The sequence below is a fragment of the Bradyrhizobium archetypum genome (assembly GCF_013114835.1).
Classification (GTDB): Bacteria; Pseudomonadota; Alphaproteobacteria; order Rhizobiales; family Xanthobacteraceae; genus Bradyrhizobium; species Bradyrhizobium archetypum.
The window spans coordinates 680,293-736,732 of sequence record NZ_JAAVLW010000004.1 but is presented as its reverse complement, the minus strand read 5'-3'; the positions used below and the strand labels follow the sequence as shown (position 1 = coordinate 736,732).

The following is a 56,440-nucleotide window of genomic DNA, read 5'->3' as shown; positions in this document are numbered from 1 at the left end:
CTAGCAACCGCGAAGTCCATGGTCTCCGTTGGCTCGGCCCCGACCCGCCATTGGCAATCCGCGCTCTCGCCATGCAGCCGCGTCGCCTCACTGATCATGTTCGGCGCAATGTCGTAGCCGATGAATGGTCCTCGATGCCCCGCCGTACGCAAGAAACGCATGAAATCGCCGTAGCCGCAGCCGAGATCTAGAATTGATGCGTCCGGCGCGCCATCGAGCAGACGAAGAAACTGCTGGTGCCGAAGCTCGTGCGACGGCTTCCCGTTCCAGTCGACGCCTTGCGGGGTCGGACCATGCAAGGCGAGCTTCGAGCTGTAGTAAGCAGCTACGTCACGGACGATCGATGGATCCGGGCCAGTGCTCACCGCAACTTGCTCCGGAGCAACGGGACTCGAATCACTGTGGCGGGCGATTTAACTGCGATCATCGTTTGCGATCGAGCGCTGGCGTCGAGATGCTGGCTGCGGGCGGAACGCGAATCACATTCGATCCTGCCACCGCAGTGACCTCCCTGCGATGCACGCGCTGCACAACTGTATAAGGACGCCGCTTGGTTTCGGAAACGATATTGGCGACATAGATGCCAATCACGCCGAGAATGCATGTCGTCAGCCCGCCAAAGAACCAGATCGAGACGATCAGCGATGTAAAGCCATCGACACCGATGCCGGAAGCAAGATAACGGGAGATGTAGAACAGGATCGTCGCCACTGACAACGCGAAGATCGCGATGCCGGCGTATAGAATGAAATAGAGAAGCTTCGTCGACGTTGTGGTCAGGTATTTGACCGCCATCTCGGTACGCATGCGAAGCGAGTATGTCGTCGGCGAGCCTGATGATTTCCGGAACGGGACCGCCACCTGGCGGAAGCCCGTTAGCTGCCATAACTGCGAAATCACAAACTCGCGGTCGCGATGCCGGACCAGCGCGCGCACGTAATCCCGCGTCATCAGGCGGACAGTGGCCAAGTTCCGCGGGATCCGATGATCGCTCAATGCGTCGACGAGCGAAAAGAACACTGCACCACTGATGCGTTCGACCGGGCCGCCTCGCCGCGTCTGCTGGATGCCAAAAACGACGTCGCTGTCGCCCTTCATGAACCGCTCATGGAAGCTGGTTAGAAGTTCGGGATGTTCATCAAGATCGCTGTCGATCAGGAACACAAGGTCGCCCGTCGCATGGGCAAGACCCGTCATCATCGCTTTGTGGTGGCCAAAATTGCGCGCCAGGTCGACCACGACGACCCGCGGGTCGGCCCGGTGCAGGGCAAGGGCAAGATCGAGGCTGTCGTCCGGAGAGCCGTCGTTAACCATCAGCAGTTCGATGTCGTGCGTGATGGGTTCCGCTGCTGCGATAACGCGCCGATAGAATTCATGGATCGTCGGAGCTGACCGATAGAGGGTCGTCACAACTGACAATTTCACGCGAAAGCCCCCGTCAAATCTCGCCTCGCCTGTGGATCGGATCGAATTGCGCGGATTGTGTACAACTGGATTCCATCGGCGGCAAGGATTCGGCCAGAAGGCTGCGATTTGGCCAAGTCTTTAGCGTATCTGAGAGTTTAGGCGAACAAGGCGTGGCGAATCAAGTATCGAATCCAGACCCCCGGCGCATACCGCCAGACACGAGCTATCCACTTAATTTGCCTGCTTGGTAGCCGCTTCCACGCAGGTCACTTTGAGGATGGTCGTCAACATTGTCGTCTTCTCCTCCAATTTAAGCTGTCCCCCAAAGTGCTCCGCACAATAGGGGCTTAGCAGTTCCTTCTGCTCCGCATCGGCAACGAGAAGAATACCTTCACCGGATCGCAATCGCGAGACCAGTCCCCTGCCGGCATTTTCTTCGGCTACGGCCACCGAAAAGGGCGCCCATGTAAAAACGCCCAGACCAAACATTTTCAAGTTTCGGGAATTGGATTGTCCTGGAAAGAGCGGGAATGAAATTTCAAAAGGAAATGCGCCGCCCCAAACAACAACCGGTTCGGCCGGGACCGGGCCGAGGACCGTTGCCGCGGCAATATCCCTGCTGTTAGCCCGCGATTCTGCGATCAGGACTTTAGCGTTGACCAGGCACGCGATCACGAGCACCACCAGCATTGCCGCCTTCCGGCCCCCTGACGTCAGACGACCGGACAGAAAAGGAATGAAAAGCAAGAGCATGAACATCGGTATATAGACGCGCAAAATGCCATGCCGGCCCGCCATCCCCAACGCGAATATCACCGCCACAGAGATTATCCACGACACGATCGTTCGTCGCTCGAATGCCAGCAGCAGGAGCACCATCGCCGCCACCAAAGGGGCAAGAATTCGTGAGTCGAAAATTGAACGAAGCGAGTCAAGCCCGGATTCAAAACTGTAGGATTTGACCGCTACCGGCGCGAGGTCAGCGAGAACGGCTCTCAGCCGCGCGGGGTCTGCGAGTTGCCGGTCAGCAAAGAAATAATGCTTCAGTAATTCGACGTCATTTCTCGACATGCCATGGCGGGCCATGATTTCCGGCGCCTCAAGCAGCCGGCCGGCCACGCCGAAGTCGGTAAAGGGAGCTCGCGCGAGGTTCAGCTCCCAAAAATAATTCCATTCGGAACCAGAGTATGCGAATTGATCGATCCATGTGACCCCGACCATGCCTGACACCAGCGCCGCGGCAGCTACTTGAAGTTTTCGGTCTTTCCACAGCATGCCCCAGGGCAGGATCGGAAGCGCAACCAAAGCAACCACTGCGAACTCCAGATTTCGCACGAGAAATCCCAGAAGCGCAAGGACGGCGCTGGCCACAAGACTGAATGTAGAGCCGGTCCGGTGATAGACGCAAACGCCGAGCACTGCAGCCGCAGTAAGAAGTCCCGCCGTAACTGTGAATTGCGCCTGCAGGACGGGCCGAAGCAGAATAAGGGCAACGACCAATAGACCCACGGCATAGCCTGCACCCAATCGCACCAGAAAATACAGTATCGCGGACGCGGCCAGGGTAATGGCTCCGAGCATCGCAAGCGAATAGCCGAATACTCCCCCGATGCTAGGAACAGTTCTGACAATGACGCCCCATATGACGTTGGAGAAAACTATTTGAGGGGAACCATAGGCCGCGAGCCCATACCCATGGGCCACCATCGACATAGCAACGTCATCGTTGGTTTCCCATCTCGGATCGAAAAAAATGCAAAGCAGGACAACATACGCGCTGCATGCTGCAAGGCTGATGATAAGCGGCCGGGCTTTTGGATGACGAACGTCAGAAGCCCCGGAATTCATGCAATGACCTGTGATGCAATAGTTTAAATGCGCTACCATCGAACCGCCGAGATCGAGGCTCTCACGCGCCCCTCTGTTGGATCTTGCTTCCATCCGCAGATTGACCACAGATGCGCGAATTGGCCAACCCCTTGGAGCATTATAATAGCTCAGGCGGACCGCTTGCGCTGAATCAAGTGTCCGATATGTTGATCGGACGCATCACAAGACGCCGACACTCGGCGACAGTGGTCCCCACAACGCGATCAATCGGGCAGGAGTTTTCTGAACGGGCTATCCTGCGTATCGCGCAGGCACTGTCTTCCTTTACCTTGGTCAATCTCAGCTGAGAGAACTCTGGGCGATTGTGGTAGCCGCACCCTGGACCTAACACGATCAGAATCGCGTGCATTTCCTGGACGTGAACAATCGGCGCCTAGGTGGATGCGATCACGACCTGAGGACTAGAGTAAGCGCTCGCCCTTCGGCTGAATGACGTGTGGTAGGCAGCTGTGTGCGTTTCAGCTTTAGTAGAACACGCCAACCGATCTGCCAAGCGCGCGCTCGGCTGGGCCTCGCACGACCGACAGCCAGCTTCGCAAGCTGCTCGGCTAAAACATGCCAACGCCCTCTACCGATTCGGGCTAGGTGCATCGGAAAATCCAAATCCGACGTTTGTACGTGTCGCCCCTAACTCAGGCGATATGCCAGTCACTGGAGACGCTGCTGGGACCGGAAACCCAGTGAGCACCGCCGATCTGCCCATTATCCCAGATCGATACTGTGCCATTTTCATTTTGCCAGAGAATATCGTCACGCTGATTGTTGTCGAAATCTCCGATGCCAACGATGTGCCAGGCATTCGGCACCACGCCGGCAGCAACGATGATATGTGCGCCCGCGATTTGACCGTTATCCCAGATGGACAACGCGCCATTGTCATTTTGCCATAGAATATCATCGCGACCGTTGCCGTCGAAATCTCCCCCACCGAGAATGTGCCAGGTGCTCGGAACGACATTCGGACCGGAAATCCAGTGAGCGCCGGCAATCTGTCCGTTATCCCAGACCGATACGGTGCCGTTATCATTCTGCCAAAGGATATCTGAGCGGCCATTAGCATCGAAGTCGCCAACAGCGGCAATATGCCAGGCAGCGGGGACTACGCCCGCGGCTGAAACAGTGTGGGTATTGCTAGCTTGACCGTCATCCCAGATGAACACCGCGCCGTTGTCATTGCGCCACAAAATATCATCGCGGCCGTTTCCGTCGAAATCCCCGATGCCTGCAATGTGGGAATTCGCTGAAACACTGCCCACATCATGCGCGGCACCAGTGCTGCCGTCGTCCCAAATGGAAACGACGCCGTTGTCGTTGCGCCACAAGATGTCACCCCTGCCATTACCATCGAAGTCGGCTGCACCAACTATGTATGAACTGCTTGGGACGGCGCCCGCACCGGAAATCAAGTTGGCGCCCGCAGGTTGAGCGCTGTCCCAGATCAATAAGCGACCATCATCATTTTGCCAAAGGACATCACCGCTGTTATCACCGTTGAAATCGGCGATAGAACCGATTTTCCAGACTGTAGGCATGAGGAAATCGGCCCTCACAAGATTAACACTGCCGGTGAAATCGATCGCAAAATCGGCAACCCCGTCGCCGTTGGTATCACCTTGCAGCGTGGTAAGGCCGGTGGTGTTGTTATAGAAATAGTTGAGCTCGCCCGCGGTGCCACTGAAGGCCGCGGTCCCGATGAACTTGAACTGCTGGTGGCCGGCGGTGCTGCTGATCGCATCGACCCCGCTGAGGTCGATGCGGTCCGCTCCCGAAACGAAATCGGTGATGCGGTCATGCTGCCCGCTGGCAGCCGCGCTGTCAGCAAAATCGAACGCGAACGTATCGCCGCTGCTGCCGCCGGTCAGATTGTCGGTGCCGGAGCCGCCGATCAGCTTGTCGTTTCCGCCGCCACCAATCAGCGCATCGTTCCCTCCCCCACCCGACAGCGTACAGCCCGAGTCGCTTGCGATCAGCTTGTCGTTGCCACTGCCGCCGATGGCCTTCTCGATAACCGCGTTGAGCGCGATCCCGATATTGTTGACGAGGCCGCCGATCGAGGAGAAGGCGCCCGAATGCAGGTCGATGGTCTGGGCCGCCGAATAGCCGGAGCAATCGAGCGTGTCGGCGCCGCCACCGTCGTAGATCGTCAGCGCCGGTGCCGAGCTATAGTTGCCGAAATTGAAGACCGCCCCGGCATTGCTGTTGAAGCCGTAGACGGTATCGCCGATCCTGGTCGAGGTCGCTGCGCCGTACATCGAGACCATCGCGTAGATATCCGCCACCTGCGGCGTGACGACGTAGCGATACGAACTCCCGGAATAATTCGGCTCCGAGAAATACGACATGAGCGAATATTGCCAGGTGTCGTTAGCGTAGATCGCGTTGGCCGAATATGACGCGCTGCCATTGTACGGCCCCTGATGGCCGAGGCCGAGCGCGTGTCCGATCTCGTGAAGGTAGGTCTGATAGGCATAGCTATCGATGCCGGTCTTGCCGTCGTAAGCGCCGCCGTCAGTGGTAACCCAGTCGGTGCTGATATTGACGGTCGCCCAGGCGATCGAGCCGTTGCCGTACCAGGAGGCGTTGGTAACCGCCTGCATGCTGCCGTTGTGGCTAAACGTGATGTTCGCCGAGCCGGAGGTCTGCGCGAAAGTGATATTGGCGACCTCGGACCATGCCTGCATCGCCGATAGCGCCAGGAACTGCTCCGCCGAATTCAACCCGCTGATGTTGTAGGTGATCGTGTTGGAAGCCCAGTGATGGGCGATCGTGTTGTTGTATTGCCAGAAGCCGTTGACGAGGTAGTCGGCGAGCGTGGCGATCGACGACGCCGGCTTCGCAGCGCTCGTAACCACCGAGGTCACGGGTTCGGCCGCAAGGGGCAAGGGCTCGCCTAGATCGACCACGAGATTGCCGGCCCGATCGGGAGCGCCGTCGCCGACGTCCGCCGCCGCAAAAATCCAGACGTCATCGAACGGGAAAGGTTTCTTCATTGGTTAAGCCCGTCGGCGGCTCGTTCCGTTGCGAGAGAAGCGCAAAAGCACACGGGAAACTAGAATCACGTCATTAACGGTTGTTTACCAGCCGGGCTTCTCGCGCGGCCTGCTTTACGATGCATTACGGCGAAAAGCAGAATCTGCGGCACACCCCGTAGTCTTGCGGGTCCCCGGACTTCTCCGCATGGTCGAGTTCCGGTCTGGGCCGATCCCTGGCGCACACCCGCCATGGGACGCACGCCGAACAAGCTGTTGGAAATCGGCGCCAGATTTGTTTAAGTCAGCCCGGGCTGCCTCTCCCACCCGCGAAAATCCAAAAAAACAAGGTTTCTCAATGCCTTTCCCCCGCGCTTCGCAGGCCCTTTCCCGTTTCACCGTGCTCGACCTCACCCGCGTGCGCTCCGGGCCCACTTGCGTGCGGCAACTGGCGGATTGGGGTGCCAACGTCATCAAGATCGATGCACTCCTGGAAGACGGCGGTGGCGAGCAGCCGGGCGGCCCCCGCCATGGCTCGGATTTTCAGAACTTGCACCGCAACAAGCGGGCCATGACGTTAAACCTGAAGGACCCGAAGGGCCTCGAGGTGTTCAAGCGCCTCGCCGCCAAGGCTGACGTCGTGGTCGAGAACTTTCGGCCCGACGTCAAAGGCAAGCTCGGCATTGACTACGAGAGCCTGCGCCAAATTAATCCGCGCATCGTCTATGGCAGCATCTCCGGCTTCGGCCAGGATGGCCCCTACCACAAGCGGCCCGGCTTCGATCAGATCGCCCAAGGCATGGGCGGGCTGATGTCGGTCACCGGCGCGCCGGGCCAGGGCCCGATGCGCGTCGGCATCCCCGTCGCCGACCTCACCGCCGGCCTGTTCTGCGCACTCGGCATCCTCACCGCGCTGCTGGAGCGGGAGGTTTCCGGCGAAGGCCAGTGGGTGCAGACCTCGCTGTTGCAGGCGCAGATCTTCATGCTGGATTTCCAGGCCTCCCGCTGGCTGATGGAGAAGGAAGTCGCCAAGCAGGCCGGGAACAACCATCCGACCTCGATCCCGACCGGCGTCTTTAAGACCTCCGACGGCTACATCAATATCGCCACGACGGGAGGCCGGATCTGGGAACGCTGCGCGCAAGCGATCGGCGCCCCCGAATTGATCACCAACCCCGACTATGCCACCGCGCCCGCGCGCTCGAGGAACCGCGATGCGCTCAACGCCGCGATAAACAAGCTCACCGAGAAGAAATCGACAGAAACCTGGGTCAGGGAATTGAACGAGGCCGGCGTGCCCTGCGGCCCGATCTATTCGATCGACCAGATGTTCGAGGATGCCCAGGTCAAGCATCTCGGCATCGCACAACACGTGCCGAACGACGAGAATCGCCACATCCAGCTCGTCGGCCAGCCGATGACGTTGTCGCGCACGCCAAGCAAGATGGCCGCGCGTCCGCCGGAATTCGGCGAGCAGACGGAGGAGGTGCTCGCCGAGTTCGGCTTCGGCAAGGACGAGATAGCGGATCTCAGACAGCGCAAGGTGGTGTAGGCCCTCCGCCGTCATTGCGAGCGAATCGAAGCAATCCATTTATCCGCTTGCGCGCGAGATCGATCGCTTCGCGGGGCCTGTCATCGGGCGCGCATTCGCGCGACCGTTGACTACTCGCAATGACGCGGCGGCACTGTGCCTACTTCAGAAATCCGTCCTAGCCCCATTGCCGCGCCGGCGAAACAGTTCGCCGGCTGACATGCGCCCGTCATCAGTTACACTGCCCTTTCATTATCCCCGTGAAAGGCATTCCATGCGCATCATGATCCTCAATGGCCCCAACCTGAACATGCTCGGCATCCGCGAGCCGCATATCTACGGTTCGACCACGCTCGATGCCATCAAAGCCTCCTGCGAGGAGTTCGCCGCCTTCACCAGCACGGAACTGGCGTTTCACCAGTCAAACCACGAGGGCGAGCTGGTCGACCTAATCCAGTCGGCGCGGATGTCGGCGGACGCCCTCATCATCAATCCCGCCGCCTACTCGTTCACCTCGATTGCAATGTTCGACGCCATGAAGATTTTTGAGGGTCCGATCTACGAGGTCCACATCTCGAACATCAACGCCCGCGACGAACTGCACCGGCACTCCAAGCTATCGGCTGCCGTGAAAGGCGTAATCGCCGGCCTCGGCCCCTACGGCTACATCGTCGCCATGCAAGCAGCGCTGCAGTGGGCCGGCCAACTGCCCGCATCGCTGCCGGCGGCCGTGCGGGTGGGCCCGACGTAAGCGAATGGAGCCTGACATGGAGGGAGCCGGCTATCTTGCCATCTGGAGCGATCTTGCGCCGCAGGACGAAACAGACTGGGCGCACTGGATCACGCGCGAACATGCCGCCGAACGGGTCGGCACTTTCAGCCTGCCGAAGCGGCTCTTGCCGGCTTGAAGAAAGTCATAAACCCAACTGACGAACTGCGGGCTGATTTGCCGGACGCGTAAAGCGCAATTTCATGCGGCGGCCTGGGACAAGGCAACGTGGACAGGCAAACCAGTTCTGATTTTCCGAAATCGTGTCAAGCCCCGGAATCGAAAATATTCCGCTTTCGTTCGCACCCAAATCAGTCGCATAACTCCGCCTGTCTCACCGCAGATGAGGGGCGCTCGCGAACGTCACGAACGCGCGGTGGGATGCGATGGACGCGGATGGCGCGAGAGACGTTGCGCGCGGTAAGCGTACGGCGAAGTCGTGTGGTTCGGGCGCCGCGGTGCTGGCGTTAAGTCCTTTGAGAAGCGAAAGCTGCTCAGGGGCGACGGAGGCAATAAAGCCGTTCTCCGGGGAGAGCACGAAGTAAGCCGTAAAGCCATTGCGCAGGGAAGGCCGGAGTGTTTCCGCCGAACCTGTATGCTCGTGTGCATTTTCTTTTTGCGCAAGCAGCACACGAGACCGCGGGTGCGGCGCGCACCCGGTCTTCCCTGCGCCCTCTGAATAGTGAGGGCGGGATTATCTGCAAACCTCGGGCGCAACGCGTCGCGAGATTGCTGCCTCACATTCAATCGTCATCGTCCGCCAACGGGTCGCGCGAATGCGCGCCCGATGACAGGCTCCGGCGGATGATCCAGTATCCCAGAGACAGTAGCGGTAGAACCGAGAAGCCGCAGCGTACTGGGTCCCCCGCTTTCGCGGGGGATGACGAGCCGTTTCGCGTAGACCGTCCCGCTACGCCTTCGCCGGCCGCAGCATGCGCGCGACACTGCTGAACGCCTTGTCGATCACCGGCCAGAACAACAGCACTATTGCGAGTGTCGTGATCGAGCCGGCTAGGCCGTTCGACCAGAACACCTTCAGATCGCCGCCCGCGCCGATCATTGACAGGCGGAAGGCGTCCTCGGCGCGGTTGCCGAGCACCAGCGCCAGCGTGAATGGCGCCAGCGGAACGCCGATCTTCTTGAAGACGTAGCCGACAATGCCAAACCCGAGCATCAGCCAGATGTCGAACATCGCGTTCTGGATCGCGTAGGCGCCGATCGCGCAGGACACCACGATCATCGGCGCTACTGCGGCAAACGGCACCCGCAGGATCGAAGCAAAGATCGGCACCGTCGTCAGCACCAGCGCAAGCCCGACGACATTGCCGAGATACATCGAGGCAATCAGACCCCAGACGAAATCCTTGTGCTCGACGAACAGCAGCGGCCCGGGATTGAGTCCCCACACCATCAACCCGCCAAGCAGGATCGCCGCGGTGCCGGAGCCGGGAATGCCGAGCGCCAGCATCGGCAGCAGCGCCGAGGTGCCGGAGGCGTGCGCCGCGGTCTCCGGCGCGAAAACGCCTTCGATGCGGCCCCTGCCGAAGCTGTCCTGGTCCTTGGCGAAACGCTTGGCGAGGTTGTAGCCCATGAAGGACGCCGCGATCGCCCCGCCCGGAGTGATGCCAAGCCAGCAGCCGATGAACGAGGAGCGGACCAGCGTCACCCAGTATTTCGGCAGGTCCTTCCAGACCGACAGCACGACGCGTAGCGAGATGCCGGCGGCATGGCCGCGCAGCGCCAGGCGCTCCTCCATGGTAAGCAGGATCTCGCTGATGCCGAACAGGCCGATCACGGCGACGAGGAAGTTGACGCCGCGCAGCAGCTCGGCCGAACCGAACGTCATCCGCAACTGGCCGGACACGGTGTCCATGCCGATCCCGGCGAGCAACAGGCCGAGCGACATCGAGATCACCGTCTTGTGCTTGGCTTCGCGGCCGAGGCCGACGAAGGAGCAGAAGGTGAGCAGATAGACCGCAAAGAATTCCGGCGGGCCGAATTTCAGCGCGAAGGAGGAGATCATCGGCGCCAGGAAGGTGATCAGCATCACCGCCACCAGCGAGCCGATGAACGACGAGGTAAAGGCCGCGGTCAGCGCTTCGGCCGCCCTGCCCTGCTGTGCCATTGGATAGCCGTCGAAGGTGGTTGCGACCGACCAGGCTTCGCCGGGGATGTTGAACAGGATCGAGGTGATGGCGCCGCCGAACAGTGCGCCCCAATAGATGCAGGACAGCATCACGATCGCCGAGGTCGGATCCATCGTGAAGGTCAAGGGCAACAGGATCGCGACACCATTGGGGCCGCCGAGGCCAGGCAGTACGCCGACGAAAATGCCGAGCACCAGCCCGGTCATCATCAGGAGCAGCGTCTTCCAAGTCAGCAGCACGGCGAAGCCGTGCATCAAGAGGTCCAAAGCTTCCATTTACGGGGCTTCCATGACGTGTGTCTCACCGACCGGTTAGCGGCCGAGCGCCGCTTCGAGCGGGCCCTTCGGCATGATGACATCGAAGGCGACATCGAAGGTCACGAACATCGCCGCGGTGAAGACGAAAGCAGTGAGCAGTGACTTCCACAGCGCGATCTTGCCGACCAGCCGCATGAAACCGGCGATCAAGAGAAAGCTCGCGACATAGAGGCCGAGGAATTGCGTTGCGAGAACGAACAGCACAGTCGGCACGAACACCGCCATCACACGGCGGAGCTGCGCCTGCGTCACGAAACTTTCGGAAGCCTCCGTTCGCGACAGGAACGCGGCGACGAGGCCATAAAGGCTGGCACCGCCGAGAATGATCGAGAGGTAGAATGGAAAATAGCCCGGCTGCGGACCAGTGGACTCCCAGCCAGCCCCCGCCCGCCAATTATCGAAACCAAGCGTGATCGCAAGCGCGAGCAGCAGGAGCGAGACGACCACGTCGACCACCCGAACGCTTGCGACCTGCGGCGAATTGGCCTCCGGCGCGGTGGGATCCTCAACGACGATTTCGATGTCGGCATTGGACATGGAGACGGCCCCCCGGTACGACGCTATCGAACGGGGATACGTGCCGACATCACTGGCGTCAATGACCCGCGCTGCGCTCCGGAAATGCGCTCGCAAGTGCAGCACGCTCGGGACGAAGCAGGCCGCGCTCGGTGATCAGTCCGGTGACTAGCCGGGCCGGCGTGACATCGAAAGCGTAGTTGGCGGTCGGCGAACCCTCGGGAACCACGCGCACGGTCTCGACGCGCCCATCGGCGGTGCGTCCGGTCATGGTCGCGACCTCGTCGGCACCGCGCTGCTCGATCGGGATCTGGCCGATGCCGTCGTCGATACCAAAGTCGATGGTAGGCGACGGCAGTGCAACATAGAACGGCACGGCGTTGTCATGGGCGGCGAGCGCCTTCAGATAGGTCCCGATCTTGTTGCAGACGTCGCCATTGGCAGCCACCCGGTCGGTGCCGACGATCGCAAGATCGACCATGCGATGCTGCATCAGATGGCCGCCGGTATTGTCGGGGATCACCGTGTGCGGCACGCCGTGGTGCCCGAGTTCCCAGGCGGTCAGCGAGGCGCCCTGATTGCGCGGCCTGGTCTCGTCGACCCAGACATGGACCTTCAGGCCGCGATCATGGGCGAGGTAAATCGGCGCCGTCGCGGTGCCCCAATCTACTGTCGCGAGCCAGCCCGCATTGCAATGCGTCAGGATATTGACCGGCTCGCCCGGCTTCTTCGCCCCTGCGATCTGCTCGATCAGCGCCAGGCCATGCCGGCCGATCCCCTGATTGATTGCGACATCCTCCTCGGCGATTTCGTCCGCGCGCTTGTAAGCCGCGGCGGCACGCTCCGACGCCGGCAGCGGTCGAAGCAGGCGCGTCATCTCGTCGAGAGCCCATTTCAGGTTGATCGCCGTCGGCCGCGCCGCCAGCAGCATGGCATAGGCACGATCGAGCGCCGCATCGGCAGCATCCGCCCGCATGGCGAGCGCCATACCGTAAGCCGCAGTGGCACCAATCAGCGGAGCGCCGCGCACCAGCATGGAGCGGATGGCCTCGGTGGCGTCCTCCGCGCTTGCGATACGCGCCACCACGAATTCATGCGGCAGCCGCCGCTGATCGATCGCGCCGACCGTCCAGCCGTCGCCCTCGAGCCAGATGCTGCGAAAATGCCGGCCATCCACTTTCATGACTTCAGCACCCTTCCGGCCACCGCGTCGAGCTTGGCGAGCAACCGCGGATCGCGTGCTTCCGGCGCCGTGATCAAGGCCGTGTCGAGCGCCTTGTCCGAGCCGATCGGACACGGCTCATGCTCGCGCGGGAAATCCCTGGCAAGACGTGCAACGAGCGCCTTGGCCTTGCCGGCATTCGAGTTCAGCACGCGAATGATGTCCTGCACGGTGACCGCTTCGTGGTGAGGATGCCAGCAATCGTAATCCGTGACCATTGCCACGCTGGCGTAGCAGATCTCGGCTTCGCGCGCGAGTTTTGCCTCGGGCATGTTGGTCATGCCGATCACCGAATGACCTTGCTCCTTGTACGTCAGGCTCTCGGCAAGGCTGGAGAATTGCGGACCTTCCATGCAGACATAGGTGCCACCCCGCACCGCCGCGATTCCCTCCGCCTCGGCGGCGGCCGCCAGATGCACATGCAGCCGCGGCGAAACCGGATGGGCCATCGAGACATGCGCGACACAGCCCTTCCCGAAAAACGAGCTCTCGCGCCGGTAGGTGCGGTCGAGGAACTGATCGACCAAGACGAACGTGCCCGGCGGCAGTTCCTCCTTGAACGAACCGCAGGCCGAGAGCGAAATCAAATCGGTCACCCCCGCCCGCTTCAGCACGTCGATATTGGCACGGTAGTTGATGTCGGATGGCGAGAATACGTGCCCCTTGCCATGCCGCGGCAGGAACGCGATCGGCAACCCGCCGATAACGCCGCGGGTCAGCGGCGCGGAAGGCTCACCCCAGGGGCTCTGAATCGTCTCCTCGCGGACGTCCTCCAGACCGGGCAGGTCGTAGATGCCGGATCCGCCGATGATGCCAAGCACGGCATGCGTCATGACTTCTCCCAGTCGGCTATTTCAGAGACATGTTCGACTATACTGCGACGCAATAATCAAGCATTGTCCACCGGCTGCAAGGGGGTTCGAAATGCCCACGACGAAAGACCGGGAAAAACGTCAGTCGATCATCGACGCCTGCCTGCGCATGAACGCGTCAGGCATCAATCAGGGCACATCAGGCAATATCAGCCTGCGCCACGGCGACGGCATGCTGATCACCCCGACCAGCACGCCATACGAGGTGATGAAGCCCGAGCAGATCGTCTATATGCATCTCGACGGCAACCACGATCCAGGCCAGCGGCCGTCGAGCGAGTGGCGGTTTCATCGGGACATCCTCAAGGCCCGGCCGGAAGTGAATGCGATCGTCCACGCCCACCCGCCCTACTCGACCATGCTGGCGATCATGGGCAGGGAGATTCCGCCGGTGCATTACATGGTCGCTGTTGCCGGCGGCGATACCATCCGCTGCGCGCCCTACGCGACCTTCGGTACCCAGGAGCTTTCCGAGCATGCCGTACGCGCGCTGGAGGGACGGCTGGCCTGTCTGCTCGAACATCACGGCATGATTGCTATCGGATCGTCGCTGCCGAAAGCGATGTGGCTTGCGGTTGAGGTCGAAACGCTGGCGCGGCAGTATCACGGCTGCCTACAGATCGGCACGCCGCCATTGCTGTCGAAGGAAGAGATCGAGAAGGTCCGCCTCCGCATGGCCGGATATGGCCACACGGAAGAGTAGCGATTGTTACAGCGTCGACCGCGTTACTTCGCGACGAAGCCGGCTTCGTGCATGAGCTGCGAGTTGAGCTTGTCGTCCTCCTCGAGAAATTTCAGCATGTCCTTGCCGGTGAGGAAGATCGGCTTCAGCGCCTGCTTCTCCATATAGTCCTTGTACTCCGGCGTCTGCGTGACCTTCTGAAACAGATCGACATAGAAGGCCTGCTGTTCCGGCGTCACCTTGCCGGGCAGGAACATCGCACGCAGCATCAGATACTGCATGTCGAGCCCTTCCTCCTTGCAGGTCGGAACGTCATTCCAGGATTGTGTTTCCGTTACCTTGGTCTTGTAGGAGATGCGCTCTTTGTCGAACACGCACAGCGCACGAACCTGTCCGGCGCGCCAGACTTCGAGATTTTCGCTGGGGTTGTTGACGTTGGCTTCGGTGTGCTTGCCGACGAGCTGCGTCGCCGCCTCGCCGCCGGACTTGTAGGGCAGATACGAGAATTTCGCGCCGGTCTTCTGCTCCATGAACACGGTGAGCACATGATCCTCGCGCTTGGAGCCGGTACCGCCCATCTTGAACGGCGAGCTCGCCGCCTTGGCGGCCGCGATGAAGTCCTTCACCGTCTTCGGCCCGTCGACATTGTCCCACAGCACGAATTGATCGAGGGCTACTACCGATATCGGCGTCAGATCGCGCCAGTTGAAGGGGATCTTCGCCGATAGCGGCAGCATGTAGATCAAGGAATAGGCGATCAGCACCTTGTTGGGGTCGCCGTCGCTGGATTTCATGTACATCAGCGCCTCGGCGCCGGACGCACCGCCCTTCAGCGACACAACCATCGGCTGCTTCATCAGATTGTTCTTCTGGATCGCCGCCTGCATCATCCGCGCCATCTGGTCGGAGGCGCCGCCGGCGCCGGCTGCGACCACGATTTCAACCGGCTTGGTCGGCTCCCAGGCAGCAAGCACCGGGCTGCTTGCGATCATGGCCGTCAAGGCGGCCGCGGTCTTCAGGACATGTCCCACGTGCTTCTTCCCTATGTTTTTGTAAGACCTGAAAAATCACGCTTGATTGACCGCCACATCTTGCGGGCGAACCAACGACAGTTCAAGTCGCCCTGCGATACGCCGCCTATGACTTTCGCATGAGGCCCAAAACCGTTCAGCAGCAGGGCCGTAGCTGAAGGCAACCGATTCAAGCTCGCCGCTTTTCCGTTGCATGCCTTCGGGTAGGCCCATCTAATGCTGCTACAAAGACAAGCAGGAGGAGAGCCGAATGAGAAGGATTTTGATAGCCGTCCTCATGGGAGCGACGGTGACCCTCGCCGGCTGCGGACGAGATCCTGGACCGAAAGGGGATCCCGGCCCGCAAGGCCCCGCCGGGCCGCAGGGCGCGCAGGGCCTGCAAGGCGTGGCCGGGCCCCAAGGACAGTCGGGTCCTCAAGGGCCACAGGGTCCGCAGGGGCCACAAGGACCGCAGGGTGCGCCCGGCGCAAAAGGCGATCCAGGGCCAGCCGGCGCGTCCATCAGATCGGTCCAGGCCAGCGGCGAAGTCAGCTGCGATGCAAATGAAAATCTGGTGTCGGTGTTCTGTCCGTCCGGCGGCGCACCCGACGGCGCCAAATGCGCCACCGCTCCTGCCATTGGTCTTTGCCTCAAGAAGCCATAGTCGCCCTGTCGTGATCCGCGCACGCACGCGAGCAAGGCGGTACGAAGGCGTTCGCGACTGTGGTTCTGGCTAGCTTTCCACCTTCGCGGACGCCCGTGCCTCAACAATGGCACGGGCCCTCACGCCTGTCCGATGTAGATCTACACCCGTCGCGGGCTCGACTACTTGCCCTTCCAGTTCGGCGAGCGCTTGTTGAGGAACGCGTCCATGCCCTCGCGGAAATCCTCGCTCATATAGGCGCGCAGGATCAGGTCCTCGCCCTCGTCGCGGCTCAACGTCCGGCGGATGCGGCGCACGGCTTCCTTGGTAAGCTCGAGCGTGATCGGCGCATGGCTGGCAACGAGCCTTGCAGTCTCATCGGCACGGCGCTGCAGCGTTGCGACATCGGGCACTACTTCATTGAGCAGCCCGAGCGCCAGTGCTTCCGGCGCCTCGACCAGCCGCGCCTTGAAGATCAGGTCCTTGGTCCGTGCCGGACCGACCAGCGAAACGAGCCTGGAAATATTCGACATCGAGAGGCAGTTGCCGAGCGTTCGCGCGATCGGAAAACCCATCCGCGTTGCCTCGGTACCGATGCGGATGTCGCAGCACGCCGCGATTCCGGCGCCGCCGCCCGTGCAGGCCCCGGCAATCGCAGCAATCGTTGGCACCCGGCACGCCTCCAGTGCGCCTAGCACGCGATCGATCCGGGCTTCGTAGTCGAGCGCGTCCTGTGCGGTCTTGAAGGCGCGGAACTGCGAAATGTCGGTGCCCGACGCGAACGCCTTGTCGCCGGCGCCGGTCAGTATCATCGCCTTGATGGAGCGGTCATTGTTGATGGTCTCGCAGATCGCCGCCATCTGTTCGTACATGGCGAAGGTCAGCGCGTTGCGCGCCTGCGGACGGTTGAACGTCAGCCGGGCGATGCCGTCCTCAACGGAATAGATCAGGTCTTCAGTCGAAGTCACTGGAGCATTCATCGCAGCTCTCTCTATTTTGTTTCGGTCAAGCAGGCTCAGGCCACGGCGGCCTTCGGCATCGGCACGGCGTCGCGTCCCTTGAGAACTTCCATGGCGGCCAGTACGCCACCGCCGCGATGCGGCACCTTGGCAAGATCGAGGCCCATCTCGACGCCCGACAGCGTGCCCATCAACATCAGATCGTTGAAGTGGCCGATATGGCCGATCCGGAACACCTTGCCCTTGATCTTGTTCAGGCCGGTGCCGAGCGACATGTCGAAGCTTTCCAGCACGACCTTGCGGAAATTGTCGGCGTCATGGCCTTCCGGCATGACGACGCCTGTCAATGCCGGCGAATGCGCGCCCTGCTCCTGACATTGCGTTTCCAGGCCCCAGACCTTGATGGCTGCGCGTGTGGCGGCACTGTGGCGCTTGTGTCGGGCAAAGACGTTCTCGAGTCCCTCCTCCTCGAGCATCTTCACCGCTTCGCGCAAGCCGAATAACAGGTTCGTCGCAGGCGTGTAGGGCCAGGTACCGGCCTTGTTGATCGCGATCACTTCCTGCCAATCCCAATAGGAACGCATGGCGGGATTGGCCTTCGCGACCGCAAGCGCCTTTTCCGAGATGGCGTTGAAGCCGAGACCCGGCGGCAGCATCAGGCCCTTCTGCGAACCGGCCACTGACACGTCGATGCCCCAGGCGTCGTGCTCATATTCCAGCGAGCCGAGGCCGGAGATGGTGTCGACCATCAGCAGCGCAGGATGATCGACGCGGTCGAGAATCTTGCGGACGTCCTGCGGATGGGTGACGCAGCCGGTCGAGGTCTCGTTGTGAACGATACACACGGCCTTGATCTTGTGCGCCTTGTCGGCAGCCAGCCGCGCCTCGATCTGCTCGAGGTCCGCACCATGACGCCAGTCGCCAGGAATGAAATCGACTTCGAGCTTGAATTTATCGGCGATGCCGCGCCACAGCACGGCGAACTGGCCGGTCTCCGCCATCAGCACCTTGTCGCCGGGCTGCAGCGTGTTGACGATGGCGGCTTCCCAGGCGCCGGTGCCGGAGGACGGGTAGATGATCACCGGCTGCTTGGTGCGAAACACCCGCTGCATGGCCGCCAGCGCGGCGTATCCGACCTCGGCAAATTCCGGGCCCCTGTGGTCCATGGTCGGCATATCCATCGCGCGCAGCACCCGGTCCGGCACATTGGTCGGTCCCGGAATCTGCAGAAAATGCCTTCCAGTATGCAGGGTCATAGGCATCCTTCCCGATATTGCCTCAGTTTCGCGAGACGGTCGAATATCACTGTTTGCCGGGCTTGTCGCCCGCCAGACGCAGCACGTCAATGCGTAGGACGGAGGGCCGGAGCGGCTTCCCGAGGCAGGCGCTAGCTGCCGACGACCTTGAGATGCGCCGGGGAATTGCCTTGCGGGCGCTCCTCCAGATACTTCATCGCGGCATCGACACCACCGGCCCGGTACGGAATGCCGGCGACTGACAATCCCATCTCCACGCCCGTCAGTGCAGCGAGCAAGGTCAGTTCGTTGCATTCGCCGAGGTGACCGATGCGGAACACCTTGCCAGCCACCTTCGACAGTCCGGAGCCGAGCGACATGTTGAAGTTGTCGAGCACCACCTTGCGGAACTGGTCCGCGTCATGCCCGGGCGGCATCAGCACGGCGGTGAGCACCGGGGAAAAGTCCTTTGGCTCCTGGCAGAGCACCTCCAGTCCCCAGTGATTGACGGCGGCACGCGTAGCAGCGGCGAGCCGCAGATGGCGCGCGAAGACCTTGTCGAGCCCCTCCTCAAGCAACATCGCGAGCGCCTCGCGCAGGCCGTAGAGCAGGTTGGTCGCCGGAGTATAGGGAAAGAAGCCATTCGCATTCGGCTTTAACATTTCCTCCCAATCCCAATACGACCGCGGCATTTTGTTGGTCTTGGATGCAGCGCGGGCCTTGTCCGAGATCGCGTTGAAGCCCAAGCCGGGCGGCAACATGAACCCTTTCTGGGAGCAACTGACGCTGACGTCGACCTTCCATTCGTCGTGCCGATACTCGACCGATCCCAGCGAGGAGATGGTGTCGACCATCAGCAGGGCCGGATGACCGACCCGGTCCATCGCGGCGCGGATTTCGCCGATCCTACTGGTCGCACCGGTCGAGGTCTCGTTGTGAACGACCATCACTGCCTTGAACGCATGCGACGTGTCGCGCGCCAGCCTTTCTTCGATGACCGCAGGGTCTGCGCCACGGCGCCAGTCGCCGGGCAAGAAGTCGACATCAATTCCCCAGCGTCCAGCCATCTGACGCCACAGGGTCGCGAAATGGCCGGTCTCCACCATCAGAACCTTGTCGCCGGGCGACAGCGTGTTGACGATGGCGGCTTCCCAGGCGCCTGTTCCGGATGATGGGAAGATCACCACCGGTCCCGAGGTCTGGAAAATCTTCCGGCTGCCGTCGAGCACGGCTCGCCCGAGTTCGGCGAATTGGCCGCTGCGGTGATCGATCACGGGCATGTCCATCGCGCGAAGAACGCGGTCGGGGACCGGACTCGGCCCAGGAATCTGCAGAAAATGCCGTCCTTGATGCATACGAACCTCCACACGCCCACTCTTATTGAGATTAGGCTCCATTTTGCATTCATTTTTTATCTTTTCAATGCTATTTTAGCATTCGATTTAGAGCGTCGACGGCGTAAATTTCGCAAACTAACGTTATGCAAATGAAATCCCTGATTCCCGAACTTGGGGCGCCGATCGCCCAATCCGCGTCCGGCCATGGCATCGACCGGCAGGAAGCGTCACTGCACGGGGAAATTTTGCTGCGCCTTCGCGACTATGTCGTTCAGGGCAACATTCCGGAAGGCGCACGGGTTCCAGAGCGGCAGCTTTGCGAAATGCTTGGCATTTCAAGAACGCCGCTGCGCGAGGCGCTGAAAGTTCTGGCCGCAGAGGGCCTCATCGAGCTCCTGCCCAACCGCGGCGCGCGGATACGTCAGCTCAGTCAGCGCGATCTGGAGGAGCTTTTCGACGTGATGGCCGGCCTGGAAAGCCTGGCCGGGCGCCTTGCCTGCGAGGCCATCACCGACGAGGAAATCGCGGAAATCGAGCGGCTGCACTACAAAATGTATGGCCATTACCTGCACCGCGACATGCACGGCTATTTCCAAATCAACCAGCACATCCATGAGAGTATCGTCGCCTCGGCGCGCAACGAGACCCTGCGCACAGCCTACGCCAATTTCGCCGGTCGGATTCGCCGTGTCCGCTACTCAGCCAATTTCGCCCGCAAGCGGCAGCGTTGGGCGGAGGCCATGCGCGAGCACGAAGCGATCCTGGATGCACTGCGTCGGCGCGCCGGGAGCGAGCTGAGCGACATCCTATTCCAGCATTTGCGCAACAAGCGGACTGCCGCTATCGAGCATTTGGCTGAAGCACGGGACGCCACGGCTGCCACGGCTGCGGAGGGCTAACCTTGCCGATCGTGAATTCATAAGCTAGTTGATCCGACGAAGAAGTGCATAATTTTGTCGAGGGCAAGAGCAGCCCTGTTGGATCACTTTGGATTTGGGATGAAAAACGCCTCAACGCTCGAGCGACGTCTGCGGTCAAACCTGACGGGCGATGTCCTGTTCGACGCCTTCAGCCGCGGCCGCTACGCGACTGACGCCTCCTTCTATCAAATCCTGCCCCTCGGCGTGGTGGTTCCCAGGACCATGGACGAGGCGCTGCAGGCGCTTGCGATCGCGAGGGATGAAGGCCGAATTGTCACCCCGCGCGGCGGCGGCACCTCGCAATGCGGGCAGACCATCAACGACGGCATCGTTGTCGACTTCTCCAAACATCTGAACCGCATCCTCTCGCTGGATGTCGAAAGCCGGACCTGCGTGGTCGAGCCCGGCATCGTGCTCGACGACCTCAACCGTGAGCTGAGGAAGCACGGGCTCTGGTTTCCGGTCGACGTCTCCACGGCCTCGCGCGCTACCATCGGCGGCATGGCCGGCAACAATTCCTGCGGCGGACGCTCGCTGCGCTACGGCACCATGCGCGACAACACATTGTCGATGGACGCGGCGCTGGCCGACGGCACCCTCCTGCATTTCGGCGAGGTGCCGCGGGATCTGGCGCAAGTGAACTCGCCGCAGAGCGGCCTCGCCCTGTTCCGCGACATGCTCGATCTCGGCGCGCGCGAGGCTGCCGAAATATCCGAGCGTTTTCCGAAGGTGCAGCGTCGCGTCGGCGGCTACAATCTCGATGCGCTGGTGCCACGTAATGCGCCGAACAACATGGCTCACCTCCTGGTCGGCTCCGAGGGCACGCTCGCCTTCACGACGCAGATTGCACTGAAGCTGTGGCCGTTGATCCGCAACAAGGTGCTCGGCGTCTGCCATTTCGGCAGCTTCTATGAAGCGATGGACGCCGCCCAGCATCTGGTGAAGTTACGGCCGATCGCCGTCGAATTGGTCGACCGCACTATGATCTCGCTCGGCCGCGAGATTGCGATGTTCAGGCCCGTGATCGAGGCGACCGTGCACGGCGATCCGGATGCGCTGCTGATCGTCGAATTTGCGGAAGAGGATCAGCCCGATAATTTGCACAGGCTGAAGCAGCTTTCCGAATTGATGGCAGATCTCGGCTTCGGCTGGAACCATCCGCAACGCAAATGGGGTGGCGTCGTCGATGTCGTCGAGCCCGCGACGCAGACGGCGATTGCGGATTTCCGCACCTCCGGCCTCAACGTCATGATGTCGATGAAGCAGGAGGGCAAACCGGTCTCCTTTGTCGAGGACTGTGCCGTGCCGCTGCCGCATCTCGCCGACTATACCGAGCGGCTTAATGCCATCTTCGCCAAACACGGCACGCGCGGCACCATGTATGCGCATGCCTCCGAAGGCTGCCTGCATGTGCGACCAGTCCTGAACCTGAAGCTCGAGAAGGACGTCAAGGCGATGCGCGCCATTGCCGAAGAGGCCTTCGAGATGGTGCGCGAGTACAAAGGCTCGCACTCCGGCGAACATGGCGATGGATTGGTTCGTTCCGAATTCCACGAAGCGATGTTCGGCTCGCGGATCGTCGCCGATTTCAGGGAGGTCAAGCAGCGCTTCGATCCAGATAATGTGCTCAATCCCGGCAAGATCGTCGATCCGCCGAAGATGGATGACCGCTCGCTGTTCCGCTATCGGCCGGATTATCGCGTTGGCGAGCTGAAGACCGTGCTCGACTGGTCGGACTATCCCGGCGCCGGCGGCGGCTTTCAGGGCGCGGTCGAGATGTGCAACAACAACGGTGCCTGCCGCAAGCTCGAGGGCGGCGTGATGTGCCCGTCCTACCGCGCGACCCGCAACGAGAAGGACGTCACACGCGGCCGCGCCAATACGCTGCGGCTGGCGATTTCGGGGCAATTGGGACCGGATGCACTGGCTTCCGACGAGATGATGGAGACGCTAAAGCTCTGCGTCTCCTGCAAGGCCTGCCGCCATGAATGTCCGACCGGCGTCGATATGGCCAAGATGAAGATCGAGGTGCTGGCCGCGCGCGCGGCAAGGCACGGCCTCTCGCTGCGCGACCGGCTGGTCGGTTATCTGCCGCGCTATGCCGGTCTGGCGTCCCGGTTTGCGCCCATCGCCAACTGGCGCAACCACAGTCCGCTATTGCGCGCGCTGTTCGAGAAACTAGCTGGCATCAGCGCAAAACGCGCCCTGCCCGCGTTCCGCCGCTACGTGTTTGCGACGGACGTGGAAGCTTTCGGCCCCGCCGATAGCCGCGAGGTCGTGCTGTTCGCCGACACCTTCAACCGCTACTATGAGGGCGAGAACCTAACGGCCGCCCTGCATGTTCTGGTGGAGGGCGGTTACCGCGTGCATCTCCCGAAGCCCGCAGACCGCGGCCGTGCGCTGTGCTGCGGACGGACGTTCCTCTCGGCCGGCCTGGTCGAACAGGCCCGCAGCGAGTTGAACCGGCTGGTCGCGACCTATGCGCCGTTCGCCGCGCGCGGCGTGCCGATCGTCGGGCTGGAGCCAAGCTGTCTCCTGACGCTACGCGACGAATTGCTCTCGCTTCGCTCGGACAATGACGCCAAGAGCGTCAGCGCGCACGCCTTGCTGTTCGAGGAATTCCTGGTTCGTGAAGCGGAGGCCGGCCGCCTGAAGCTGCCGCTCGGCGCGGTGCCGGTGAAAGCGCTGGTTCACGGCCACTGCCACCAGAAATCATTCGGTGCGTTCAAGCCGGTCGAAAAGATCCTTCGCCTGGTTCCCGATCTCAGCGTCGAAACCATCGAGTCCAGTTGCTGCGGCATGGCCGGCGCATTCGGATACGGCGCCGATACCTATCAGGCTTCGATCGAAATGGCCGAGCTGTCGTTGCTGCCCGCAGTGCGCCGTGCCGACGCCGCCACGCTGATCGTCGCCGACGGCACCTCCTGCCGGCATCAGATCAAGGATGGCACCAACCGTGCAGCACTGCATGTCGCCCGGGTGCTCGCGATGAGCCTCGACAGCGCGCGGCCCCAACGATCAATCCCCGCTGAGGAAGGAACTGATGCATGACTGAACTCACGCTCGACGTCGCCCGCAAGATCCTCGATGCCGCTCTCGCCAAGAGTGTCGAGAAGAAACTGAAGCCGCTGGTTATCACCATTCTCGATGCCCGCGGCTGCGTGAAGGTCACTGCCGCCCAGGACGGCACCAGCTTGATGCGAGCCGAAATTGCGCACGGCAAGGCTTATGGCGCGCTCGCGATGGGCATGGGATCGCGCGCGTTGTTCCAGCGGGCCCAGGAGCAAGCTTATTTCGTCGGCGCGGTGAATGCGCTGGCACAGGGACGCCTGGTGCCCGTGCCGGGCGGCGTGCTGATCATGGACGGCTCGATATTACTCGGCGCAGTCGGCGTCAGCGGCGACACGTCCGATAATGACGAGACTTGCGCGATCGCCGGCATCGAGGCCGCCGGATTCAAGGCAAATGCGGGGTAACCGGGTTGGGATCGCGGCCCTAGCAAGCGAGCGCGGAGTGTTCTCCGCGCCGGCGAACGTCGACCGACACATCTGATGTTACGACGAATGCAGATCCTTTAGAGCCAATATCGATTTCAAAAACTCCGCCAAGTTGTGCCCCGAAAACAGATACCCTTTTATGCCAGCAGCCTGCGCTGCTTCTAGATCGGTGGGCTTGTCGCCTATCAGAATGCTGCGACTGACATCCACCGGAAAGCGCTCGACGAGATCATTGATCATCCCTGGTGCAGGCTTACGTCGAGGGCTTACCCGACGATATCGCTCTATCGCCGCCTCGGGATGGTAGGGGCAATATTCGAATGCATCTATGTGCGCTCCGATCTTGGCGAGCTCATTTTCCATCCACTTATGCAACGCTGCTACGTGAGTTTCCTCGTAAAGACCTCTAGCAACCCCGGACTGGTTAGTAATCACGAACACAAAATATCCGGCATCATTGGCAACCTTGATCGCTTCGCGTGCTCCCTCAATCCATTTGAGCTGACTAATCTCGCAAACATAGCCGTAGTCCTCATTGAGTACTCCGTCTCGATCAAAGAAAATCGCTGGTCTTTTCATTTCATCGCCTAAGAAAAGCAGGAAAGGATGGCTGGTTCATTTACCCGAGGGAGCCCCCCTCGGGAATGAGATTTCAAAGTGCGATGAAGCTGGAATAGCGCGCAGCGATAGCACTATCCGAGCAAAACTACTTCGGCGGGATACAATGTCCTTGGTGGCCCAAGCCGTTCGACGGTGGCACGAGACGGACAAACCGGCGAAGTCGCTGGACAGAGATGCCCCGGTGTTGTCCGTGAGCCGCTGTGGAACCGTCCCAATCACGACAGAATTGGGCTTAGGTTCCATTTCAACATGTTCCCGTGCATCACTATTTCGAGTGCCTATGCGTACCCTCGGTATCTTCGCGATCGTCATCGCTGTAGCCCTTGCCTCACTCTCGATCATTTTCGTCGGACTGGCTCACGACAACGAGTGGTCGGGCGGCCCCGCCTGCTCGATGGCGGCGAGCCTTTGCCGCCAGCCGTCCCTCCTTGCCATCCCAGTATTGGCGACCATGGCTTGGGGCCTGATGTTGATGACAGAGAAGTAAAGCCGTTCCTGCGGGCTCGTGAGCCCCGACGGCATCAGCCTCCATTCCTCGCGTGGTCGAAGGCGCAAGCTTGCCGTCGCGGACTTACAACCGGGCTATTTGCCGGGCCACGCCGGCTTTCGCTTCTCGCTGAAAGCCTTCAGCCCCTCCTTGGCGTCCTCGGTCATCGCGAGCAGCGCAATCTGGCTTTCGGTATAGGCGATGCTTTCGTCGAACGACATCGAGGCGATCGCCCGCATCGCATATTTGCCGCGCCGGATCGCAGTCGGCGACTTGTCGACGATGCGGCTGATCAGCCACTCCACCTTCGCGTCAAGTTCGGCCGCCGGCACCACGTAGTTCAGGAGGCCGGCTTCCTTGGCGGCATGCGCATCGAACGGCTCGCCGGTCAGCGACCATTCGCTGACCAGCCGCTTTGGTGCGATCGATTGCAGCAGGCTCAATACCTGCATCGGGAACACGCCGACTTTCACCTCGGGCAAACCGAACATGACGTGATCAGCGGCGACCGCCATGTCGGTCATGCACAACAGACCCATGCCGCCGGCCATACAGACGCCCCCCACCCGCGCGATCGCGGGCTTGGTGGCATTTTGCGACAGCCGCAACAAATCGGCGTAATCGACATTCGGCCGCGAATAGTCCATCGCAAAGGCAGCACCGCTGTTCTGCAGGTCGGCGCCGGCGCAGAACGCCTTGTCGCCCGCCCCTGTCAGGACGATGACCCGGACGTCCTTGTCGTCATGCGCCTCGCGATAGCCACGGGCGATGCCCGCGACCACATCGGCATTGATGGCGTTGCGCTTGTCCGGCCGGTTGATGGTAATCCAGAACGCCTGCCCGCGCTTTTCGTTTATCACACTCGTCATGTCGGTCATGGTCCCGCTCGCCTGTTTTGCCGTGGGTTGGCAAGCATTTGCGGCAGGATAGCGGTGAACTGCAAGCGGGAACTAGACTGCGGACGCAGCCTTCTTCACCCATACCTTGTTGTCATGGAATGCCGCCCCGCCGACCGGAGCAACCGCTTCGGCCCCGGTCAGCATATTGATGCCGCGGCCGCCGATATGGGATTTGTTCGGATGGATCGACTCGGCAATCAGCACGCCGCGCCGCAGACCATCAAATAGTTTCGCAGTCAATGTGGTTTCGCCTCGCCTATTGCCAAGCGTCACGGCATCGCCGTCCGCGATCGAAAGGGCTGCCGCGTCCTCGGGGTGCATCATCACCGTCGGCGCGCCCTCGCGGGCCTGCGATCCCGGTGTCTCGTTGAAGCTGGTGTTGAGATAGCTGCGCGACGGCGAGGTGGCGAGGCGGAACGGATGTTTCTCGTCCGCTTCCTCGATGATCGTCCAGTGATCGGGCAGCGAGGGCATCTCGGCCCATGGACCCAGGCCCGGATTGCCGAACGGGGGATTCGCCCAGTCTGCCTTGAAATGAAATTTCTTGTCGGCGTGCGCGAAGCCGTCGAGGTAATGCGAGGTGCGAAAATCCGGTTGGATATCGCGCCACAGATCCGCTTCCAGCGTCTCGATATCACCGTGGCCGCTCTTCTTCAGCGTCGCGTCGATCAGTTCGCGCGGCGTCATCTCAAATCCCGGATGCACGGCATTGAGGCGGCGGCCGAGGCCCTGCAGCACCTCGTGGTTGGAACGGCACTCGCCGGGCGGATCGATCAGCTTCGCGCCCACCGAAATATGCTGGTGGCCGCCGCCGTAATAGAGATCGTCATGTTCCATGAACATGGTGGCGGGAAGCACGATGTCGGCCATGACGGCCGTTTCGGTCATGAACTGCTCGTGCACCGCGACGAACAGATCCTCGCGCGCAAAGCCCTGACGCACCAGTGCCTGTTCCGGCGCGACCGTCACGGGATTGGTGTTCTGGATCAGCATCGCCTTGACGGGCGGCCCGCCCTTCAGAGCCTCAGCATCTCCGGTCAGGATGCGGCCGATCTTGGATTGGTCAAGCCAGCGCGTCGATCGATCGATTGCGTCGTGGCCCTCGATGATGGACTCGTTGAACCGCCAGATCGCGGCGTTATTGAAGAAGGCGCCGCCGCCTTCATACTGCCAGGCACCTGTCACGGCCGGGATGCACAGCGCTGCATGCATCTGTGCGGCGCCGTTGCGGCTGCGGGTAAAACCATAACCGAGACGGAAGAACGTACGTTTGGTTTGGCCGACGAGACGGGCGAACGCCTCGATCTCCTCCACCGGCACACCCGAGATCCGCGAGGCCCATTCGGGCGTCCGCGTAGCCAGATGCGCTTCCAGCTCGTCAGGACAATCGGTGTAGCGCGCCATATAGGCGCGGTCAGCATAGCCCTCGCGGAACAGCACATGCATGACGCCGCACGCAAAGGCGCCGTCGGTGCCCGGCCGAAGCAGGATCTTGATATCAGCCTGCTTCATGGTGTCGTTATTGTAAATGTCGATCGCCGCTATCTTGGCGCCGCGCTCCTTGCGGGCGCGCGACGCGTGCGTCATCACATTGACTTGCGTGTTTACCGGATTGGTGCCCCAGATCACGATCAGATCGGAGACGCCCATCTCGCGCGGGTCGACGCCGGCGATCTTGCCGGTACCGATGGAAAAGCCGACACGCGCGATGTTGGCGCAGATGGTCGAATAGAAGCGCGAGTACTTCTTCACATGCGACAGGCGATTGATGCCGTCGCGCATGACCAGCCCCATCGTACCGGCATAGTAGTACGGCCAGACCGATTCGGCGCCGAATTCACGTTCAGCCTGATCGAAGCGCGCGGCAATTTCGTCGAGCGCTTCATCCCAGGAAATCCGCGCGAACTGGCCCGAGCCCTTCGGTCCGGTGCGGCGCATCGGATGGAGCAGCCGGTTGGGATGATGAATGCGCTCGGCGTATCGCGCGACCTTGGCGCAGACGACGCCAGCGGTATAGCTCTGCAGCTTGGAGCCACGAACCCGACCGATCGAGCGGCCGTCGATCACCTCGATATCGAGCGCGCAGGCCGACGGGCAATCGTGCGGACAGGTGGAGTGGCGGATGTCGACCTTGGCATGCTGGTTCATGCGATTCTAAGTAACATCAAACACCGCGGTCGCCGAGGGCTTTGTCCGGCAGCACGTCTGCAAAAAACAGCCTTTAGCTATGCATCAGGCGCCCAAATAGGCACCGCCATTGGCGTGAATCGCCTGCCCTGTGATATAGCGCGCGCCGGGTCCGCACAGAAAACGCACGGTTGCAGCAACGTCTTGCGGCAGCCCGCGATTGCCGGTGATGGTCTGATGGATCAGATGATGTGCCGGCTCTGGCCTTTCCTTCGGCCGCGGCGTGCCGATCAGGCCGGGAACCACGCAATTCACGGTGATGCCGTCGTCGGCGAGGTCGTGCGCCAGCGCGCGAGTAAAGCCGATGATGCCAGCCTTCGCCGTCACGACATGCGCGCGATTTTTTGCTCCTGTATGCGCGCTAAGGCCTCCGATATTGACGATAGTCCCCACGCCGGACTTTCGCAGCGCCGGCAGGCACGCTTTCACGCAATGAAATGTTCCATCGAGGGTTACGTCGAGGATCTCGCGCCATGCCGCGTAGTCCATCTCGGCGAACGGCTTTTCGCAGCGCCGCGCGGCGTTATTGACGAGCATATCGATACGGCCGAACTGCTTCACGGCAGCGTCCGCCATCGCTTGCACCGCAGCAGCATCGGCGACGTCGCCGATATGAACCATCGCTTTGCCGCCCGCAGCTTCGATCTCACGGACGACGACTTCCGCCTCGACGCGATTGCTGCGCACATTCACCACCACGGACGCACCGCCTTCCGCCAATGTCAGGGCGATCGCGCGGCCGATATTGCGGCCCGCACCGGTGACGACAGCGACTTTGCCGGCGAGTTCTTTGGTCATGAGCCGCTACCCACGCAATGAGGAAAGATCGATCCGACCGTTATGTAGCCCCGCCATCAGTTGCAGCGCCGCATCGCTTTGTGTAGCGCTCCAGCCGCCATGTTGGGCGTTGAGCCGAAATTTTTCGACCACGTCCTGCCGGGTCAACGGCTCCTGCGCGCCGCCCCGCAGATATGGCTGCCGCTCTTCAACTACTCCGCCATCCCTGAGTATGGCCCGGATGTGGCCGGTGTAGTTGTTCGGATAGGGATTATCCGGATCGATGACGAACTTCACCTTGGCGGCGAGCGCCAGCACGCGCGCATCGCGGATCGCGCTTTCCGCGAACGCGCCGAGCCCGACACCGCCATGAACGAAACCGCTGGCCAACAGGTAAGGCACCGCGAACTTGGCCGCATAGCCGTTGCGTGGACGCTGCTTGTTGGCGAGTGGCTCCCATAAGCGGTGCACGGTCGCCTCCGCCACCTCGCAGACAATCTCGGTGACATCCTCGGGTTTGATGCCGCGCGCGGCCAGGCGTCGTGCGCAATCAATATAGGGCTGCGCCATCGTCCCGCATGGATAAGGCTTGAACGCCAGCGTATCCATCACCCATCGCGTACCGAATTGGCCGGTTAACGCTTCGTAGTCACCTTGGGTGGTGTGTGCAAAGCCATGGAACAGGCCATGCACACCCTCGAAAACCGTGCGTGGCCCGACAAACCCTCCCCGCGCCAATAGCGCCGCCCGGATGCCCGATTGCGCCGCCCAACCCGCATGCAGCCGTTTGGTCCAGGCGCCTTCCGCCAAATACTCGATGATCCCGCCAGCCATGCTGCCGGCGACGCCGAACGCATCCACGATCTGCTTCGCGTTGAGGCCAAGCGCGGCGCTGACACCGGCCGCCGCACCCATTGCGCCGAAGACCGCTGTCGGATGGAAACCTGCCTTGTGAATAGCCTTCGGCACCACGAGACTCAATCGGCAGAGCACTTCGGCGCCGATCGCGATTCCGATCAGCGCCATGCGACCATCCGGATTGTGCCGCTCGCAGGCAGCGAGCACCGCCGGTACGATCACGGCACCGGCATGCACCGGGCCGCCCTCGAACGTGTCGTCGAAATCCTCACCATGCGCGGCTGCCCCGTTGACCAAGGCGGCACCGGCCGCATTCATTGTGCGCTCGTGCCCGATCGCCGTGCAGGGCCCGTCATCGTCGCAGCCCGCCAGCACGCTTCTGATGTAGTCCTCGTTGCGCGCGGTGATGCATAGACCGACCACGTCGATCAGCAGGTCCTCGCATTTGCGCGCGGTCGCTTCCGGCAACGCGCCGGGCCTAAGTTCGACAATCTTTTCGGCGAGCGTTTCGGCGACCGATGTCCTGGGCAGTCCGGGGACCATCTCCATCAGACGCGGAAAATTTTTGTGTAGCGCGCCTTGATGGCCTCGCTTTCCTTTTCCACCGCCGCGGCATCGTCCTTCATGGTTTTGATGTCCTTGAGCGGCTTGCGGCCGGCCTTCTCAACTGTTTGAGAATGCACCGAGCGGAGACCACCGACATCGATGATAAGCTGCTGGGCTTCCCGGCTGAGGCTGAAGGACTGGAACAGTCTTGCAGCATTTGGATTGGGTGCATCCTTGAAAATACCATTTGGTCCGATAATCAGTGGCGAGCCTTCCGTGGCATAAACCGGCTCGACCGGACGGCCCGCCTCCTTCATCTGGAAGATGTTGTATTCGTTGCCGTCGGCCATCACCGCACGCTCGCCGAGATCGAGCTTCTTCGGCGGATCGGCCGATGACTGCACCTGCATAATGTTCTGCTTGGCCAGCTTCTCGAAGAAGCTCCAGCCGAGATCGCGCTGCATCTGGTAGGTCGCGGTCATGATGGTACCGCTGTAGCCCGGATGCGCCTTGACGATCTTGCCCTTCCACTTGGGATCGAGTAGGTCGGCAAAACTCTTCGGTGCCTCCTCCGCCTTCACCAGATTGGTGTTGTAGGCGATGATGCTGAGCCAGACGCGGAAGCTCGCAAACTGGCCGTCCGGGTCCTTGTGCTCGGCCGGATAGAATTTTGCCACGTCTTCCGGCACGTAAGGCGCCAGAATGCCGTCACGCTTCCAGACGATGAAATGCGCGGCATCGGACGAGTTCACCACGTCGACGGCGTGGATATTGCTGGAATATTCCTGCCCGATGCGTTGGAACACACGCTCGGCACCGGTGCGTTCGACGCGGACTGAGATGCCCGGATATTTGGCCTCGAACGCCTTGGCCAGCTTTTCGGCAACCGGAAGATCGGTGGAGGTGTAGTAGATGACCTTGCCTTCCTTCTTCGCCGCTTCGATCAACGCTGGGGTCACTGCTTCCGGCGGCGGTGCGGCCGCCATCACGCGGGTGGAAAATGCTGCGCCTGCGAGAACAGCGCCGGTGCCCTTGAGCAGGTTGCGTCGCGACATCGAATTCTTCATTGGCGCTCCCAACTATCGCTTTGTCGAGCCTTCTTCGGGCTCGCTCCGGCTCGGTCTGATACGCCCGAGATTATCTTTTATTCCGAGGACGCGCAGCCAGTCTTTCGTCGACAGCCCGTTCCCATTGCAGCTAAACTTGCGGAAAGAAATAAAACAAGCGTCAGGGGATGGGATATGACGGGCCCAAAGATCGCATTGGCTCTGGCCGCAACTCTGCTCGCAATATTGCCCTCCAGTGCGCCCGCGCAATCCCAGGACTATCCGTCGCGGCCGGTGAAGGTGATCGTCCCCTTCGGCGCCGGCGGACCGGCCGACGTTACCGCCCGCCAGATCGGCAACATCCTGCAGGAAAGTTTCGCTCAGCCTTTCGTGGTCGAGAACCGCACCGGCGCGGGCGGCGTGATCGGCACGCAGGAAGCCGTCAAGTCGCCGGCGGACGGTTATACGCTGCTGATGATGTCGAATACCCAGACGGCGAATGAATCGCTCGTTCCGCAGCGCAAATACGAACTGATGCGCGATCTCGCGCCGATCGCACCGGTCAACTATTCCGACCTCGTCATCGTGGTACATCCTTCAGTGCAGGCGAAGACGCTGCAAGAATTCATTGCCCTTGCCAAATCGCAGCCTGGGAAATTGAACTACGCCTCGTCAGGCCAGGGCACGCCGTATCACATGGCAGGCGAGCTGTTCAAAGCCATGGCCGGCATCGATGTCGTGCATGTGCCCTACCGCAACAGCGGTGAGGCGCGCAGTGGCGTGATCGGTGGCCAAGTTCAGATGATGATCGATGCGGTTCCGGCGATGGCACCTAACGTCGCTGAAAATCAGGTCCGCGCGCTGGCTACGACCGGCAAGACACGCTCGACCGTGCTGCCCAACGTGCCGACGGTGATCGAGGCTGGCATTTCCGGTTACGAGGCTACCATCTGGCTCGGCCTGATGGCGCCCACCGGCACGCCGAAACCGATCATCGACAAGCTCAATGCGGCCGTGAATGCGGTGGTGAAACGGCCCGATGTCGTCAAGCTCTGGACCCAGCAGGGCGCGGTTCCGATGTCGATGACGCCGGAGGAGTTCGACAAATTCCTGCGCAGCGATATTGTGAAGTGGGCGGAAGTGGCCAAGAAGTTCGACAAGCCGCCGCAGTAGCAGGTCGCGAGAGAAAGTCAGTTCTCATGCCGAGCGTTCGATTTCGCCTCAACGGGGCCGAGACGGATATAGATGCCGATCCCGACCGGCCATTGCTGGATATTCTGCGCGGGCAGCTCGGCATGACCGGACCGCATTTCGGCTGCGGCGCCGGCGAATGCGGCGCGTGCAACGTCATCGTCGACGATCGCGCGGTGTCCGCCTGCGATACGCCGCTCTGGTCGGTGACGGGCAAGGATGTCACGACAATCGAAGGGCTGGGAACGAGCGAGCGGCCACATCCGCTGCAGCGCGCCTTCATCGCCGAGCAGGCCCTGCAATGTGGCTATTGCGTTTCCGGCATCCTGATGAGCGCAGCGGCGCTGTTGAAGCGCAATCCATCGCCAACAAGCCGGGAAGTCAAGGAAGCACTTGACCGCAACCTCTGCCGCTGCGGCTCGCATAATCGCATCGTGCGGGCGGTGCTGCGCGCGGCGGAAGAAATGGCGGCAGGATGAATCAGCAGCCCGCCCCCTCCCCGTCAGCACTGCCGGCAAGCCTGGCGGCGAACCCGAAATTGTCGACGTGGCTGAAATTCTCCAGCGACGGAAAGGTCGCGATCTCGCCCGGAAAGGTGGAGATCGGCCAAGGCATCGTGACCGCGCTGGCACAGATCGCCGCGGATGAGCTCGACATCGATCTATCCCGCGTGCAGATGATTCGTGCATCGACTGCCGTCAGCCCCAACGAAGGTGTCACCTCGGGCAGTCTTTCCATCCAGCAATCCGGCCGCGCGCTACGTCACGTCTGCGCCGAGGTCCGTCGGATATTTCTCGAGCAGGCGGCCGAACGGCTGGGGATCGATATCGATGCGCTGGACATCGAGGACGGCACCATTTCAGGGCCGGGCAATGTGAGGACGAGCTACTGGGAGCTTGCCCAGGAAGTTTCGCTCGACCGCGACGCGACGCTGAGCGTGACGCCGAAGACTGTGGCGCGCCGCCTGCTGGCCGGCAATTCGATTCCGCGAATCGACATTCCGGACAAGGTGTTTGCGCGCCCACGCTTTATCCATGACCAGGCGTTGGTGGGAATGCTGCATGGCCGCGTGCTGCGGCCGGAGAATACGCGCGCGAAACTTGTCGGATTACGAGAGGACAACGTCAGGGCCGTCGTCGGCCTGGTTGCCGTCGTGCGTGACGGCAGTTTTGCGGGGGTCGTCGCCGAAACCGAGCATGCTGCGGAGGCAGCCCTCAATGCGTTGCGCAAGGGCGCGACCTGGTCCGATGGCGAGCCGCTGCCGGACGAAGACGACCTTGCAAGCTTCCTCAAAGCGCAGCCGTCCGAATCCACCGTCATCGGCGAGAAGACTGCGGCATCGCCCGGCACGGCTGCGCGAACTATCCGGCGGCAATATACCCGCCCCTATATTGCGCATGCGTCGATCGCGCCGTCCTGCGCAGTCGCTCAATGGGCCGGCGACCGCGTCCACGTCTGGACGCATAGCCAGGGCGTCTATCTGCTGCGCACCGATCTGGCGCTGGTCCTCAAGTTGCCCGTCGAAAACATCACGATCGAGCATATGGAGGGGGCCGGCTGCTACGGGCATAACGCTGCCGACGATGTCGCGCTCGATGCCGTGCTGCTCGCCAAATCCGCCGGCGGCCGTCCGGTTCGGGTCCAATGGTCACGCCAGGGCGAGATGTCGGATGCGCCGTTTGGCGCAGCCATGGTGATCGAGATCGAGGCCGATCTCGACGAGCGGGGCGAAATCATCGACTGGCGACATTCCATCTGGAGCAACGGCCATGCGGCGCGGCCGGGACGTGCGGCACAGCCCGCGCTGCTGGCGGCGTTCGAACTGGAGAACCCGTTTCCGCGCATAGTCTCTACCAATCCGCCACAAGCCAATGGCGGGGGTGGAGATCGCAACTCGATCCCGCTCTATGATTTTCCATCCTGGCACATCGGAAGCCACCGTCTGACGACCATGCCGATTCGTACGTCAGCGCTGCGGACGCTTGGTGGACAGGGCAATGTATTTGCGATTGAATCCATGCTCGATGAAATCGCCGTCGAGCGCGGCGAAGATCCGGTCGCGTTCCGATTGCGTCACTTGCGGGACGAGCGGGCCAAGGACGTCATCCGCGCCGCAGCCTTGCGCGCCGGATGGAAGCCTGAGAAGCGGCCCGGCATTGGGCATGGCGTAAGCTTTGGTCGTTACAAGAACACCGGCGCCTATTGCGCTGCGGTCGCCGAGATCGAGGGCGCCGAGGATATTAGCGTCAGGAAACTGACGCTGGCGGTCGATGTCGGCGAGGCGATCAATCCGGACGGCGTCATCAACCAGATCGAAGGCGGCGCCATTCAAGCCACTAGCTGGGTGTTGAAGGAACGAGTCCGGTTCGACCGGCGGCGCATTACCAGCACAAGCTGGTCGGAATATCCGATCCTGCGCTTCAGCGAAGTGCCCGAGGTCGAGGTGGAAGTCATCCAGCGGCCGGATATGGACCCGGTCGGTGCCGGCGAGGCCGCCCACGGCCCGGTTACAGCGGCCATTGCCAACGCCGTGTTCGACGCACTCGGCGTGCGGGTGCGTGATTTGCCCATCACGCGTGACAGAATTATCGCCGCGATGGAATTAACGTAATGAGCAGCCTGAATATCCTGAGCGGCGGCGCGGCACATGGTCTGGTCGGAAGCCTGGCGCCGACCTTCAAGGCTTTGACCGGATTCGACATCGCAGGCGAGTTTGGCGCCGTCGGCATCATGGCCGACAAATTGCGCAAGGGCACGTCGGCTGACATCGTCATCCTGACCGCGGCGCTCCTCGCCCAACTGGCAGACGAAAAACTCGTTGTCGCCGCATCGATTGCCGACATCGGCCTGGTCGAAACCGCTCTCGCCGTTCGCACCGGCGAGCGCCCCGCCGTGGTCAAAGATGCCGCCGGCTTGCGCGAGGTTTTGCTCACCTCCGATGCGATCTTCGTGCCGGACACCAAGACATCGACGGCCGGGATTCACGTTGCAAACGTCCTTCAACAGCTCGGCATCGCTGATGAAGTTGCCGACCGTCTCAGGATTTTCCCGAATGGCGCGACAGCAATGCGCGAACTGGCGGCGTCCGAAGCACGGCGCCCGATCGGCTGCACGCAATCGACCGAGATCATCAACACCAAAGGCGTAACCTTGTCCGGCTCACTGCCGCCGGGCTGCGAACTTGCAACCATGTATACGGCGGGCATCTCGACCGCCGCCGCCCACCCACAACAAGCCCAGCACCTAATCAACTTGTTGACCGATGCGGGGCAATATGAGCTGCGCACACGGTCCGGATTTATGAGCGGCCGGAGCTAGGCGAGCGCTGCAATTGGTGCACGACGCTCCACAGAGCTCGATTCCTAGTTGTCAAAGCCAATTCATATACTAATATATTAATCGAGGAACATATGCCCGCCCGCACTTCGAGAAAAATGGATTCAAAGATTCGCAGAATTGCCGCCGGCACCCGCCGCAGCGGCAGACCGCGCGCGGCGACGGCAGCGTCGAGGATCTATTCCGATCTGCGGACCGAATTGTTGTCGCTACAGCGTCGCCCGGGCGAGGCCATTTCGGAGGCGCAGATTGCGCTCACCTACGGGGTGAGCCGCACGCCCGTTCGCGAGGCTATTCTCAAACTCTCGGATGAAGGCCTGCTGGAGATCTATCCGCAGTCCGGCATATTCGTATCTCGCATTCCGGTCGCGGCGCTACCTGAGGCCATTATCATCCGCAAGGCACTGGAGGAGACCACCGCGCGGCTCGCCGCGGAACGCGCGACATCGAGTCAGATACTGGCGCTGCAGTCGATCCTGGAACGCCAGCGCGAGGCCAGCGCCGCTGGAGACAGCGACACGTTCCACCAGGCCGATGAAATGTTTCATGCTGCAGTCGCCGACGTCGCCGGCTATCCTGGTATCTGGAAATATATCCAGCAAGTGAAGGTTCACGTTGATCGCTATCGCCGGCTGACCCTGCCCCAGCGCGGGCGGATCGCAAAGGTGATCGTCGAGCACGAGGCTGTCTTGACTGCGATCGAGGCGCATGACGCGGAAGGTGCAAGGCGGGCGATGGAAGTCCACCTCGAAAGCCTTCTCGAGAACATCTCGGCTACTCAACACATCAATCCGGAGTATTTCGACGAGCAACCGTAGAGTCTGGGAAGACTACAAACCATAAACAAACATCAGGAGGAATTAACATGAAACGCCGCGACTTCATCAAATTGAGCGCAGGGCTCGGCGCCGCACTGGCGACCACCACGTCGCTATCATCAGCGTTTGCACAAACCAAAATGGTGCTGAAGGCATCGGACGTACATCCGCTGGGTTATCCGACGGTTGAAGCCGTCGTTCGGATGGGCAAGAAGCTGGAAGCCGCGACCAACGGCCGGCTGTCGATCCAGATGTTCCCCTCGATGCAGCTCGGCGGCGAAAAAGAAATGATCGAGCAGGCCCAGCTCGGCGCGCTGCAGATCGCCCGCATCTCGGTCGGCGCCGTCGGCCCTGTCGTGGACGACGTCAATGTTTTCAATATGCCGTTCGTCTTCCGTAATTCCAAGCATATGGAGAAGGTCATCGACGGCGAGATCGGCGACGAATTGCTCGCGAAGATTTCCGCCAACGAAAAGACCGGCCTGATCGCGCTCTGCTGGATGAACGCCGGCTCACGCAATGTCTACAACAACAAGCGGCCGATCCGGACCATTGCCGATCTCAAGGGCCTCAAAGTCCGCATGATGGGCAATCCGCTGTTCGTCGATACCATGAACGCGCTAGGCGGCAACGGCGTCGCGCTCGGCTTCGACCAGGTGTTCAGCTCGATGCAGACAGGCGTGGTCGATGGTGCTGAGAACAATCCGCCATCGTTCATGGCGCAGAACCACTACCAAGTGGCCAAGTACTTCACCATGACCGAGCACCTGATCATTCCGGAGCTCCTGGTGTTCTCGCGCATCTCCTGGCAGAAGCTGTCGCCGGAAGATCAGGCGCTGATCAAGAAACTTGCCAAGGAAGCGCAGCAGGAGCAGCGCGTACTCTGGTATGAGGCGGAGAACGCCGCCATCGAAAAGATGAAGGCAGCCGGAACCGAGATCATTACCGACATCGACAAGAAGCCGTTTCAGGAAGCCGTCAAACCGGTTTGGGACAAATACGGTGCGAAGTATGCGGCAATGGTAAAGCGCATCGAGGCGGTCCAATAGGACACGCCTCGCGAGTGAGGGGTGGCCGGATTCTTCGCTCCGGTCCCGTTCCTTGAAACCTCCTACGGGATAAGAAGGCTGTCATTTTCCGAGGTCAAAATGTCCAATTCTGCGGCCGGAATCTTCCGGCGTGTGAACGACGCTGTTTACTGGACCGGCGCCGGTGTCGGGTGTGTAGCGCTCGTGCTGGTCTCGGCGGTCATCCCGTGGGCCGTCTACACCCGATACATTCTCAACAGCGCCTCCTCTTGGCCCGAGCCGATGGCGGTTCTGTTGACCGTCGGCATCACCTTCATCGGCTCGGCCAACTGCTATCGCCAGCGCATCCACATGAACATGACGGTCGGAACCGATTTGCTGCCGCCACTGCTGCGCCGCGCCTCACTACTCCTCAGCGAAATATTGATGGGCGTGATTGCAATCTTCATGGTCATTTGGGGATTGCGGCTGGTCCGGACCACTTGGGATAATTCGGTCGACGAGTTTCCGTGGCTATCGGTCGGCATCACCTATCTTCCGATCGTAGTCAGCGGCGCCATGATGCTCCTGTTCGTCATCGAGCGCCTGACCATTGGCCCACCGCCGCGCGACGGCGCTGATGCTCACGTACCGGTCGAGTAATTGCCATGGATATCGCGGTTCTGCTTCTTAGTATGTGCCTGTTCTTCGCGATCGGCATGCCGATCGCCTACGCGCTGGCGCTCTCATCGCTTGTCGGTGCGCTCTGGATCGACTTGCCAGTTGGCGCGGTCATGCAACAATTTGCCAGTGGCGTCGGGAAGGTCTCGATGCTGACCATCCCCTTCTTCGTGCTGGCGGGCGCCATCATGGCCGAGGGCGGGATGGCCAGACGGCTGGTCGACTTTGCGGCTGTGGTCGTCGGATTCACGCGAATACGAGGCGGTCTCTCGCAGGTCAACATTCTCGCCACCACGATCATGAGCGGCATCTCCGGATCGTCGGTCGCCGACACTTCCGCGATCGGCTCCGTGATGATTCCGCAGATGGCCGCCAAAGGCTATCCGCGGGTGTTCGCAACCAACGTCACTATCAGTGCTTCGCTACAGGCCATCATCGTCCCACCGAGCCACAATTCGGTGATCTATTCACTGGCGACCGGCGGCGTGGTGTCGATAACCAGCCTGTTCCTGGCCGGTGTGCTCCCCGGCCTATTGCTTGGCTTTTCGCTGATGGTTCTCTGCCTGTTCTATGCATATCGCGACAAGCATCCCAAGGGGGAGCCTGTGCCGATCCGGCAAGCAGTCAAGATGCTCGGCGACGCTGTATGGGGGATCGTAACGCTAGCCATCGTCCTGGGCGGCATTCTCACCGGAGTCTTCACGCCGATCGAGGCAGGCGCGGTCGCCTGCGTCTGGGCGTTCTTCGTCACTATGTTCATCTATCGCGACTACAAGTGGTCCGAGCTGCCGCTATTGGTCTACAAGACGCTGCAAACTGTGGCCATGGTTCTGACGCTGGTCGCGACCGCCTCGTGCTTCGGCTATGTCGCCGCGCTGATGCAGATGCCGGCGAAGATGACCGAATTCTTCGTCGCCATATCGAGCAACAAATACGTGCTGCTGATGTGGCTCAACATCATGCTGCTGGTTCTCGGGACAGCGCTCGACCTCGCGCCCCTCCTGCTGATCTGCACTCCGATCCTGCTTCCCGTCGTGAAGAGCTTCGGCATCGATCCCGTCCATTTCGGCATCGTCATGTTGCTTAATCTGGGCATCGGCCTATTGACGCCGCCGGTAGGGACGACGTTGTTCGTCGGCTGCGCCATCGGCAAGGTTTCGGTCGACGAGGTGATGCGCGGCATCTGGCCATTCTACTACGTGATGTTTACGGTGCTGATGATCGTGACCTACGTGCCCTGGCTGTCGCTGGCGCTACCGAGGATGTTCGGGTTCTAGAAACAGACGCAGTTCGCGTCGCGGAGACTTCGCGTGAAGATCGTCGACCTCAGCCGGGAGCTCTATCATCGCACGCCGAGCTATCCCGGCCATCCGCCCGTCATGCACGGCGTCTGGAAGACCCACGAAGAATCCTTCGCCGAATCGGGCGATGTGCACGGGTTGGCGTCGATGTTCATCTCCATGGTGGATCACGCCGGCACCCATATCGACGCACCCAGGCATTTCGGCAAGAGCGGCATATCGATCGACCAGTATCCGCTGGAAAAATGCATCGTGCCGGGTATCTGCATCGACCTGCGCCACATCGCCCCGCGTGCCGAGATTACACCTGCCGATCTCGAAGCAGCCGTGATGAAGGCTGGCGTTCCGGTGCCGAAGAGCGGCACCGTTCTGCTCTGCACCGGTCACCACGAACGTACATTCCCCCGCATGGAATATGCGAGCGACAATCCGGGCGTGAACGTCTCCGCTACAGAATGGCTGGCGCAGCAAGGCATCGTGCATTTCGGTATCGACTCGATGCGGCCGGGCCCCGAGGGCAAGGTGAATGCACTCGTCCACAAGGCCTGCCTCGACCTGGATATCACTCACATCGAAAGCCTGTGCAATCTCGAAGCCTTGCTTGGCCGGGGCCAGTTCACCTTCATTGGCCTGCCGATGAAGTGGCGCGGCGGGACTGCCTCGCCGATCCGCGCAGTTGCGGTGTTTGACATGTGAGAAATCGGCTCGTGAGAACGGCCGATCCTGCCGCGGTCGATCCGAGCCTATTCGCCTTCGCTTCCGGATCCGGCTTCGGCCAGATCACGAAGCGCCTCTGCATTCAGCACAACGATGGCGCCATGCTCGAGGCGCACCAAATCGCGGGTTGCCCAAGCACGCAACTGCTTGTTGATGCTCTCCCGGGTCATGCCGACCATCTCGCTGATCTCCTGCTGGGTGATTGCGATGGTTCGACCCTGCTGTGCAGGTTTGTGTTTTTCAGACAGGCGAAGCAACGCGCTGGCCAGCCGTCCGGGCAGGTTCTGCAGGATAATCTGCTCGACCTGATCGCTGGTCCACCGCAATCGCTCGCAAAGCAATTCGATGAACTTCATCGCCAGCGCCGGCTGTTCCTTAACGAAAGGAATGAATTCGCGCCGATCGATGACAAACAGCTCACAATTTGAGTTTGCAATGGCGTCGGCCGAACGGGCCCCGCCGTCAAGCAGTGCGATTTCGCCGAAGATTTCTCCAGGCTCGATGATATTCAGGATCGCGCTGCGACCGTCGGGTGAGGAAATACTCATCTTCACCGTACCCGAAATGACCGCATACAGGCTGTTGCCGGGATCCCCCTTGGAGAATAGCGTGGCACCCCGCTTCAACGTGGAATGTTTGGCGTAGCGGCAGAGCTGCTCGAACGCCGCAGGCTCGAGGTCGGCAAAAAACGGATGCTTGCGCAGCACCGACAGCTTGCCGTTCGAAAATCCGTGAGCTTCACCGGTCCTTTGTTGAGGCACGACAGTCAAACTCCAGGGAACAGGGGCTCGCAGCCCTTCCGTAGTCAACGCGGGCCGGCTTTTCAACCGGAAAGCGCCCCACCGCGGCGATTTGGCGGCTGGAAAGCGAAAACAACGCCCAGCGTCAAGGATCCAATAGCCGTGGAACCTGCGATAAGGCAGTAAAGCCAGGCGCGTGCTGCTGCAGCATCCAGCCGCCGGCCAATATGATAGCGACCCTCAGCAGGCTGACAAGCTGTCGCCCGTGCTCCGCCCCTGATAAGCGGAAAACAATATCACAGAAGCGGCCATGAACCCATAAACCAGGCCCGTCGCGTAGAAATAGCCAGATGCAGCAAAAGCAACTTCTTCGACATCAAAAATGCCTACAATCAACTTTCCCGAAACACGCCTCCGAAGCCGATCGCCGCGAAAATAGCCGGCACCGACAAGTAAGCTCCATGGTCGCACGGCATCCGTACCTCTCGGCCTGCACCAACGCAGGTCAAGCCAATCGATCTAAGCAGGTCGGTGGCGCCCTGTTGTGTCATCCGTCGCCGAGCTATTCCTTGGCGATTTCCATTTCCCTGATCACCCGCTCATATTTCGCGAGTTGATCGCGCGTCATCGCGCGCAGCTCCTCCGCCGAACTGCCGCGCACCGCGAAGCCCAGCTCTTCAAGTTTGCGGCGAACATCGGGATCGCCAACCGCCTTCTGCACCTCGCTATTCAGACGGGCCAGAATTTCCTTTGGGGTGCCGGCGGGTGCGAGAATCGCGAACCATGAATTGAAGAAGAAGCCAGGCAGACCGGATTCCGATACGGTCGGCACGTCAGCGAATTGCGGCAACCTTTTCTCAGTGGTTACCCCGATCAGCTTGAGCTGGCCGCCGCGCACAAGCGTTGCGACCGTGCCCAATCCCTGGAAACCGACGGGGATCTGGCCCGCCGCAATGTCGGTTGCGGCTTGAGTTGCCCCCTTATAGGGCACGTGCGTCAGCGATATGCCAGCGGCCGACGCGAACATCGCCATCGCCAGATGCTGCGGACTTCCCGGCCCGCCTGAGCCATAGTCGATCTTGCCGGGCGCCGCCTTCGCGGCCGCAATGAGATCCGCAGCGCTTCTGAAGCTGGCCCGATTGCTGGCAACCAGTCCCCACTCCACCGTTGCAACCAACGACACCGGCTCGAAATCTTTGAGGATGTCCCAGCGGATTTTTGACTGAAGGTTTGGCACCATCGTCATGATGCTGTCGTTGAACCCGCCGATCGTGTAGCCGTCCGGTTCGGCACGGGCAACCGCCTCAGCCCCGATCAGCCCAGACGCACCCGGCTGATTAAGGATCACGATTTGCTGACCCATATTGTCGGCCATCTTCTGGGTGACGATACGCGCGGCGACATCGACGGCACTTGCCGCGGCCAGTGGCACAATCATCTTGATGGGCCGGTCTGGATAGCCCGCCTGGGCGAGGGCCTGATGGCTTGAGAGCAGCGCAAGCGCTGGAATCAGTAAATGGATGATGCCCATGCGTGCTCCCCAACTATCGGCGGCAGACTTATGGGAGCCGCCATTTCTTGAAGGAAGCTTGCCTCCGAAGCCTCTACTTTGCAATCGGTCCCAGGGTGGTGAAGGGGCCGACAGCGAATCACCTGGCCTGTCGGGATGTGCGCCTTTGAAGGTGCCTATCGGTTCTGAGTGACGATGCCATGCGCCTAAACTGGTAAACCAGCTTTGTAGGTGGAAAGCCGACAAAGGATTTCGCCTGCAGCAAAACGGCCTCGACGGCGCTATCGGTATCCGGCAATTGCGCGGCCGGCGATTTCCGCTAGCGTCCGACCGAGAGGAGATGCTCATGTATCGACCTTCAGGCGTGAAGACGTTGCCTGAGTTTCCCATTCCGGACCGGATGAGGGCCTGGGTGCTCGGCGATCCCGATCAGCTCCTGCTGCAAGAGAACCAGTACCCTCTTGAATTCGGCGACGTTGGGCCCGAGCGCGGCGACCGTGCCCATATACTCGTGGCCCGGTGTGAAATTCCTGTTGAAGGGCAGACCACCCTCAATAGTGGCCGGCGATCCTGAATGAATGATTGCTCGCTGGCACAGATTGCAACCGCGCCAGCCCGGTTATCCTGACCGGCAGTCACAGTAGACGACTCAATATCAATCACGAGGACGCGGTCGAAGTCGTCAAGCAACTCACCGGCGGCGTCGGAGCGGACTACGCGGTCGAGTGCGCCGGCAGCGAGGCGACGATCAATCAGGCCATTCACATGGCTAATCGCGGCGGAAAAGTCTCTCTCGCCGCGTTTCCGCACGATCCTGTCACCATCGATCTCGCGCACCTCGTGAAGAACAATGTCTACGCCTACGGCATTCGAGGCGAAGGCCGCAGCGCCACCCGCCGCGCCATGGCACTGATGGCAGAGAAGCGCTTCGATGCCACGAAAATCTATACCCACACATTTGCGTTGACCGACCTGCCGACTGCACTGCGATATGCCCGAGAGCGCATCGACGATGCGATCGAGGTGGTCGTCAGCAATCGAGAGGCGGATACAATCGCGGACGCAGCGGCCGAATAGTGCAGACGGCGACAACCAACGTCCTTCGAACCTCAGTTTCGATTTGCATTGTGCGGGCTGGATGCAGGGAAGGCCTGTTCTTCTTGATCGATCCTATAGCCGTTACACTAGATTCGCCCCAACGCGGTTAGGATAACCTGAGGCGTCAGCGGAATCTCGGTGACAATTGTTCCAAACGGCCTGAGCGCATCATTGACCGCGTTGGTTACCGCTGCTGCCGCACCTGCCGTTCCGGCTTCGCCCGCGCCCTTCGCGCCCAGTTCAGATTCCATGGTCGGCGAGATCACATGTCCGACATCGATATCGGGCATTTCACCGGCCATCGGAACCAGATAGTCGGCCATGTTGGCGTTGGTGAGCTGACCGCGCTCGTCGTACACGCACTTTTCAAACAGGGCAGCACCAAGGCCCTGGACCACGCCACCCCTGATTTGCTCGTCGACCAGTTGCGGGTTGATGATGGTACCGCAATCCTCGACCACCCAATGCTTCAGCAGCTTCACAAAGCCAGTATCGGTATCGACCTCCAGCCAGGAGGCCTGAACGCCATTGGTGAAGGCGAAGGGATATTCGCGCGGGACAAAGTGCCGTGTTGCCATTAGCTCGGGCTGGATGCCCGGCGGCAGCGTATCGGGGCGAAAATAGACAATGCGAGCGAGTTCGCTCAACTCGACCCGCGGCGCGCCGTCGGCGACATTCACCACCGCGTTGTTTACGATGTCGAGTTCTCCCGGAATCGATTGGAGGATGGCAGCGGCGACATCGAGTATGTTCTTGCGAAGTACCTTGGTGGCCTGCAGCGCGGCCTCGCCGCCGATGCCGGCACCGCGCGAGGCCCAGGTGCCTCCGCCATATGGCGTATTGTCGGTGTCGCCCAGGATCACACGGACACGGTCCATGGAGACGCCAAGCACGCTTCCAACGATCTGTGCGGTGAGCGATTCAGACCCCTGTCCCTGCTCAGTAATGCTCGTTTGGCAAATCACCGAGCCCTGGGCATCGAGACGTACCGCGACGCCATCCTGTGAGGATATTTTCGCGCCGCCGACGCCATAGAACGCCGCGCTGGGATTGGTGACCTCGATGAAGCTCGCGATGCCGATACCCCGATGGATATTCTTTGCCCGCAAGGACGCCTGTTCCGCGCGCAGCGCGTCGTATTCCATCATCGCGACGAGCTTGGTGAGCGCCGCATGATGCGACAGTTGCTCGAAACGCAGACCTGACGGCGAGGCACAGGGATAAGCGTCATCAGCGATCAGATTGCGACGACGGATTTCGACCGGATCAACGCCGATCTTCATGGCCGCCAGGTCCACCAGGCCTTCCGTCACGGAACAGGCGATCGGATGGCCGACAGCGCGATACTGGCACATCACATTCTTGTTCTGGAATACGACACGTGCACGGGCCCGGTAATTCTTCGTCACATAGGGGCCGCCGACGAGATTGACGACCTGATTGGCCTCGATCGCGCTGGTGCGGGGATACATCGAATAAGGCCCGATCCCGGTCAGATCGTCGATCTCAAATGCCGTGATGATGCCGTCGCGTTTGACGCCGATCTTTCCCTTGCAGCGATGGTCGCGGGCATGAATGTCGGTATTGAAGCTCTCAACGCGGTCCGCAACAAATTTGACTGGACGCCGCAAGAGCTTGGACAGCGCGTAGGTCGCCATCTCGTCGGCGTAGATATGGACTTTGATGCCAAAGGAGCCGCCAACGTCCTTGCAGACGACGCGAACCTGCGATTCCTTCAAGCCAAGATGGAGCGCCGCGATATTCTGCACCATGTGCGGTGCCTGTGTGCCTTGATAGATGGTTAGCCTGGCCTCTGCCGCGTTCCAATCTGCCACCACCGCGCGCGGCTCAAGCGTCACGCCAGTGTGCCGTCCGAACACGAACTCTGCCTCTACCACCTCGTCGGATTCGGCAAAGGCCTGATCGACGGCGCCCGCCTCATGATTGCGCTCGAAAGCCAGATTGTCGCCCAGTGAGGCATGTATCACGGATATTGCAGGATCGAGCGCAGAGCGCATATCCGTTACAGCATCGAGTTCCTCATATTCGACCGAGACAAGCTCCGCCGCATCCTCGGCCTGGGCGCGACTGCTCGCCACCACCGCCGCAACGGCTTCGCCCTGCCAGCATACGCGATCGATCGCGATAGCGCTTTGCGGGGCAGATTTGAGGCCCTTCAAATGCGATAGTACACCAACCCATGGCGTGATGACGGTCGCGAGTTCCTCACCCGAAACGACGCCGATCACTCCCGGCATCCGTTTGGCCGCCGAGGCGTCGATTCCCTTGATCTTCGCATGCGCGTGCGGCGAACGCACGAATACGACATGCGCTATTCGCGGCAGCTCGATGTCGCTGACGTACAAGCCGCGCCCCTGGAGCAGCCGATCAAGGTTCGGCCGCGGCACGCTCTTGCCGATATAGGAATTCGGACGGTCCAGCGCAGAAAGCGTGTCAGGACTTGCCTGTGTCGATGTCATGGCGATTGTCCGGTGCGCGCCCGTGCAGTGGTTTCGACGGCGTCGACGATCGCCTGGTAACCGGTACATCGGCAATAGTTGCCGGAAAGATGATCGCGTATCTGCTCTCGATCCGGTGACGGCGATTGCTTCAGCAGGTCCTGCGCTGTCATCAGCATTCCCGGCGTACAGAAGCCGCACTGCAGTGCGTTACGCTCCCGGAACGCTGCCTGCAAATCGGTTATCTCACCGCTGTCCGACAACCCCTCGATTGTCTCAATCGTTGCGTCGTGCGCTTGCACCGCGAGCATCAAACACGAACGAACAATATCGCCGTTCACTCGGACCGTGCATGCGCCGCACACGCCGTGTTCACAACCGACATGCGTGCCGGTGAGCTTGAGATGCTCGCGAAGAAAATCCGCCAAGTTCAGGCGCGGCAATACATTTGCTTCGACGCGCTCGCCATTGACGCTCAACGAAATCTCGATCGTAGCCGTCACGCAGGTCCTCCCGCGCACAGATCCCGGCGGGCAAGCAGCGAGGCTACGCAACGCGTCAACAGGACCTTCGCGAGATGCCGGCGCATTGCAGGCGTTGCCTGTTGATCCTCCAATGGATCAAGTTCCTCAGCCAACGCGGAACATGCCTCAGACAACACCGCCGAGGTGACGGCGACATCAACCAGCTTTCCGGCAGACTTGGCCAGCAACGGACGATCCCTGACGGCAAAGTAGCCAAGACAGAGATCGTCAAACCGACCGTCCTCGACGGCAGCCAGCGCCGCAAGGCCGACGATCGCGTAGTCGCCATGCCGACGCGTGAATTCATGAAAGAAATACGTCGAGTTTTTTGGAGGCACCGGCAACTCGACGGCAACCAACAGTTCCTGCGGCGTAAGCGCCGTTTCGTAGATCCCGGCGAAGAACTCGCTTGCCGCAATTCGCCGTTCGCCGCCTACCCCCCGAGCGATGATCGTGGCGCCAAGCGTAAGCATGCAGGCCGGCAGCTCCGAAGCCGGGTCTGCCTGTGCGAGGCTCCCGCCAATGGTGCCGCGATTGCGGATCGCTGGATGGGCGATGTGGGCGACCGCATCCTTCAATAGAGGCAAATGGGTCGCTATTTCCGGAGATTTCAAGAGATCGGCATGACGTGTCAGCGCACCGATGGTGAGGACGCCTCCCTTCACCACAATGCCACGCAGCTCCGCCAACTGCCCGATATCGACAATGAGCTCGGGTGCGATCAGGCGCAGATTCATTGCCGGCAGCAGGCTCTGGCCGCCAGACAATACCTTGGCCCTTTCGCCGTGCACGCTCAACAATTCCAGCGCATTTGCGACGCTGGTTGCGCGGGCGTAAGCGAAAGCCGAGGCTTTCATTTTTGGTGTGACCTCCCCGGCCAAATAGTCGGCATTTTCGTGCGATTAGACGGCCGAGGCTGCCAAAGGTCAAGTTTGTATCGGACGATTATTATCGACTTTAGGCTTGTTTTCGCGCGATGAACGACGCACGTTCTGCACCAACCAAAACATCTGCCATTCGGGAAGAGCGCGCACCATGCACCTTGGGTTCTTTACGATGCCGATCCATCCTGTCGACAAGGATTGGCGGCTTTCGCTTAAGGAGGATCGCGAGGCTTTCCTGCTGGCTGATGAGCTCGGGTTCACCGAGGGCTATGTCGGCGAGCACACTACCGACAAAGCTGAGAACATTACTTCCTGCATCGGTTTCATCGCATGGATTGCTGCGGCAACCAGGCAGATCAAGCTTGGCACTGGCACTGTCAACATGCCGAACGCGCATCCGGCCGCGATCGCAGCTTCGATCGCGATGCTCGATCATATGCTCGACGGACGACTGATCTTCGGCATCAGCCCGGGTGGCCTGCTGTCGGACGCGGAAGTGTTCGGCAACCTCGAGGCAGACAGGAACGCCATGTTCCTGGAAGCGATCAACCAGGTGCTTCGGATCTGGGCCAGCGAGCCCCCTTACGACCTGCGAGGCAATTACTGGAACATATCGGTCCAGAAAACCCTGATTGAGGAAATTGGCCAAGGCTTCATCCAGCGTCCGCTGCAACAACCACACCCGCCGATCGTGGTAACGGCTGTGGCGCCTTTCTCGAAAGGCGTGACGGAAGCTGCGGCGCGTGGTTGGGATCCGATCTCGGCAAATTTCCTGATGCCGGCGTGGGTGAAAAGCCATTGGCCCAAATATGTCGAAGGCTGCAAACGCGCCGGACGTCCTGCCGATCCGGCGAACTGGCGCGTAGCCAAGAGTGTATTCGTCGCAAAGGACGCAGCGGTCGCAAGGGCCTATGCCACCGATCCAAACGGACCCTACGTCTATTACTATCGCTCGTTGTTCACCAAACTGAAGCGCGGCGGGCGCATCGAGCTGTTCAAAACGCGTCGCGATCAGCCCGACGACGAGGTAACGCTTGAGTCGATCTGCGACAAGCTGATCATTCATGGCACGCCGGAGAGCGTGGCGGATCAACTGTTGGCTTTTCAGGAAGAGACCGGCCCGTTCGGCACACTGCTCTATGCGGGCAAGGACTGGAAAGACCGGGAACTGGGACGCCAATCGATGATTCTAATGGCCGAGAAAGTCATGCCCCGTGTCAATGCCGGTGCAATCAGCAGCAAAGCCGCCGAATAGTACATCACAGGAGAAACTCTTGCCGTGTCGCTAAGCGATCGCATTCCATATCAAGCGCAGGTCGATCGGCCCACGCTCGCGCTTCCTGGTGGCAAGAAACTCGCGGTATGGGTAATCCTCAATGTGGAGGAATGGCGGATCGAGAATGCGATGCCCCGCACGGTGCTGAGCCCGCCGATGGGGCAACCGCTACTGCCCGACGTACCGAACTGGTCCTGGCATGAATACGGGATGCGCGCTGGTTTCTGGCGCCAGTTCAAGGCACTGACCGACCGCAAGATGCCCGTGACGTTAGCGATCAATGCCAATGTCTGTAACGCCTACCCGCGCGTTGCGTCCGCTGCGCTCGAAGCCGGATTTGAATTCATGGGCCACGGTTTCGTGCAGGGACCGATGCACAAGGTCGAGAACCAGGCGGATGCCATCAAGCGCTCGGTCGACACAATCTCAAAATTTGCAGGGAAGCCGCCCCGGACATGGGAAAGTCCCGGCCTCACAGAGACCGAAGAAACCCTTGATCTGTTACGCCTCAACGGCGTCGAGTATGTCGCTGATTGGGTGATCGACGATCTGCCCGAGGACATCGCCACGCCTCACGGCACCATCACAACGATCCCCTATTCGGTCGAAACAAACGATATCGTCATTCATGCACTGCAGCATTTGTCTTCTGAACAATTCCTGAAGCGCTGCACCGATCAGTTCGACCGGCTCTATCTCGAAGGCGCCTCGAACGCGCGGATCATGGCAATATCTATTCATCCCTATATTACGGGCGTACCGCATCGCATTAAGTATCTGGAGGCATTGCTCGACTATGTCCTCAGTCACGATGGCGTGGCACTGATGACCGCCAGCGAGATTGGCGACTGGTATCGTGCACAGATGGCAAAGAGCTAGAGGCCCGTCTACTGCGCCACGGCACAGTCCAGCGAGATTCTGCGATCCGCTCACGAAGACTGCTTGCCATCTCCGGCAATAAACCGGCCGAAGGTGCCGCGCGCAAACAGCAAGGGCTCCTGCCGATTATAAGCGTAGGCTTCGACGGCTCCCAGGAAGATGACGTGGTCACCGCCGTAATACCGATTGGCCGCGCGGCATTGGAAATTGGCGACACAGTCGGTCAAGATGGGCGCGTTGCCAAGTCCCGGCTTCCAGTTCACTCCGGCGAATTTGTCGTCCGACGACTTTGCAAATTGCGAAGCCAATGCTTGCTGGGAAGCTCCGAGAACATTGACCGCGAAATGACTGGCATTCTGGAAGATCGTGAGTCCCTGCGAGAACATCCCAAGACTCCACAATATCAGTGGCGGATTTAGCGATACCGAGGCAAAGGAATTGCAGGTCACGCCATAGGGCCTTCCGTCTGCAGCCATCGCCGAGACAATCGTGACGCCCGTTGCGAACGTACCAAGCGCATTACGAAAATCGCGCGGATCTATCGCCGAATTGTCACTGGCTAGTTCATTGGCCGGATCGGCCGGATGTTTGGGTGAGTCAGACATCCGTCCAGGCCTCAGAGCGTCAGATTTTCGGACGGGAGGCCGAGCGCCACGCGTCCATAATTGGTTCCCGCCGCATCGAAATTGAATGCGAGGTGCGAGTTAACGGCGTGAGCGTCACGAAATTGCCGCTGCAGTGCGCCTGACGTGAACAGACTGCGTGCGCCACTCGCCGCGAACAACAACGAGACTGCTTCGGTGCACAGGTTCACCGCAAAGGCACCGTCTCGCCGCAGCCTCGTCTTGCCGGCGAGGTCGGGGATATAACCTCGCCTTGCGTCAGCCATCGCATCGATGCAGTTCGTACGCATCACTAGACGGGCCGCGTCGATCTTGGCGGACGCCTCTGCGATCTTAATTTGGGTTGTCTGCAAGTCACTGAGCTTGGCACGATTGTAAGTCGAAGCCCGATGTCGCGCGATTTCAACATAGTCATTCAGACAGGCTTGCGCATTACCCAATCCGACACCTGACAACACATAAGGAAACAGTGAGAATACCGGCAGCGCATAGAGCGCGTTCGAATTAACAACGCTTCCCGGCGTCGGTCCGCCAGTCAGATCGCTGACTGCGACCGTCATGTTCTCCGCGACGAATGCATCCTCAACCCATACGTCATTCGAGCCCGTGCCGCACAGCCCTGTCGCATTCCAAATGTCGTTGATCCTGTACTCGCTCCTGTTGAGCAGGAAGATCCGGTATTCAATGCCATCGGCCTCATCGTCCGAGGCCACCACCCCGGCAAGCATGTTCCAGTCGCATGACTCGACCCCAGAAGAGAACGGCCAATGACCGCGCAGGACGTATCCCCCGTCAACCCTTCTCGCGCGACCGGCTGGGAAGATGAAGGACGATGCGATCAACGCATCGGCATTCTTGCTCCAAACCGCGTCCTGCGCGTGCTTGTCAAACATACCTAACATCCAGTGATGGCTGGCAAGGTTGGCGAAATTCCAAGCAACGGAAGCATCCGCCTGGCCCAGCGCGTCGGAACAATCAACCAGCGCGACATAGTCCAGCTCGGCCCCACCAACGCGTTTCGGCTGCACGAGCCGGAATAGGCCGGCGTTATGCAAATCGCGCTCGGTCTCCGGCGGCAATCGCCGGAGCTGCTCCGTCTTTGAAGCACGATCTCGCAGCACCGGAATCAGCGCCTTGGCACGTGCAACCATGGCAGCATAGCTGTCCGTACCCGGTCCCGCGGGCGAACCTGCATCCGGCTTGGTGCCGTCTTCCGCCATATGTTTCCTCGCCTGCTCCGCGGCTTGCGCCGTCGAAGCTTGGCCAGTCTACCGGTTGACGGCCAATGATCAAGGCGCTGCGGGTGGCATGGCTCCTTCGCCGTAAGAGGCAGCCCAAAAACGCAAAAAGCCCGGCGGCAAGGCCACCGGGCGAGTAACCCCGTTTGAAGCGCAAAGGCGGCTGAGCCTCTATTTGATGTCCTTGCGCCAATAAAGCGTGTTTGGCCAGGCCCAAGGATGCGTCGGAACGAACAGGCGGTAGCCCGCGCGAATGAAGTTATTGGCTGATGAAATATTCCCGGTAGTGTCGGACACGATGGCACACCACCCGTTCAGACGCCCACGCGCCTCCACTGCTCGCATCAGGCGCAACTGAAGCCGATGTCCGCAATGCTTGCCCAGCACGCCAACACGGCAAAAGTAGCCGGCGTTGAAGACGTGAGTTGACGGAATGATACCAGCGAACGCGACCGGCTCGATTCCGTGAAAGGCAAGCCACCAGTGCCCATCATCGAACGTCGGAACGGGAGCGCTATCAAGAAACGTCGACTGATGAAGCTCGGTGAGCGCGTCCGCAATGTCCTCATCATTCCCGTCAACCTCGCGAATCCGATACATTTTCGTGGCACCTGAATTCGAGTGCGTCGTCTGTGTCTGGCAGTTCAATAGATCACTTGCCGAGGGTCGCCTTGATACCGAGCCAGACGGCCCCGACGAAACCAGTCACAATCACCGTAATGACTGCCTTGAAAGTATAGCTCTGCGCTTGCTCGACGCTCCTGCGCCACCGCCGCAAGTGCTGAAAATCAGCGCGAAGCTCTCCTCGATCGTCCTCGTCGATCCCAAATGAAGTCAGTGTCGTCGCGACGGCTTTGAGAACCACCGTATCGATATCATCGTGACGAATCCTCTGCTGTTCGGCCAACGTCTCGATGACGATGGCCCTGATATCCGCAGCCGGCATCCCGGTCATCGCTTGATAATCCGTGCTACGTTCTCGAAACCTCGCTTGGCGAAATAGACGATGACACGCTCAATCCGGTGGATGAATTCGAGCGCGCCGTCACCGCTGTTCTCCAGCGGCTGCGTGGCCTTGCCCCAGCCGCGATCGAGGATGGCATTGGCGGCAGATACGCGGGCGGCTGGCGTAGCATCCTCGCTTCGCATGATGCGGACGAGAACGCGAATCGCAGTTCGGGTATGGCTGCGTGCGAGAGAACGAATCTCAAGAAGGGCTCTTGCCTTTCCCATCTAGGCTGCTCGGTTGATCGATCGGGCGCGCTTATCTGGCGCAGCATCGACAGGATCGGTGGCGGGTTGATGCCGCGCAGTGCGGAAGGCAATCGCCGGAAAATCCGTCTTTACGTTATCGCGTTTTGGACGCGGAATGATTTGAATGATGTCGGTGCTCACGAGAACTCCTCCGATGTGGCGATGACGTCGAGACTGATGAGCGCGAGCGAGATCAGGTAGGGCAGTCATCGGCTTCCCTCCAAAAGAGATATGTGCGGCATGATCGCGGAGTGCAGGCGCAGATCATTTGGGGCGCGAACCTTATCCCGTCGGGGGCCGCGTGCGGCGCGTGACGATGCGCGCCGCGAGCCGGCATGTTCGCGCATGCCGGCCAACTGGATGGTGATGGAAGCTCGGACAGCGGCGCGCTCGTGACGCCCGGGCGGGGGCGTTGGGAGTTGCGGCGTCGATGGGCGGCCGCCGTCCGATTCGAAAACCTCAAACAAAAAGCCCGCGGCGGAATTCTCCGCGCGGGCTTTGCAATTTTTGCGATGATGGTGTTATGCCGGTGATTTGCCCGACATGTCAATCAGTTTTCGAATGGTCAACTGATTGCGGAAAATTCAACGAAATCGTTTCGACAAATTGAAACGGCCTTGGCTTATTGTTGTGTGAAAAGAAAAGCCCGCCGCCGTTTCCGGCGCGGGCTTCACGAAATCTGCGATGATGCCAATGTGCCCCTGATTTGCCCGATGCGTCAAGTGGCCCGCGCAAACCGGATTCAGATCGGACATCGCAGCATCGAAACGAAATTGTTGGGCCGTGGATGGCGCAACCTGCGGCCCCAACAGAGCGCAAGGAGGGTGTCGAATGTTTTTCGTTGCTGCCGTGCTCACGATACTGTCGGGCTTGTTCTATGCGGCGAGCCGTCACGAAATCGGCTCGCTGGGTATTGCAATGTGCCAATATGGCAGCCCGTTTTGCGAAAATCCGCTGCTCGTGCTGGTAGCCGCCGGGCTCGCTGCATGCTGGGGTGCATTCGTCAGCGTGCGCTGAACCGCTCGTGCAAAAGTCCCGAGCACTTGAGATGCCACTGTGCCGGTGACTTGCCCGGCGTACCAGACGCGCTCTCTAGTGAGAGTGAGGCGCTGGATTGACCGGGTGAACAGGCTTCGGCACGGGCGGACTAGGCTCCACCTGAAGCTTCGGCTCGGTCGGTATGACGTCCGCACCGGCGGCACGGGCCGCTTCGCCTGTGGTGCTGTAGTTCGCGATCACCGGGTGTTGTACCTTCGGCTTGTTCCATGGGCCGTGGTCGACGACCAGCATGCCAACCACGCCAAGAACGGCGACCACAATCGCAACCTTCAATGGCCCGCTACTGTGTCGGCTCAACTGATCTTCCGCCAAATCCCTCACCATCCGAAAATCCGCGTTGATTTACTCTGACGGATTAAATCGCGGGGATGGAGAAAGTTCCGCATCGACGCCGAGCAAGGCGATCCCGCGGGAACAAATGCCCTGCGCGCGGATTATGCAGAGATGAGCCGCTGCCCGGCAACACCGAGCAACCGAGTGAGTTGGAGAACGTGAATATCGAAGAGCCATCGCAGCCCGGCATGGCGGAACGCGCCATCGATACCGCTACTGATGTGTCACGCACGCTCACCGAAGTGTCCGAGGCGCTGCAGGCTGCAGTCGGCCGTCTTAGCGACGCGATCACGGCAGCACGGCAACCGGGAATGCCGCTTTCGACCATCAGTGCGATTACCCGCGAAGCGCCGCTCGCCAGCCTTTTCGTTGCTTTTCTGTTCGGTGTCGCGATCGGACGCCGCCGCTAGTAGGCGCCTCACAACTTGCCTTTTGTTGAATCTTTTGCGGCCGAGACGACGCCGCCGGTGATCTGCCGCATATGTTCGCCAGCATTGGTGAACTGGCTGCGCAGGAATTCGGACTGGATCCGCATCGCCTCCTGAAGATCGGTGGCATGGACCAGCTTTCGAGCATGTTCGAATGCAGCCTTCATATTCTGTTCGGTAAACGACAGGGCCTGCTTGGAGATTTCGGTGCTCGCGCCGGGCATGGCCGTCATGGACTTGCCGGCGGCGTCGAAGAACATGCCGAACGCCTTTTCCGCCTGATCGATGGTTTTCTCGGCCAGTTCACGCAGTTCGGCCGGAACTTCGAGTTTCGGTTCGGTCATGGTCGCTTCTCCAGTGTCGACCCTGTCAGGTTAGCACAATTCGTGACCGCGTCTGCGCCGTATTGGACTAACCTGGACGACAGACCTTGGCATTCGGCATTCCTGCTATCAAGGAAAGATTTCCTTACTCCTGCGGTTCGTAGCCGTACGGATGCGCGCCGATTCCAATGGTGGCAACAGTATGGCATAGTGATTCGGGTTTAGAGATCGACTGTAAGTGGCGTTGCGTCTCTCATTTAAGTCTCTCGGGACATGGGAATAAAATGCTGCTGCAAACATTTCGGCCGACACCGACCTGCACGCGCTTCCAAACCAGCATAGAAATGCCTTGCATGAAATGCGGCGCACAAATGCGGCTGGCCACGATCGAGCCGCGCGACCAGAACTACGAAGTGTTGACCTATCGCTGCACGCCTCGCGATTCCGGCGAGAGCTTCCTGCGCTGATCACGGCCCATTCAGTACGGCGATCCCGGCCGGCGTCAGCACGAGCCCCTCGTCGCGCACTTCTACCAGACCGAATCCGTCAGCGTTTTCAGATCCTCATCGTTGACCGGCGACAGTTTCAGCCGACGCGCCTGAATGTCCAGAAGGCCGATGGCCTTCTCAAGGCTGAATTCAGCGTAATGAGGTTTTGGGCCCGGCGTTGCAGCCTTCGACCCTCAGTAGCGATAGGGCTCGATATCCAGGAGCGGAAATGCGCTGAATACGTTCGGCAGATTCGTCGCAGTCGCCGGATGCAGGTAAGACTTGTCGAGCTCGGCAAAGCGGGTGACGCCCAGTAGCCCAAGACAACGGATAACCTCGTCTTCGAGAAGCTCCAGCATCCGCACGATGCCGGCCTCGCCTGCGGCGGCGAGCGCCCAGCATTGCAGCCGCCCGATGCCGACCAGATCCGCGCCGGACGCGATTGCCTTCACGATGTCGGTGCCACGGCAGAACGAGCCGTCAACCATGATCTTGGCCCGGCCCGCAACGGCGTCGACGATTTCCGGCAAGACGTGCATCGCGCCGCGACCGTGGTCGAGCTGACGGCCGCCATGGTTCGACACATAGATCCAGTCGACGCCGTGATCGAGCGCGATGATGGCATCTTCCGCGGTGGCGATTCCCTTGATCACCAGCGGAATTTTATACTTGTCCTTGATCAGTTTCACCGTGCGCCATTCCAGCCCCTTCTGGAAGTCGCCTCCGGTTGCCCGGATCCGGCTTTCGCGCACATATCGCTTGGCGATATCGCGCTCGCGCCGGCTGTAGTGTGCCGTATCCACCGTCAGGCAGAACGCGGCATATCCATTGTCGATGGCGCGGCTGACGACATCTTCGACGAAGGCATCGTCCCCTCGTACATAGAGCTGGTAAATGCGCGACGCGTCGGGCGCGGCCTTGGCGGTCGC

At 60.7% G+C, this 56,440-nt stretch carries 56 protein-coding genes (2 of these 56 running past the window's edge); 24 read left to right on the top strand and 32 right to left on the bottom strand.

The features are described 5' to 3' along the window. The 4 genes from HCN50_RS16225 to HCN50_RS34265 all read right to left on the bottom strand — a co-directional run. Positions 1-365, bottom strand: the 5' portion of a protein-coding gene (locus HCN50_RS16225) for a class I SAM-dependent methyltransferase (RefSeq protein WP_171710632.1). It extends 283 nt beyond the left edge of the window; only the first 365 of its 648 coding nucleotides appear in the window; it begins with the start codon at positions 363-365; its stop codon lies beyond the left edge, outside the window. A gap of 58 nt (positions 366-423) precedes the next feature. Continuing rightward, on the bottom strand, positions 424-1,425 hold the full coding sequence (locus HCN50_RS16220) for a glycosyltransferase family 2 protein (RefSeq protein WP_171710631.1): 1,002 nt from the start codon (positions 1,423-1,425) through the stop codon (positions 424-426). A 213-nt stretch (positions 1,426-1,638) separates the two neighbouring features. Next, a complete protein-coding gene (locus HCN50_RS16215; RefSeq protein WP_171710630.1) occupies positions 1,639-3,294 on the bottom strand; it encodes a hypothetical protein in 1,656 nt (551 codons plus the stop codon). A gap of 635 nt (positions 3,295-3,929) precedes the next feature. Then, positions 3,930-6,287 carry a M10 family metallopeptidase C-terminal domain-containing protein gene (locus HCN50_RS34265; protein ID WP_171710629.1) on the bottom strand — a complete coding sequence of 786 codons (2,358 nt, stop codon included), beginning with the start codon at positions 6,285-6,287 and terminating at the stop codon, positions 3,930-3,932. A 337-nt stretch (positions 6,288-6,624) separates the two neighbouring features. On the opposite strand from HCN50_RS34265, the gene HCN50_RS16205 reads away from it, so the two are divergent. The 3 genes from HCN50_RS16205 (at position 6,625) to HCN50_RS16195 (ending at position 8,705) form a co-directional block, all read left to right on the top strand. Further along, a complete protein-coding gene (locus HCN50_RS16205; RefSeq protein ID WP_171710628.1) occupies positions 6,625-7,818 on the top strand; it encodes a CaiB/BaiF CoA transferase family protein in 1,194 nt (397 codons plus the stop codon). Between the two features lie 253 nt (positions 7,819-8,071). Beyond that, positions 8,072-8,548, top strand: a complete 477-nt coding sequence (locus tag HCN50_RS16200) for a type II 3-dehydroquinate dehydratase (protein ID WP_235976991.1) — start codon at positions 8,072-8,074, stop codon at positions 8,546-8,548. A 16-nt stretch (positions 8,549-8,564) separates the two neighbouring features. Further along, positions 8,565-8,705, top strand: coding sequence for a hypothetical protein (locus HCN50_RS16195; RefSeq protein ID WP_171710627.1), 141 nt, complete (start codon positions 8,565-8,567; stop codon positions 8,703-8,705). A gap of 771 nt (positions 8,706-9,476) precedes the next feature. On the opposite strand, the gene HCN50_RS16190 is transcribed toward HCN50_RS16195, so the two are convergent. From HCN50_RS16190 to HCN50_RS16175, 4 genes are read right to left on the bottom strand one after another with little or no spacing between them, the layout of a single operon-like run. Continuing rightward, positions 9,477-10,988, bottom strand: a complete 1,512-nt coding sequence (locus HCN50_RS16190; RefSeq protein WP_171710626.1) for a tripartite tricarboxylate transporter permease — start codon at positions 10,986-10,988, stop codon at positions 9,477-9,479. A 36-nt stretch (positions 10,989-11,024) separates the two neighbouring features. Then, the gene (locus HCN50_RS16185) at positions 11,025-11,567 is read right to left on the bottom strand and encodes a tripartite tricarboxylate transporter TctB family protein (protein ID WP_171710625.1); all 543 of its coding nucleotides are present in this window, start codon (positions 11,565-11,567) and stop codon (positions 11,025-11,027) included. Between the two features lie 58 nt (positions 11,568-11,625). After that, entirely contained in the window at positions 11,626-12,729 is a 1,104-nt protein-coding gene (gene mtnA / locus HCN50_RS16180) for an S-methyl-5-thioribose-1-phosphate isomerase (RefSeq protein WP_171710624.1), read from the bottom strand. Next, positions 12,726-13,601: an S-methyl-5'-thioadenosine phosphorylase gene (locus HCN50_RS16175; protein ID WP_171710623.1), complete on the bottom strand. Its 876-nt coding sequence runs from the start codon at positions 13,599-13,601 to the stop codon at positions 12,726-12,728. The genes mtnA and HCN50_RS16175 overlap by 4 nt, the downstream gene beginning before the upstream one ends. A 91-nt stretch (positions 13,602-13,692) precedes the next feature. Here HCN50_RS16175 and HCN50_RS16170 point away from each other — a divergent pair, with 91 nt between their 5' ends. After that, entirely contained in the window at positions 13,693-14,343 is a 651-nt protein-coding gene (locus HCN50_RS16170) for a class II aldolase/adducin family protein (protein WP_171710622.1), read from the top strand. A 23-nt stretch (positions 14,344-14,366) separates the two neighbouring features. Here HCN50_RS16170 and HCN50_RS16165 read toward each other — a convergent pair whose 3' ends face one another. The 4 genes from HCN50_RS16165 to HCN50_RS16145 form a co-directional block, all read right to left on the bottom strand. Continuing rightward, positions 14,367-15,314 (bottom strand): Bug family tripartite tricarboxylate transporter substrate binding protein, encoded by a 948-nt coding sequence (locus tag HCN50_RS16165; RefSeq protein WP_210264969.1) that lies wholly within the window; start codon positions 15,312-15,314, stop codon positions 14,367-14,369. Between the two features lie 843 nt (positions 15,315-16,157). Further along, a complete protein-coding gene (locus HCN50_RS16155; RefSeq protein ID WP_171710619.1) occupies positions 16,158-16,955 on the bottom strand; it encodes an enoyl-CoA hydratase/isomerase family protein in 798 nt (265 codons plus the stop codon). Between the two features lie 35 nt (positions 16,956-16,990). Continuing rightward, positions 16,991-18,190, bottom strand: coding sequence for a pyridoxal-phosphate-dependent aminotransferase family protein (locus tag HCN50_RS16150; RefSeq protein WP_171710618.1), 1,200 nt, complete (start codon positions 18,188-18,190; stop codon positions 16,991-16,993). Positions 18,191-18,321: 131 nt separating this feature from the next. After that, positions 18,322-19,524: a pyridoxal-phosphate-dependent aminotransferase family protein gene (locus tag HCN50_RS16145; protein ID WP_171710617.1), complete on the bottom strand. Its 1,203-nt coding sequence runs from the start codon at positions 19,522-19,524 to the stop codon at positions 18,322-18,324. 131 nt (positions 19,525-19,655) lie between these two features. On the opposite strand from HCN50_RS16145, the gene HCN50_RS16140 reads away from it, so the two are divergent. From HCN50_RS16140 to HCN50_RS16130, 3 genes are all read left to right on the top strand, one after another. Beyond that, on the top strand, positions 19,656-20,405 hold the full coding sequence (locus HCN50_RS16140) for a GntR family transcriptional regulator (protein ID WP_171710616.1): 750 nt from the start codon (positions 19,656-19,658) through the stop codon (positions 20,403-20,405). A 99-nt stretch (positions 20,406-20,504) separates the two neighbouring features. After that, positions 20,505-23,477: an FAD-binding and (Fe-S)-binding domain-containing protein gene (locus HCN50_RS16135; RefSeq protein WP_171710615.1), complete on the top strand. Its 2,973-nt coding sequence runs from the start codon at positions 20,505-20,507 to the stop codon at positions 23,475-23,477. Then, positions 23,474-23,902, top strand: a complete 429-nt coding sequence (locus tag HCN50_RS16130; protein WP_171710614.1) for a GlcG/HbpS family heme-binding protein — start codon at positions 23,474-23,476, stop codon at positions 23,900-23,902. The genes HCN50_RS16135 and HCN50_RS16130 overlap by 4 nt, the downstream gene beginning before the upstream one ends. 78 nt (positions 23,903-23,980) lie before the next feature. Here the strand turns inward: HCN50_RS16130 and HCN50_RS16125 are convergent, their stop codons facing one another. Continuing rightward, positions 23,981-24,502 (bottom strand): D-glycero-alpha-D-manno-heptose-1,7-bisphosphate 7-phosphatase, encoded by a 522-nt coding sequence (locus HCN50_RS16125; RefSeq protein WP_171710613.1) that lies wholly within the window; start codon positions 24,500-24,502, stop codon positions 23,981-23,983. A gap of 322 nt (positions 24,503-24,824) precedes the next feature. Here HCN50_RS16125 and HCN50_RS16120 point away from each other — a divergent pair, with 322 nt between their 5' ends. Continuing rightward, on the top strand, positions 24,825-25,031 hold the full coding sequence (locus HCN50_RS16120; protein WP_171710612.1) for a hypothetical protein: 207 nt from the start codon (positions 24,825-24,827) through the stop codon (positions 25,029-25,031). A gap of 95 nt (positions 25,032-25,126) precedes the next feature. Here HCN50_RS16120 and HCN50_RS16115 read toward each other — a convergent pair whose 3' ends face one another. The 5 genes from HCN50_RS16115 to HCN50_RS16095 all read right to left on the bottom strand — a co-directional run bounded on the left by HCN50_RS16115 (position 25,127) and on the right by HCN50_RS16095 (position 31,365). After that, positions 25,127-25,909, bottom strand: a complete 783-nt coding sequence (locus tag HCN50_RS16115; RefSeq protein ID WP_171710611.1) for an enoyl-CoA hydratase/isomerase family protein — start codon at positions 25,907-25,909, stop codon at positions 25,127-25,129. Between the two features lie 72 nt (positions 25,910-25,981). Beyond that, on the bottom strand, positions 25,982-28,078 hold the full coding sequence (locus tag HCN50_RS16110; protein ID WP_171710610.1) for a molybdopterin oxidoreductase family protein: 2,097 nt from the start codon (positions 28,076-28,078) through the stop codon (positions 25,982-25,984). An 84-nt stretch (positions 28,079-28,162) separates the two neighbouring features. Next, on the bottom strand, positions 28,163-28,915 hold the full coding sequence (locus HCN50_RS16105) for an SDR family oxidoreductase (protein ID WP_171710609.1): 753 nt from the start codon (positions 28,913-28,915) through the stop codon (positions 28,163-28,165). Between the two features lie 6 nt (positions 28,916-28,921). Next, complete coding sequence (locus tag HCN50_RS16100) at positions 28,922-30,301, bottom strand: MmgE/PrpD family protein (protein ID WP_171710608.1); 1,380 nt, start codon at positions 30,299-30,301, stop codon at positions 28,922-28,924. Beyond that, positions 30,301-31,365, bottom strand: a complete 1,065-nt coding sequence (locus HCN50_RS16095; protein ID WP_171710607.1) for a substrate-binding domain-containing protein — start codon at positions 31,363-31,365, stop codon at positions 30,301-30,303. Before HCN50_RS16095 ends, HCN50_RS16100 begins: the two co-directional genes overlap by 1 nt. A 174-nt stretch (positions 31,366-31,539) precedes the next feature. Between HCN50_RS16095 and HCN50_RS16090 the strand changes: the two genes are divergently transcribed. The 9 genes from HCN50_RS16090 (at position 31,540) to HCN50_RS16050 (ending at position 40,374) form a co-directional block, all read left to right on the top strand. Next, the gene (locus tag HCN50_RS16090) at positions 31,540-32,517 is read left to right on the top strand and encodes a Bug family tripartite tricarboxylate transporter substrate binding protein (RefSeq protein ID WP_171710606.1); all 978 of its coding nucleotides are present in this window, start codon (positions 31,540-31,542) and stop codon (positions 32,515-32,517) included. Positions 32,518-32,543: 26 nt separating this feature from the next. After that, the gene (locus tag HCN50_RS16085; protein ID WP_171710605.1) at positions 32,544-33,014 is read left to right on the top strand and encodes a (2Fe-2S)-binding protein; all 471 of its coding nucleotides are present in this window, start codon (positions 32,544-32,546) and stop codon (positions 33,012-33,014) included. Further along, the gene (locus HCN50_RS16080) at positions 33,011-35,146 is read left to right on the top strand and encodes a xanthine dehydrogenase family protein molybdopterin-binding subunit (protein ID WP_171710604.1); all 2,136 of its coding nucleotides are present in this window, start codon (positions 33,011-33,013) and stop codon (positions 35,144-35,146) included. The genes HCN50_RS16085 and HCN50_RS16080 overlap by 4 nt, the downstream gene beginning before the upstream one ends. Beyond that, positions 35,146-35,853 (top strand): molybdate ABC transporter substrate-binding protein, encoded by a 708-nt coding sequence (locus tag HCN50_RS16075; protein WP_171710603.1) that lies wholly within the window; start codon positions 35,146-35,148, stop codon positions 35,851-35,853. The genes HCN50_RS16080 and HCN50_RS16075 overlap by 1 nt, the downstream gene beginning before the upstream one ends. A gap of 116 nt (positions 35,854-35,969) precedes the next feature. Then, positions 35,970-36,689, top strand: coding sequence for a GntR family transcriptional regulator (locus HCN50_RS16070; protein ID WP_235976990.1), 720 nt, complete (start codon positions 35,970-35,972; stop codon positions 36,687-36,689). A gap of 47 nt (positions 36,690-36,736) precedes the next feature. Further along, complete coding sequence (dctP, locus tag HCN50_RS16065; RefSeq protein WP_171710601.1) at positions 36,737-37,738, top strand: TRAP transporter substrate-binding protein DctP; 1,002 nt, start codon at positions 36,737-36,739, stop codon at positions 37,736-37,738. 21 nt (positions 37,739-37,759) lie between these two features. Then, positions 37,760-38,359 (top strand): TRAP transporter small permease, encoded by a 600-nt coding sequence (locus tag HCN50_RS16060; RefSeq protein ID WP_311968056.1) that lies wholly within the window; start codon positions 37,760-37,762, stop codon positions 38,357-38,359. 5 nt (positions 38,360-38,364) lie between these two features. Next, a complete protein-coding gene (locus tag HCN50_RS16055; protein ID WP_171710600.1) occupies positions 38,365-39,654 on the top strand; it encodes a TRAP transporter large permease in 1,290 nt (429 codons plus the stop codon). 33 nt (positions 39,655-39,687) lie between these two features. Beyond that, the gene (locus tag HCN50_RS16050) at positions 39,688-40,374 is read left to right on the top strand and encodes a cyclase family protein (RefSeq protein ID WP_171710599.1); all 687 of its coding nucleotides are present in this window, start codon (positions 39,688-39,690) and stop codon (positions 40,372-40,374) included. Positions 40,375-40,421: 47 nt separating this feature from the next. Here the strand turns inward: HCN50_RS16050 and HCN50_RS16045 are convergent, their stop codons facing one another. Both HCN50_RS16045 and HCN50_RS16040 read right to left on the bottom strand, forming a co-directional pair. Further along, on the bottom strand, positions 40,422-41,156 hold the full coding sequence (locus HCN50_RS16045) for a Crp/Fnr family transcriptional regulator (protein ID WP_171710598.1): 735 nt from the start codon (positions 41,154-41,156) through the stop codon (positions 40,422-40,424). Positions 41,157-41,697: 541 nt separating this feature from the next. Continuing rightward, positions 41,698-42,891, bottom strand: a complete 1,194-nt coding sequence (locus tag HCN50_RS16040) for a Bug family tripartite tricarboxylate transporter substrate binding protein (protein WP_210264936.1) — start codon at positions 42,889-42,891, stop codon at positions 41,698-41,700. A gap of 100 nt (positions 42,892-42,991) precedes the next feature. On the opposite strand from HCN50_RS16040, the gene HCN50_RS16035 reads away from it, so the two are divergent. Both HCN50_RS16035 and HCN50_RS16030 read left to right on the top strand, forming a co-directional pair. Beyond that, the gene (locus tag HCN50_RS16035) at positions 42,992-43,219 is read left to right on the top strand and encodes a hypothetical protein (protein ID WP_171710015.1); all 228 of its coding nucleotides are present in this window, start codon (positions 42,992-42,994) and stop codon (positions 43,217-43,219) included. Between the two features lie 8 nt (positions 43,220-43,227). After that, positions 43,228-43,722, top strand: coding sequence for a zinc-binding dehydrogenase (locus HCN50_RS16030; protein ID WP_235976989.1), 495 nt, complete (start codon positions 43,228-43,230; stop codon positions 43,720-43,722). 107 nt (positions 43,723-43,829) lie between these two features. Here the strand turns inward: HCN50_RS16030 and HCN50_RS16025 are convergent, their stop codons facing one another. The 3 genes from HCN50_RS16025 to HCN50_RS16015 are packed head-to-tail and all read right to left on the bottom strand — an operon-like array spanning position 43,830 to position 47,583. Beyond that, on the bottom strand, positions 43,830-46,223 hold the full coding sequence (locus HCN50_RS16025; protein WP_171710597.1) for a xanthine dehydrogenase family protein molybdopterin-binding subunit: 2,394 nt from the start codon (positions 46,221-46,223) through the stop codon (positions 43,830-43,832). Next, entirely contained in the window at positions 46,220-46,705 is a 486-nt protein-coding gene (locus HCN50_RS16020) for a (2Fe-2S)-binding protein (RefSeq protein ID WP_171710596.1), read from the bottom strand. The genes HCN50_RS16025 and HCN50_RS16020 overlap by 4 nt, the downstream gene beginning before the upstream one ends. Then, the gene (locus HCN50_RS16015) at positions 46,702-47,583 is read right to left on the bottom strand and encodes an FAD binding domain-containing protein (protein WP_171710595.1); all 882 of its coding nucleotides are present in this window, start codon (positions 47,581-47,583) and stop codon (positions 46,702-46,704) included. Before HCN50_RS16015 ends, HCN50_RS16020 begins: the two co-directional genes overlap by 4 nt. A 178-nt stretch (positions 47,584-47,761) precedes the next feature. Between HCN50_RS16015 and HCN50_RS16010 the strand changes: the two genes are divergently transcribed. Next, positions 47,762-48,865, top strand: coding sequence for an LLM class flavin-dependent oxidoreductase (locus tag HCN50_RS16010; RefSeq protein ID WP_171710594.1), 1,104 nt, complete (start codon positions 47,762-47,764; stop codon positions 48,863-48,865). Between the two features lie 24 nt (positions 48,866-48,889). Next, positions 48,890-49,765, top strand: coding sequence for a polysaccharide deacetylase family protein (locus HCN50_RS16005; RefSeq protein WP_171710593.1), 876 nt, complete (start codon positions 48,890-48,892; stop codon positions 49,763-49,765). Positions 49,766-49,815: 50 nt separating this feature from the next. Here the strand turns inward: HCN50_RS16005 and HCN50_RS16000 are convergent, their stop codons facing one another. The 6 genes from HCN50_RS16000 to HCN50_RS15975 all read right to left on the bottom strand — a co-directional run bounded on the left by HCN50_RS16000 (position 49,816) and on the right by HCN50_RS15975 (position 53,021). After that, a complete protein-coding gene (locus HCN50_RS16000; RefSeq protein ID WP_171710592.1) occupies positions 49,816-50,370 on the bottom strand; it encodes a flavin reductase family protein in 555 nt (184 codons plus the stop codon). A gap of 11 nt (positions 50,371-50,381) precedes the next feature. Beyond that, positions 50,382-51,608: an acyl-CoA dehydrogenase family protein gene (locus HCN50_RS15995; RefSeq protein ID WP_171710591.1), complete on the bottom strand. Its 1,227-nt coding sequence runs from the start codon at positions 51,606-51,608 to the stop codon at positions 50,382-50,384. A gap of 189 nt (positions 51,609-51,797) precedes the next feature. Continuing rightward, entirely contained in the window at positions 51,798-52,226 is a 429-nt protein-coding gene (locus HCN50_RS15990; protein WP_171710590.1) for a GNAT family N-acetyltransferase, read from the bottom strand. Between the two features lie 52 nt (positions 52,227-52,278). Then, the gene (locus HCN50_RS15985; RefSeq protein WP_376700285.1) at positions 52,279-52,581 is read right to left on the bottom strand and encodes a hypothetical protein; all 303 of its coding nucleotides are present in this window, start codon (positions 52,579-52,581) and stop codon (positions 52,279-52,281) included. Beyond that, complete coding sequence (locus HCN50_RS15980; protein WP_171710589.1) at positions 52,578-52,859, bottom strand: hypothetical protein; 282 nt, start codon at positions 52,857-52,859, stop codon at positions 52,578-52,580. Before HCN50_RS15980 ends, HCN50_RS15985 begins: the two co-directional genes overlap by 4 nt. Beyond that, a complete protein-coding gene (locus HCN50_RS15975) occupies positions 52,860-53,021 on the bottom strand; it encodes a hypothetical protein (protein WP_171710588.1) in 162 nt (53 codons plus the stop codon). 194 nt (positions 53,022-53,215) lie between these two features. Here HCN50_RS15975 and HCN50_RS15970 point away from each other — a divergent pair, with 194 nt between their 5' ends. Continuing rightward, the gene (locus tag HCN50_RS15970) at positions 53,216-53,413 is read left to right on the top strand and encodes a hypothetical protein (RefSeq protein ID WP_171710587.1); all 198 of its coding nucleotides are present in this window, start codon (positions 53,216-53,218) and stop codon (positions 53,411-53,413) included. Positions 53,414-53,711: 298 nt separating this feature from the next. Beyond that, positions 53,712-53,897: a hypothetical protein gene (locus tag HCN50_RS15965; protein WP_171710586.1), complete on the top strand. Its 186-nt coding sequence runs from the start codon at positions 53,712-53,714 to the stop codon at positions 53,895-53,897. A gap of 75 nt (positions 53,898-53,972) precedes the next feature. Here the strand turns inward: HCN50_RS15965 and HCN50_RS15960 are convergent, their stop codons facing one another. After that, entirely contained in the window at positions 53,973-54,236 is a 264-nt protein-coding gene (locus tag HCN50_RS15960; protein WP_235976987.1) for a hypothetical protein, read from the bottom strand. Between the two features lie 224 nt (positions 54,237-54,460). Between HCN50_RS15960 and HCN50_RS15955 the strand changes: the two genes are divergently transcribed. Further along, a complete protein-coding gene (locus HCN50_RS15955; protein ID WP_171710584.1) occupies positions 54,461-54,682 on the top strand; it encodes a hypothetical protein in 222 nt (73 codons plus the stop codon). Between the two features lie 8 nt (positions 54,683-54,690). Here the strand turns inward: HCN50_RS15955 and HCN50_RS15950 are convergent, their stop codons facing one another. Next, positions 54,691-55,044 (bottom strand): phasin, encoded by a 354-nt coding sequence (locus HCN50_RS15950; protein ID WP_171710583.1) that lies wholly within the window; start codon positions 55,042-55,044, stop codon positions 54,691-54,693. Between the two features lie 661 nt (positions 55,045-55,705). Further along, on the bottom strand, positions 55,706-56,440 hold the 3' portion of the coding sequence (locus tag HCN50_RS15945) for an alpha-hydroxy acid oxidase (RefSeq protein WP_171710582.1). It continues 399 nt past the right edge of the window; only the last 735 of its 1,134 coding nucleotides appear in the window; its start codon lies beyond the right edge, outside the window; its stop codon occupies positions 55,706-55,708.

Coding starts and splice junctions, on each gene's coding strand:
- HCN50_RS16150 (WP_171710618.1), bottom strand. CDS start 18,190: ATGACCCTGCATACTGGAAGGCATTTTCTGCAGATTCCGGGACCGACC.
- HCN50_RS15970 (WP_171710587.1), top strand. CDS start 53,216: ATGTTCGCGCATGCCGGCCAACTGGATGGTGATGGAAGCTCGGACAGC.
- HCN50_RS15955 (WP_171710584.1), top strand. CDS start 54,461: ATGGCGGAACGCGCCATCGATACCGCTACTGATGTGTCACGCACGCTC.
- HCN50_RS15995 (WP_171710591.1), bottom strand. CDS start 51,608: ATGGCGGAAGACGGCACCAAGCCGGATGCAGGTTCGCCCGCGGGACCG.
- HCN50_RS16010 (WP_171710594.1), top strand. CDS start 47,762: ATGCACCTTGGGTTCTTTACGATGCCGATCCATCCTGTCGACAAGGAT.
- HCN50_RS16170 (WP_171710622.1), top strand. CDS start 13,693: ATGCCCACGACGAAAGACCGGGAAAAACGTCAGTCGATCATCGACGCC.
- HCN50_RS16130 (WP_171710614.1), top strand. CDS start 23,474: ATGACTGAACTCACGCTCGACGTCGCCCGCAAGATCCTCGATGCCGCT.
- HCN50_RS16195 (WP_171710627.1), top strand. CDS start 8,565: ATGGAGGGAGCCGGCTATCTTGCCATCTGGAGCGATCTTGCGCCGCAG.
- HCN50_RS16080 (WP_171710604.1), top strand. CDS start 33,011: ATGAATCAGCAGCCCGCCCCCTCCCCGTCAGCACTGCCGGCAAGCCTG.
- HCN50_RS16100 (WP_171710608.1), bottom strand. CDS start 30,301: ATGGAGATGGTCCCCGGACTGCCCAGGACATCGGTCGCCGAAACGCTC.
- HCN50_RS16145 (WP_171710617.1), bottom strand. CDS start 19,524: ATGCATCAAGGACGGCATTTTCTGCAGATTCCTGGGCCGAGTCCGGTC.
- HCN50_RS15990 (WP_171710590.1), bottom strand. CDS start 52,226: ATGTATCGGATTCGCGAGGTTGACGGGAATGATGAGGACATTGCGGAC.
- HCN50_RS15980 (WP_171710589.1), bottom strand. CDS start 52,859: ATGGGAAAGGCAAGAGCCCTTCTTGAGATTCGTTCTCTCGCACGCAGC.
- HCN50_RS16190 (WP_171710626.1), bottom strand. CDS start 10,988: ATGGAAGCTTTGGACCTCTTGATGCACGGCTTCGCCGTGCTGCTGACT.
- mtnA (WP_171710624.1), bottom strand. CDS start 12,729: ATGAAAGTGGATGGCCGGCATTTTCGCAGCATCTGGCTCGAGGGCGAC.
- HCN50_RS16095 (WP_171710607.1), bottom strand. CDS start 31,365: ATGAAGAATTCGATGTCGCGACGCAACCTGCTCAAGGGCACCGGCGCT.
- HCN50_RS16215 (WP_171710630.1), bottom strand. CDS start 3,294: ATGGTAGCGCATTTAAACTATTGCATCACAGGTCATTGCATGAATTCC.
- HCN50_RS16090 (WP_171710606.1), top strand. CDS start 31,540: ATGACGGGCCCAAAGATCGCATTGGCTCTGGCCGCAACTCTGCTCGCA.
- HCN50_RS15985 (WP_376700285.1), bottom strand. CDS start 52,581: ATGACCGGGATGCCGGCTGCGGATATCAGGGCCATCGTCATCGAGACG.
- dctP (WP_171710601.1), top strand. CDS start 36,737: ATGAAACGCCGCGACTTCATCAAATTGAGCGCAGGGCTCGGCGCCGCA.
- HCN50_RS16140 (WP_171710616.1), top strand. CDS start 19,656: ATGAAATCCCTGATTCCCGAACTTGGGGCGCCGATCGCCCAATCCGCG.
- HCN50_RS16205 (WP_171710628.1), top strand. CDS start 6,625: ATGCCTTTCCCCCGCGCTTCGCAGGCCCTTTCCCGTTTCACCGTGCTC.
- HCN50_RS16165 (WP_210264969.1), bottom strand. CDS start 15,314: ATGATCGCAAGCAGCCCGGTGCTTGCTGCCTGGGAGCCGACCAAGCCG.
- HCN50_RS34265 (WP_171710629.1), bottom strand. CDS start 6,287: ATGAAGAAACCTTTCCCGTTCGATGACGTCTGGATTTTTGCGGCGGCG.
- HCN50_RS16125 (WP_171710613.1), bottom strand. CDS start 24,502: ATGAAAAGACCAGCGATTTTCTTTGATCGAGACGGAGTACTCAATGAG.
- HCN50_RS16120 (WP_171710612.1), top strand. CDS start 24,825: ATGCGTACCCTCGGTATCTTCGCGATCGTCATCGCTGTAGCCCTTGCC.
- HCN50_RS16055 (WP_171710600.1), top strand. CDS start 38,365: ATGGATATCGCGGTTCTGCTTCTTAGTATGTGCCTGTTCTTCGCGATC.
- HCN50_RS16035 (WP_171710015.1), top strand. CDS start 42,992: ATGTATCGACCTTCAGGCGTGAAGACGTTGCCTGAGTTTCCCATTCCG.
- HCN50_RS16200 (WP_235976991.1), top strand. CDS start 8,072: ATGCGCATCATGATCCTCAATGGCCCCAACCTGAACATGCTCGGCATC.
- HCN50_RS16155 (WP_171710619.1), bottom strand. CDS start 16,955: ATGAATGCTCCAGTGACTTCGACTGAAGACCTGATCTATTCCGTTGAG.
- HCN50_RS16085 (WP_171710605.1), top strand. CDS start 32,544: ATGCCGAGCGTTCGATTTCGCCTCAACGGGGCCGAGACGGATATAGAT.
- HCN50_RS16185 (WP_171710625.1), bottom strand. CDS start 11,567: ATGTCCAATGCCGACATCGAAATCGTCGTTGAGGATCCCACCGCGCCG.
- HCN50_RS16110 (WP_171710610.1), bottom strand. CDS start 28,078: ATGAACCAGCATGCCAAGGTCGACATCCGCCACTCCACCTGTCCGCAC.
- HCN50_RS16075 (WP_171710603.1), top strand. CDS start 35,146: ATGAGCAGCCTGAATATCCTGAGCGGCGGCGCGGCACATGGTCTGGTC.
- HCN50_RS16115 (WP_171710611.1), bottom strand. CDS start 25,909: ATGACCGACATGACGAGTGTGATAAACGAAAAGCGCGGGCAGGCGTTC.
- HCN50_RS16025 (WP_171710597.1), bottom strand. CDS start 46,223: ATGACATCGACACAGGCAAGTCCTGACACGCTTTCTGCGCTGGACCGT.
- HCN50_RS16015 (WP_171710595.1), bottom strand. CDS start 47,583: ATGAAAGCCTCGGCTTTCGCTTACGCCCGCGCAACCAGCGTCGCAAAT.
- HCN50_RS16135 (WP_171710615.1), top strand. CDS start 20,505: ATGAAAAACGCCTCAACGCTCGAGCGACGTCTGCGGTCAAACCTGACG.
- HCN50_RS16105 (WP_171710609.1), bottom strand. CDS start 28,915: ATGACCAAAGAACTCGCCGGCAAAGTCGCTGTCGTCACCGGTGCGGGC.
- HCN50_RS15950 (WP_171710583.1), bottom strand. CDS start 55,044: ATGACCGAACCGAAACTCGAAGTTCCGGCCGAACTGCGTGAACTGGCC.
- HCN50_RS15965 (WP_171710586.1), top strand. CDS start 53,712: ATGTTTTTCGTTGCTGCCGTGCTCACGATACTGTCGGGCTTGTTCTAT.
- HCN50_RS16175 (WP_171710623.1), bottom strand. CDS start 13,601: ATGACGCATGCCGTGCTTGGCATCATCGGCGGATCCGGCATCTACGAC.
- HCN50_RS16070 (WP_235976990.1), top strand. CDS start 35,970: ATGGATTCAAAGATTCGCAGAATTGCCGCCGGCACCCGCCGCAGCGGC.
- HCN50_RS16000 (WP_171710592.1), bottom strand. CDS start 50,370: ATGTCTGACTCACCCAAACATCCGGCCGATCCGGCCAATGAACTAGCC.